At 63.7% G+C, this 55,045-nt stretch carries 56 protein-coding genes and 2 tRNA genes (2 of these 58 cut by a window edge); 35 read left to right on the forward strand and 23 right to left on the reverse strand.

Translation table 11 applies throughout. The features are described from left to right. The 4 genes from rplM to FNA67_RS09850 all read left to right on the forward strand — a co-directional run. Positions 1-205: the 3' portion of a 50S ribosomal protein L13 gene (gene rplM / locus FNA67_RS09835; protein ID WP_049704954.1), read on the forward strand. 260 nt of this gene lie to the left of the window's left edge; the window shows 205 of its 465 coding nt (coding positions 261-465); its start codon lies beyond the left edge, outside the window; it ends in the stop codon at positions 203-205. Position 206: 1 nt separating this feature from the next. Continuing rightward, entirely contained in the window at positions 207-683 is a 477-nt protein-coding gene (rpsI, locus tag FNA67_RS09840; protein ID WP_049704955.1) for a 30S ribosomal protein S9, read from the forward strand. Positions 684-766: 83 nt separating this feature from the next. After that, a complete protein-coding gene (locus FNA67_RS09845; RefSeq protein ID WP_147655921.1) occupies positions 767-1,414 on the forward strand; it encodes an SdpI family protein in 648 nt (215 codons plus the stop codon). A gap of 165 nt (positions 1,415-1,579) precedes the next feature. Beyond that, positions 1,580-2,944 (forward strand): dicarboxylate/amino acid:cation symporter, encoded by a 1,365-nt coding sequence (locus FNA67_RS09850; RefSeq protein WP_147655922.1) that lies wholly within the window; start codon positions 1,580-1,582, stop codon positions 2,942-2,944. A 77-nt stretch (positions 2,945-3,021) separates the two neighbouring features. Here the strand turns inward: FNA67_RS09850 and FNA67_RS09855 are convergent, their stop codons facing one another. Further along, positions 3,022-4,308, reverse strand: coding sequence for a glycosyltransferase (locus FNA67_RS09855; protein ID WP_147655923.1), 1,287 nt, complete (start codon positions 4,306-4,308; stop codon positions 3,022-3,024). A 481-nt stretch (positions 4,309-4,789) separates the two neighbouring features. On the opposite strand from FNA67_RS09855, the gene FNA67_RS09860 reads away from it, so the two are divergent. The 3 genes from FNA67_RS09860 to glpX all read left to right on the forward strand — a co-directional run bounded on the left by FNA67_RS09860 (position 4,790) and on the right by glpX (position 8,630). Continuing rightward, the gene (locus FNA67_RS09860; protein WP_049704959.1) at positions 4,790-6,007 is read left to right on the forward strand and encodes an LL-diaminopimelate aminotransferase; all 1,218 of its coding nucleotides are present in this window, start codon (positions 4,790-4,792) and stop codon (positions 6,005-6,007) included. 297 nt (positions 6,008-6,304) lie between these two features. Next, the gene (locus tag FNA67_RS09865) at positions 6,305-7,618 is read left to right on the forward strand and encodes a homoserine dehydrogenase (RefSeq protein ID WP_049707952.1); all 1,314 of its coding nucleotides are present in this window, start codon (positions 6,305-6,307) and stop codon (positions 7,616-7,618) included. Positions 7,619-7,655: 37 nt separating this feature from the next. Next, positions 7,656-8,630, forward strand: a complete 975-nt coding sequence (gene glpX / locus FNA67_RS09870; protein WP_147655924.1) for a class II fructose-bisphosphatase — start codon at positions 7,656-7,658, stop codon at positions 8,628-8,630. Here glpX and FNA67_RS09875 read toward each other — a convergent pair. Next, positions 8,627-8,887, reverse strand: a complete 261-nt coding sequence (locus FNA67_RS09875; protein WP_049704961.1) for a hypothetical protein — start codon at positions 8,885-8,887, stop codon at positions 8,627-8,629. The two genes, glpX and FNA67_RS09875, sit on opposite strands and share 4 nt — an antisense overlap. Before the next feature lie 126 nt (positions 8,888-9,013). Between FNA67_RS09875 and recJ the strand changes: the two genes are divergently transcribed. Further along, complete coding sequence (recJ, locus tag FNA67_RS09880; RefSeq protein ID WP_147655925.1) at positions 9,014-10,810, forward strand: single-stranded-DNA-specific exonuclease RecJ; 1,797 nt, start codon at positions 9,014-9,016, stop codon at positions 10,808-10,810. 277 nt (positions 10,811-11,087) lie between these two features. Next, positions 11,088-12,266: an SAM-dependent methyltransferase gene (locus FNA67_RS09885; protein ID WP_147655926.1), complete on the forward strand. Its 1,179-nt coding sequence runs from the start codon at positions 11,088-11,090 to the stop codon at positions 12,264-12,266. A 3-nt stretch (positions 12,267-12,269) separates the two neighbouring features. On the opposite strand, the gene FNA67_RS09890 is transcribed toward FNA67_RS09885, so the two are convergent. Then, positions 12,270-13,028 carry an SDR family NAD(P)-dependent oxidoreductase gene (locus FNA67_RS09890; protein WP_170267278.1) on the reverse strand — a complete coding sequence of 253 codons (759 nt, stop codon included), beginning with the start codon at positions 13,026-13,028 and terminating at the stop codon, positions 12,270-12,272. 175 nt (positions 13,029-13,203) lie between these two features. On the opposite strand from FNA67_RS09890, the gene FNA67_RS09895 reads away from it, so the two are divergent. After that, positions 13,204-13,815: an HdeD family acid-resistance protein gene (locus FNA67_RS09895; RefSeq protein WP_049704965.1), complete on the forward strand. Its 612-nt coding sequence runs from the start codon at positions 13,204-13,206 to the stop codon at positions 13,813-13,815. A gap of 74 nt (positions 13,816-13,889) precedes the next feature. Here FNA67_RS09895 and ilvD read toward each other — a convergent pair whose 3' ends face one another. Further along, positions 13,890-15,728: a dihydroxy-acid dehydratase gene (gene ilvD / locus FNA67_RS09900; protein WP_147655928.1), complete on the reverse strand. Its 1,839-nt coding sequence runs from the start codon at positions 15,726-15,728 to the stop codon at positions 13,890-13,892. A gap of 330 nt (positions 15,729-16,058) precedes the next feature. Between ilvD and FNA67_RS09905 the strand changes: the two genes are divergently transcribed. After that, on the forward strand, positions 16,059-16,307 hold the full coding sequence (locus FNA67_RS09905; protein ID WP_049704967.1) for a hypothetical protein: 249 nt from the start codon (positions 16,059-16,061) through the stop codon (positions 16,305-16,307). 5 nt (positions 16,308-16,312) lie between these two features. On the opposite strand, the gene FNA67_RS09910 is transcribed toward FNA67_RS09905, so the two are convergent. The 4 genes from FNA67_RS09910 to FNA67_RS09925 all read right to left on the reverse strand — a co-directional run bounded on the left by FNA67_RS09910 (position 16,313) and on the right by FNA67_RS09925 (position 21,061). After that, positions 16,313-17,569, reverse strand: coding sequence for an aminopeptidase (locus FNA67_RS09910; protein WP_147655929.1), 1,257 nt, complete (start codon positions 17,567-17,569; stop codon positions 16,313-16,315). Positions 17,570-17,679: 110 nt separating this feature from the next. Beyond that, positions 17,680-18,849: a glycosyltransferase gene (locus tag FNA67_RS09915; RefSeq protein ID WP_147655930.1), complete on the reverse strand. Its 1,170-nt coding sequence runs from the start codon at positions 18,847-18,849 to the stop codon at positions 17,680-17,682. A 292-nt stretch (positions 18,850-19,141) separates the two neighbouring features. After that, positions 19,142-19,702, reverse strand: coding sequence for a response regulator transcription factor (locus FNA67_RS09920; protein ID WP_244616591.1), 561 nt, complete (start codon positions 19,700-19,702; stop codon positions 19,142-19,144). A 549-nt stretch (positions 19,703-20,251) separates the two neighbouring features. Next, positions 20,252-21,061, reverse strand: a complete 810-nt coding sequence (locus FNA67_RS09925; RefSeq protein WP_049704970.1) for a Crp/Fnr family transcriptional regulator — start codon at positions 21,059-21,061, stop codon at positions 20,252-20,254. Positions 21,062-21,702: 641 nt separating this feature from the next. Between FNA67_RS09925 and FNA67_RS09930 the strand changes: the two genes are divergently transcribed. Together FNA67_RS09930 and lhgO are read left to right on the forward strand one after the other, a co-directional pair. Further along, entirely contained in the window at positions 21,703-22,761 is a 1,059-nt protein-coding gene (locus tag FNA67_RS09930) for an NAD-dependent epimerase/dehydratase family protein (protein WP_049704971.1), read from the forward strand. Continuing rightward, positions 22,748-23,959, forward strand: coding sequence for an L-2-hydroxyglutarate oxidase (gene lhgO, locus FNA67_RS09935; RefSeq protein ID WP_170267280.1), 1,212 nt, complete (start codon positions 22,748-22,750; stop codon positions 23,957-23,959). Before FNA67_RS09930 ends, lhgO begins: the two co-directional genes overlap by 14 nt. Before the next feature lies 1 nt (position 23,960). On the opposite strand, the gene FNA67_RS09940 is transcribed toward lhgO, so the two are convergent. The 3 genes from FNA67_RS09940 to FNA67_RS09950 form a co-directional block, all read right to left on the reverse strand. Then, on the reverse strand, positions 23,961-24,311 hold the full coding sequence (locus FNA67_RS09940) for a hypothetical protein (protein WP_174851675.1): 351 nt from the start codon (positions 24,309-24,311) through the stop codon (positions 23,961-23,963). A 27-nt stretch (positions 24,312-24,338) separates the two neighbouring features. Beyond that, positions 24,339-24,671, reverse strand: a complete 333-nt coding sequence (locus tag FNA67_RS09945) for a four-helix bundle copper-binding protein (protein WP_244616593.1) — start codon at positions 24,669-24,671, stop codon at positions 24,339-24,341. 75 nt (positions 24,672-24,746) lie between these two features. After that, on the reverse strand, positions 24,747-25,373 hold the full coding sequence (locus FNA67_RS09950) for a DsbA family protein (RefSeq protein ID WP_170267281.1): 627 nt from the start codon (positions 25,371-25,373) through the stop codon (positions 24,747-24,749). Between the two features lie 325 nt (positions 25,374-25,698). Here FNA67_RS09950 and FNA67_RS09955 point away from each other — a divergent pair. After that, positions 25,699-25,773 (forward strand) — tRNA-Glu (locus tag FNA67_RS09955). Between the two features lie 60 nt (positions 25,774-25,833). Continuing rightward, positions 25,834-25,908: transfer RNA gene (locus FNA67_RS09960), tRNA-Glu, on the forward strand. A 55-nt stretch (positions 25,909-25,963) separates the two neighbouring features. On the opposite strand, the gene FNA67_RS09965 is transcribed toward FNA67_RS09960, so the two are convergent. Further along, complete coding sequence (locus FNA67_RS09965; RefSeq protein ID WP_147655932.1) at positions 25,964-26,638, reverse strand: hypothetical protein; 675 nt, start codon at positions 26,636-26,638, stop codon at positions 25,964-25,966. 183 nt (positions 26,639-26,821) lie between these two features. Between FNA67_RS09965 and FNA67_RS09970 the strand changes: the two genes are divergently transcribed. Next, entirely contained in the window at positions 26,822-27,028 is a 207-nt protein-coding gene (locus FNA67_RS09970) for a hypothetical protein (RefSeq protein ID WP_049704974.1), read from the forward strand. Between the two features lie 92 nt (positions 27,029-27,120). On the opposite strand, the gene FNA67_RS09975 is transcribed toward FNA67_RS09970, so the two are convergent. Then, positions 27,121-28,020 (reverse strand): AraC family transcriptional regulator, encoded by a 900-nt coding sequence (locus FNA67_RS09975; RefSeq protein WP_147655933.1) that lies wholly within the window; start codon positions 28,018-28,020, stop codon positions 27,121-27,123. 191 nt (positions 28,021-28,211) lie between these two features. Here FNA67_RS09975 and FNA67_RS09980 point away from each other — a divergent pair, with 191 nt between their 5' ends. The 3 genes from FNA67_RS09980 (at position 28,212) to FNA67_RS09990 (ending at position 30,268) form a co-directional block, all read left to right on the forward strand. Continuing rightward, positions 28,212-28,958 carry an SDR family oxidoreductase gene (locus tag FNA67_RS09980; RefSeq protein WP_147655934.1) on the forward strand — a complete coding sequence of 249 codons (747 nt, stop codon included), beginning with the start codon at positions 28,212-28,214 and terminating at the stop codon, positions 28,956-28,958. Positions 28,959-29,165: 207 nt separating this feature from the next. Next, positions 29,166-29,840 carry a dienelactone hydrolase family protein gene (locus FNA67_RS09985; protein ID WP_147655935.1) on the forward strand — a complete coding sequence of 225 codons (675 nt, stop codon included), beginning with the start codon at positions 29,166-29,168 and terminating at the stop codon, positions 29,838-29,840. Continuing rightward, complete coding sequence (locus FNA67_RS09990; RefSeq protein WP_147655936.1) at positions 29,837-30,268, forward strand: hypothetical protein; 432 nt, start codon at positions 29,837-29,839, stop codon at positions 30,266-30,268. Before FNA67_RS09985 ends, FNA67_RS09990 begins: the two co-directional genes overlap by 4 nt. Before the next feature lie 4 nt (positions 30,269-30,272). Here FNA67_RS09990 and FNA67_RS09995 read toward each other — a convergent pair whose 3' ends face one another. From FNA67_RS09995 to FNA67_RS10005, 3 genes are all read right to left on the reverse strand, one after another. Next, positions 30,273-30,704, reverse strand: coding sequence for a metallopeptidase family protein (locus FNA67_RS09995; RefSeq protein ID WP_147655937.1), 432 nt, complete (start codon positions 30,702-30,704; stop codon positions 30,273-30,275). Positions 30,705-30,742: 38 nt separating this feature from the next. Beyond that, the gene (locus tag FNA67_RS10000; protein WP_049704980.1) at positions 30,743-31,207 is read right to left on the reverse strand and encodes a YcbK family protein; all 465 of its coding nucleotides are present in this window, start codon (positions 31,205-31,207) and stop codon (positions 30,743-30,745) included. Between the two features lie 129 nt (positions 31,208-31,336). Then, entirely contained in the window at positions 31,337-31,753 is a 417-nt protein-coding gene (locus FNA67_RS10005; protein ID WP_049704981.1) for a VOC family protein, read from the reverse strand. Positions 31,754-31,969: 216 nt separating this feature from the next. Here FNA67_RS10005 and FNA67_RS10010 point away from each other — a divergent pair, with 216 nt between their 5' ends. Together FNA67_RS10010 and FNA67_RS10015 are read left to right on the forward strand one after the other, a co-directional pair. After that, complete coding sequence (locus FNA67_RS10010) at positions 31,970-32,593, forward strand: cold-shock protein (protein WP_082202046.1); 624 nt, start codon at positions 31,970-31,972, stop codon at positions 32,591-32,593. A gap of 10 nt (positions 32,594-32,603) precedes the next feature. After that, on the forward strand, positions 32,604-33,089 hold the full coding sequence (locus FNA67_RS10015) for a DUF192 domain-containing protein (protein ID WP_145976718.1): 486 nt from the start codon (positions 32,604-32,606) through the stop codon (positions 33,087-33,089). 1 nt (position 33,090) lies between these two features. Here FNA67_RS10015 and trhA read toward each other — a convergent pair whose 3' ends face one another. The 4 genes from trhA to FNA67_RS10035 form a co-directional block, all read right to left on the reverse strand. Then, positions 33,091-33,774, reverse strand: coding sequence for a PAQR family membrane homeostasis protein TrhA (gene trhA, locus FNA67_RS10020; RefSeq protein WP_147655938.1), 684 nt, complete (start codon positions 33,772-33,774; stop codon positions 33,091-33,093). 251 nt (positions 33,775-34,025) lie between these two features. Next, on the reverse strand, positions 34,026-34,658 hold the full coding sequence (locus FNA67_RS10025; protein ID WP_147655939.1) for a hypothetical protein: 633 nt from the start codon (positions 34,656-34,658) through the stop codon (positions 34,026-34,028). Beyond that, positions 34,655-35,278, reverse strand: a complete 624-nt coding sequence (locus FNA67_RS10030; protein WP_049704985.1) for a hypothetical protein — start codon at positions 35,276-35,278, stop codon at positions 34,655-34,657. The genes FNA67_RS10025 and FNA67_RS10030 overlap by 4 nt, the downstream gene beginning before the upstream one ends. Next, entirely contained in the window at positions 35,265-36,050 is a 786-nt protein-coding gene (locus tag FNA67_RS10035) for a MotA/TolQ/ExbB proton channel family protein (protein ID WP_170267282.1), read from the reverse strand. Before FNA67_RS10035 ends, FNA67_RS10030 begins: the two co-directional genes overlap by 14 nt. Positions 36,051-36,380: 330 nt before the next feature. On the opposite strand from FNA67_RS10035, the gene rpsB reads away from it, so the two are divergent. From rpsB to FNA67_RS10100, 13 genes are all read left to right on the forward strand, one after another. Beyond that, on the forward strand, positions 36,381-37,160 hold the full coding sequence (rpsB, locus tag FNA67_RS10040; RefSeq protein ID WP_049704987.1) for a 30S ribosomal protein S2: 780 nt from the start codon (positions 36,381-36,383) through the stop codon (positions 37,158-37,160). Positions 37,161-37,244: 84 nt separating this feature from the next. Further along, positions 37,245-38,168 carry a translation elongation factor Ts gene (gene tsf, locus FNA67_RS10045; RefSeq protein WP_049704988.1) on the forward strand — a complete coding sequence of 308 codons (924 nt, stop codon included), beginning with the start codon at positions 37,245-37,247 and terminating at the stop codon, positions 38,166-38,168. Between the two features lie 192 nt (positions 38,169-38,360). After that, a complete protein-coding gene (pyrH, locus tag FNA67_RS10050; protein WP_049704989.1) occupies positions 38,361-39,074 on the forward strand; it encodes a UMP kinase in 714 nt (237 codons plus the stop codon). 29 nt (positions 39,075-39,103) lie between these two features. Continuing rightward, complete coding sequence (gene frr / locus FNA67_RS10055; RefSeq protein WP_049704990.1) at positions 39,104-39,664, forward strand: ribosome recycling factor; 561 nt, start codon at positions 39,104-39,106, stop codon at positions 39,662-39,664. A 39-nt stretch (positions 39,665-39,703) separates the two neighbouring features. Further along, entirely contained in the window at positions 39,704-40,462 is a 759-nt protein-coding gene (locus tag FNA67_RS10060) for an isoprenyl transferase (RefSeq protein WP_049704991.1), read from the forward strand. Positions 40,463-40,530: 68 nt separating this feature from the next. Beyond that, a complete protein-coding gene (locus FNA67_RS10065; RefSeq protein ID WP_170267283.1) occupies positions 40,531-41,316 on the forward strand; it encodes a phosphatidate cytidylyltransferase in 786 nt (261 codons plus the stop codon). Between the two features lie 29 nt (positions 41,317-41,345). Continuing rightward, a complete protein-coding gene (gene rseP, locus FNA67_RS10070; protein WP_147655941.1) occupies positions 41,346-42,452 on the forward strand; it encodes an RIP metalloprotease RseP in 1,107 nt (368 codons plus the stop codon). Between the two features lie 183 nt (positions 42,453-42,635). Continuing rightward, complete coding sequence (gene bamA / locus FNA67_RS10075) at positions 42,636-44,795, forward strand: outer membrane protein assembly factor BamA (RefSeq protein ID WP_147655942.1); 2,160 nt, start codon at positions 42,636-42,638, stop codon at positions 44,793-44,795. A gap of 67 nt (positions 44,796-44,862) precedes the next feature. Continuing rightward, complete coding sequence (lpxD, locus tag FNA67_RS10080) at positions 44,863-45,879, forward strand: UDP-3-O-(3-hydroxymyristoyl)glucosamine N-acyltransferase (protein ID WP_049704995.1); 1,017 nt, start codon at positions 44,863-44,865, stop codon at positions 45,877-45,879. Beyond that, on the forward strand, positions 45,879-46,364 hold the full coding sequence (gene fabZ, locus FNA67_RS10085; RefSeq protein ID WP_244616596.1) for a 3-hydroxyacyl-ACP dehydratase FabZ: 486 nt from the start codon (positions 45,879-45,881) through the stop codon (positions 46,362-46,364). The genes lpxD and fabZ overlap by 1 nt, the downstream gene beginning before the upstream one ends. A gap of 3 nt (positions 46,365-46,367) precedes the next feature. Next, entirely contained in the window at positions 46,368-47,201 is an 834-nt protein-coding gene (gene lpxA / locus FNA67_RS10090) for an acyl-ACP--UDP-N-acetylglucosamine O-acyltransferase (protein ID WP_147655943.1), read from the forward strand. Beyond that, positions 47,201-48,043 carry a UDP-2,3-diacylglucosamine diphosphatase LpxI domain-containing protein gene (lpxI, locus tag FNA67_RS10095; protein ID WP_147655944.1) on the forward strand — a complete coding sequence of 281 codons (843 nt, stop codon included), beginning with the start codon at positions 47,201-47,203 and terminating at the stop codon, positions 48,041-48,043. Before lpxA ends, lpxI begins: the two co-directional genes overlap by 1 nt. Beyond that, positions 48,036-49,157, forward strand: coding sequence for a lipid-A-disaccharide synthase (locus FNA67_RS10100; RefSeq protein WP_147655945.1), 1,122 nt, complete (start codon positions 48,036-48,038; stop codon positions 49,155-49,157). The genes lpxI and FNA67_RS10100 overlap by 8 nt, the downstream gene beginning before the upstream one ends. Positions 49,158-49,327: 170 nt before the next feature. Here the strand turns inward: FNA67_RS10100 and gltA are convergent, their stop codons facing one another. Both gltA and gltX read right to left on the reverse strand, forming a co-directional pair. Further along, the gene (gene gltA, locus FNA67_RS10105) at positions 49,328-50,620 is read right to left on the reverse strand and encodes a citrate synthase (RefSeq protein WP_049704999.1); all 1,293 of its coding nucleotides are present in this window, start codon (positions 50,618-50,620) and stop codon (positions 49,328-49,330) included. Positions 50,621-50,755: 135 nt separating this feature from the next. Beyond that, positions 50,756-52,177 (reverse strand): glutamate--tRNA ligase, encoded by a 1,422-nt coding sequence (gltX, locus tag FNA67_RS10110; RefSeq protein ID WP_147655946.1) that lies wholly within the window; start codon positions 52,175-52,177, stop codon positions 50,756-50,758. 78 nt (positions 52,178-52,255) lie between these two features. Between gltX and FNA67_RS10115 the strand changes: the two genes are divergently transcribed. Further along, positions 52,256-54,397: a ComEC/Rec2 family competence protein gene (locus FNA67_RS10115; RefSeq protein WP_147655947.1), complete on the forward strand. Its 2,142-nt coding sequence runs from the start codon at positions 52,256-52,258 to the stop codon at positions 54,395-54,397. Here FNA67_RS10115 and FNA67_RS10120 read toward each other — a convergent pair. Next, positions 54,366-55,045, reverse strand: partial view of a beta-galactosidase gene (locus tag FNA67_RS10120; RefSeq protein ID WP_147655948.1) — the final stretch only. It continues 1,279 nt past the right edge of the window; only the last 680 of its 1,959 coding nucleotides appear in the window; its start codon lies beyond the right edge, outside the window — the gene reads right to left on this strand; its stop codon occupies positions 54,366-54,368. The genes FNA67_RS10115 and FNA67_RS10120 overlap by 32 nt on opposite strands.

Raw genomic sequence — 55,045 nt, forward strand, 5'->3', positions numbered from 1 at the left:
CACCGCTCGCGAACTGCTCGAGGGTCGTTTCCCCGAGCGCGTTCTCGAGAACGCCGTGCGCCGCATGATGCCCGGTGGCCCGCTCACCCGCGCCCAGCTGCGTAACCTCAAGGTTTATGCCGGCGCCGAGCATCCCCATGAGGCCCAGCAGCCCGTCAAGCTCGACGTGGCTTCGTTCAACTCCAAGAATGTGCGGGTGAAGTAACATGGCCGAGACCATCAACTCTCTCGAAGACCTCGGCACTGCCGCCCCCGTCGCCAACGCCGCGCCGACCTACACGCAGAAGCTCGACGACCAGGGCCGTGCCTACGCCACTGGCAAGCGCAAGGACGCCGTCGCTCGCGTCTGGATCAAGCCCGGCAACGGCAAGGTCACCGTCAATGGCAAGGACTACGTGGCTTACTTCGCCCGTCCGGTTCTCCAGATGATCCTGCAGCAGCCGATCGTGGCCGCAGACCGCGTCGACCAGTACGACGTCGTCGTCACCGTCGCCGGTGGCGGTCTCTCCGGCCAGGCCGGTGCCGTCCGTCACGGCATCTCGCAGGCGCTCACCCACTTTGAGCCCGAACTGCGTAGCGTCCTCAAGAAGGGCGGCTTCCTGACCCGCGACAGCCGCGTCGTCGAACGCAAGAAGTACGGTCGCGCCAAGGCCCGCCGTTCGTTCCAGTTCTCCAAGCGCTAAGCGCTGCTGGAGCACCAGAATTTTGCGAAGGGCCGGGAAACCGGCCCTTTTCTTTTCCGCTGCGTCGGCCCACATCATCGCCCATGACCACGCCCAGCCTCGTCAGCCGCTTCCACGTCTTGCCGCTCACCTTCATCTTTGCTTTCGCGGCGGTCGCCGTGGTCCAATTGCCCGCGGGTGAGGGGCTGGTGATGCATTGGGACATGCAGGGGCAGCCCGACTGGATCTGGTCGCGCAACATCGCATTTGCGCTTGTGCCGGCCTTCGCCGTCGCCGTGACCGCCGCCTTTGCCATCGGCGGCGCCATAACGCCGAAGAATCGGCTGGAGATGGCCCGGCACGTGCTCGAGCCGGCATTGACCGCGATTCTCAGCTTGTGCACGGCAGTGCAACTCGGCCTGCTGGCGCTTGGCCTGGGCTCGGACCTCGACATCCTGCGGGTCGTAGCCGGCGCCGTGGCAGTAGGCCTGCTGTTTCTTGGCATCCTGCTGCGCGAGGCCGAGCGGCACACCTATGCGGGACTGCGTCTGCCCTGGCGGATACCCGACGACCGCATCTGGCGCCGGACGCACGAGATCGCCGGATGGGGCTATATCGGTGCAGCCATCGTCCTTGCGGGCCTCACCTGGCTCCAATCCTATCCGGGTACGCTGGTCACGGCCCTGCCGTTCGCGCTGTTCGTACCGGTGCTGCTTGCCCGTCTCAGCCTGCTCGGCCAGAAGCGCGCGTAGCAGCGCCTTCTGCGTTCCGCGGAAAGCGGAGATGAACTTTCCCTGTTGCCCAAAATAAAGGCAAAGCGCTGCGCTCCATTTAGGCAGTGATCGGCTTACCTTTGTCTCAAACGGAGCACGGAACGATCCGCCTGCCGCTCCGCGAGGCAATTTTCGAGATTCTACATGTCAAACGCATCACTTGCTGCTGGGCGAAGCGCGCCCAAGCCATTCTACACTTCGTTCGGATTCCAGGTCCTTGCGGCCATGGTCCTGGGGCTGGTTCTCGGCTACATCGCCCGCCAGATCGGGACGGGCCCGGATGGCGCTGCCAACGGGCTGACCACCACGCTCTCGACGATCGGCTCGATCTTCGTGCAACTGCTGCGGGCCCTGGTCCCGGTGCTGGTCTTCACCGCAATCGTGGCGAGCATCGTCAAGCTGCGCGAGCTCAACAACGCCGCCCGCCTCGTCTGGCAGACTCTGCTCTGGTTCGCCATTACCGCGCTGATCGCCGTGGTCATCGGTATCGCGCTCGGCCTCATCATCCAGCCCGGCACGACCGCCACCGTTGCTCAGGAGGCCGCCAGGGCTCCGTCCTCGACCGGCTCGTGGCTCGACTTCCTCAAGGGCCTCGTGCCTTCCAACGTCTTTGGCCTCCAGGCCTCGACCAAGGTTGGCGATGCCGGCGCAACGACGTCCCTGAGCTTTAACGTCCTGCAGATCCTCGTGGTTTCGATTGTCGTGGGCGTGGCCGCTCTCAAGGTGGGCGACAAGGCCGAACCCTTCCTCGAGTTCAACCGCTCGCTCCTCGCCATCACCCGCAAGGTGCTCTGGTGGGTGATCCGCCTTACCCCCATCGGCACGATCGGGCTGCTCGGCAACGCAGTGGCCGTCTATGGCTGGGATGCGCTGGCATCGCTGGGCTGGTTCACCGCCGCGATCTATATCGGGCTCGCCCTGGTGCTGTTCGTGGTCTATCCGGTGCTGCTCTCGGCCAACGGCCTCAATCCCGTACGCTTCTTCCAGGGCGCCTGGCCGGCCATCCAGCTTGCCTTCGTCTCGCGTTCCTCGATCGGCACCCTACCGGTCACGGAAGCGGTGACCGAACGCAACCTGGGCGTTCCGCGCGAATATGCGGCCTTCGCGGTGCCGCTCGGCGCCACCACCAAGATGGATGGCTGCGCCGCCATCTATCCGGCCATCGCGGCGATCTTCGTCGCCCAGTTCTACCAGGTTCCGCTCGGCATCCAGGAATACCTGCTGATCGCCTTCGTGTCGGTCATCGGCTCGGCTGCTACTGCCGGCCTGACGGGGGCTGTGGTGATGCTCACCCTTACCCTATCGACCCTCGGCCTGCCGCTCCAGGGCGTTGGCCTGCTGCTGGCCATCGATCCGATCCTCGACATGGGCCGTACGGCCGTCAACGTCGCGGGTCAGGCTCTCGTCCCCACGCTCGTCGCCAAGCGGCAGGGCATTCTCGACCAGGCGCAATACGACGCCACCGAGAGCATCGATGCCCTCGACGCAGCGGCGGTTGCAGCCGAGTAGGGCGGGTTGCGATCAGAAAAGGGAAGGGGCCTCCGGGCCCCTTTTCAATGTGCGTTTACGGGGAAGATCAAGCGGGCCTAGGCCCGCTTGCGCGTTTCCGAGCGCGGCACGTAGTGGGCCATCACGCGCTCGATGACCTTGATGGCGTTTTCCGTGCCGTTTTCGGCCTGGAGTTTCTCGCCAAGAGCCTGGGCGTGGCTGCGGTAGGAGGCGTTCGTGGAAAGGTCCTCAAGCGCCGACGCCAGGATTTCCGGGGTAAGCTTGCGCAGACGGACCGGCTTGGGTCCGCAGCCCAGTTCGTAGACGCGCCGGCCCCAATAGGGCTGGTCGACCGTCTGCGGCACGACGAATGTCGGCTTGCCCAGCTGCAGGCCCGCCGAGGTGGTGCCGGCGCCGCCATGGTGAACCACGGCGCTCACATACTGGAAGAGCTTGTCGTGCGGGGCCTTCTCGAAGGCGAAGATGGTCTCGGGCAGGTCGTCAGGATTGATGCCCCCCCAGCCCTGGGCGACGACGGCGCGACCGCCCCAGGCCTTGACGGCCTCCTTGAGGATCTGCGTGTTGCGCTCGGCCCCGAAGGGCATGGACCCGAAGCCGATATAGACCGGCGCCTCGCCCGCGGCGAGGAACTGCTTGAAGGCCGGGGAGGGCTGCCAGTCCGAGCGGTCCCTGAGCTGCCAGTAGCCGGTGACGATGGCGCTCTTGGGCCAATCGCGTGGGCGAGGGGAAACCAGGCTCGAATAGGCATAGAGCGTGGTGAGCGGCGTGCCGTCCGTATTGCGGAAGAACCCGCCCTTCTTGCGCGACTCAAGCCCCATCAGCTCGCGGCGCAGCTTGTTGCGCGGCAGGTTGTAATAGATCTGCTGCACGGTCATCGCCGTGTAGCTGAGCTTGTTGAAGGTCGGCCCGAAAGTGGGGCTGTAGTAGATGCACAGCGGGAACTCGCTGGTCGAGTTCAGCGGCTGCAACGCCACCATGACCGCCGGAATGCGCAGCGCCTCGGCGATATCGACGCCGAAGCTGGTGTTCATGTTGAGGATGATCGCATCGGCGCCCTGCGCCATGTTCCAGGCGAGTCGGGCTGCCGTGTCCACGATCCGCTGACCCTGGCGGAGCAGGGCCGGCGCATTGAGCAGCATGTTCTGCGACATCGCCTTGTCGAACCGCGAGGTCTGCAGGAACGACTGGATGCTCGAGCCCAGGCTGTGGAACTCCACGCCATAGGATTTGGCCATCGGCTCGAACTCGGCGGTGGCGCCGAGCACGACCGAATAGCCGTGTTCTTTCAATGCTACAGCCAAGGCCAGATATGGCTGGACATCGCCTTGCGTACCAATCGTGGCAATGGCAATGCGCTTTACCATGTGAACCTCATTGTCCCGATCTGCGAAAAGCCCCCGTCAGCAGCCATTTACAACCCTGCGACGGGCAAGTAGAACTGGCTTTCCGCATGCTGGTTTCATTACAAAAATCGCAATATTAGGGCAAGAGATGCCGTTCCTGGTTGCCACCGCTTCGACCGCTATCCCCGGAAATCTCCGGGTTGAGCATGCGCGTCCCGCGTCGGCTGCCTGCGCCCCGATGTCGGCGGTCCCTGCCGCCGTTTCAAGGGCTTCCGCACAAGCTCGTTAGCTCTTCCCACAGGCCGCCGGGCGGCTGGGAGGAGCGAAATCGATAGAAGCGCCGCGGCGAAATGCCCGTGGAGCGGCCCATTTTGGGCTTAAGCAAATCCATACCATAATTCCGCGATAATCGCGGACACTCTACTCACCGCCGACACGGATGCAGACGCACTGCTCCTGCGGTCAACCGGGCCATTGAGCCATACGGCCCACAGAGGACTAAATGAGCGAAGATTTCCATCGCATCCGCCGCCTTCCGCCTTACGTGTTCGATCATATCAACCCGATCAAGGCCAAGGCGCGAGCTAACGGCGTGGACATCATCGACCTGGGCATGGGCAATCCCGACCTGCCTACGCCTCAGCACATCGTCGAAAAACTCCAGGAAACCGCGCTCGATCCGCGCACCCACCGCTATTCGACCTCCAAGGGCATTCCGGGCCTGCGCAAGGCCCAGGCATCCTATTACGGCCGCCGCTTCGGGGTGAAGCTGAACCCCGATACCCAGGTCGTGGCGACGCTCGGCTCCAAGGAAGGCTTCGCCAACATGGCAGCCGCCATCACCGCCCCCGGCGACGTAGTGCTGGTCCCCAACCCGACCTATCCGATCCATTCGTTCGGCTTCATCATGTCGGGCGGCGTGGTCCGCTCGATGCCGGCCGACCCCAACGAGGAATTCCTGCGCACGCTCGACCGCGCAGTGCGCCACTCGATTCCCAAGCCGATCGCGCTGATCCTCAACTACCCGGCCAACCCGACGGCCTATGTCGCCGACCTCGATTTTTACACCGAGGTGGTCAAGTACTGTAAGGCGCACGACATCTTCATCCTCTCGGATCTGGCCTATGCCGAGATCTATTTCGACGGCGTGCAGCCGCCCTCTGTCCTGCAGGTGCCGGGCGCCATCGACATCACCGTCGAGTTCACCTCGATGTCCAAGACCTATTCCATGCCGGGCTGGCGCGTCGGCTTCGCGGTGGGCAACGAACGGCTGATCGCGGCGCTGGCGCGCGTGAAATCCTACCTCGACTACGGCGCGTTCACTCCAATTCAGGTGGCGGCGGCTACGGCCCTCAACGGCTCGGACGACGTCATCGAGGAAGTGCGCAAGATCTACGAACTGCGCCGCGACGTGATGGTGGAGAGTTTCGGCAGGGCCGGCTGGACCATTCCCTCCCCGGGCGCGACGATGTTCGCTTGGGCTCCGATTCCCGACAAGTTCGCCCATCTCGGCTCGCTCGAGTTCGCCAAGCTCCTCATCCAGGAGACCGGCGTGGCCGTGGCCCCCGGCGTGGGCTTCGGCGAATATGGCGACCAGTACATCCGGCTGGCGCTCGTCGAGAACGAGCAGCGCATCCGCCAGGCCGCCCGCGCCATCAAGAAGTTCCTCTCGGGCGTGCCATCGCACGGCAATGTCGTGCCGTTGCAGGCGGCCAAGTAGTCCATAACGCCACGGGATCGCTGGCTTTTGCCGGCGATCCCTTGGCAATCCTGCTTATTCTCCTATTGACGAGCAGGCAGTTTCCTATTCATGTGTCGCGCCATGAGCGACATAGTTTCTTTCCGCCAGGCCGTCGAAGCGTTCATTGCTCAGCGCGGCTGGACTCCCACCCGTTTCGGCCGCGCCATTGCCGGCGACCCGCTATTCGTCTTCGACCTGCGCGAGGGCCGTGAGCCGCGCTCGGATACCCGTGCCCGCATTCTCAAGGCGATGCAGGAGCAGAGCGATGCGGCCACCATGGCGCCGCTGCGGATCGGCGTGGCCGGGCTCGGCAATGTCGGGGCGACGCTCGTCAAGATTCTCCAGACCGATGGGGTCGAGCTCAACAAGAAGCTTGGCCGGCAGGTCGTGGTCACCGCTGTCGCCGCGCGCTCGCGCTCGCGCGATCGCGGCATCGATATTTCCGGGCTCGAGTGGTTCGACGATCCGGTGGCACTGGCCAAGTCCGATTCGATCGACCTGTTCGTCGAACTCATCGGGGGCGAGGATGGGCCGGCCCTGGCCGCCGTTCGCGCCGCGCTCGAGATCGGGCGCCCGGTGGTCACGGCCAACAAGGCCCTCCTGGCCAAGCACGGCGTTTCGCTCGCCCGGCTCGCCGAAGACAGCGGCGCTCAGCTCGGCTTCGAGGCGGCGGTCGCCGGCGGCATTCCCGTCATCAAGACGCTGCGCGAAGGTCTGGGTTCGGCCCGAATCGGCCGCGTCTACGGGATCATGAACGGAACCTGCAACTACATCCTGACCCGTATGGGTAACGAAGGCATCTCCTTTCAGGAGTGCCTCAAGGATGCGCAGGCGCTCGGCTATGCCGAAGCCGATCCGACTTTCGATGTCGAAGGGTTCGACACCGCTCACAAGCTGGCGATCCTCGCCAGCCTCTGCTTCGGCTGCGAGATCGCACCCAACGAGATCTTCGTCGAGGGCATTACCGGGATATCGCAGGCCGACATCAAGGTGACCTCGGACCTGGGCTACAAGATCAAGCTGCTCGGCATCGCCCAGCGCTCGCCCGAGGGTATCGAGCAACGCGTCCACCCGACGCTCGTGCCAAAGACCAGCGCGGTGGCCGGTGTCGACGGCGTGCTCAACGCCATCGCGCTCGAAACCGACTATGTGCACGAATTGCTCCTGGCAGGGCCGGGGGCAGGCGGGCCGCCGACGGCCTCTTCGGTGCTCTCCGACATTCTCGACATCGCCCGCGGCACGCGCGTGCCGCCGCTGGGCGTGCCCAGCCACGAACTGACCCCCTACCGCCAGGCGCCGATGCGCGCCCATGAGGGCGGCTACTACATCCGACTAAATGCCAAGGATGTTCCCGGCGCGCTTGCTGCTATTGCTTCCCGCATGGGTGAGCGGGGCATTTCGCTTGAGAGTGTCATCCAGCGGCCAGACTTGCGTGTTAGCGACCCAGCCGCGGACGGGATCGCCATGCGTACTGTGGTGCTGCTGACCCATGAGACGATGGAGGCCACCGTTCGCGCCGCGATCACGCAGATCGCAATGGACGGCTTCATCGTGGGTGAGCCTCGGCTCATCCGCATCGAGAAAATCTGAGCTTGCCCCTTGGTTCTGGGGCCAAGGGGACAAGTACATGAAGCTGACTTCGACGGGCAACGGCGCAACCATCGCGCGCAATCTCACCCTGGAACTGGTGCGCGTCACCGAGCGGGCGGCCATCGCCGCTTCCGGCTGGCGCGGCAAGGGTGACGAAAAGGCCGCCGACGCCGCTGCCGTGGAGGCCATGCGCCAGGAACTCCAGAACGTGGCCATCGCCGGCCGCATCGTCATCGGCGAGGGCGAGCGCGACGAAGCCCCGATGCTCTTCATCGGCGAGGAAGTCGGCGGGGGCGAGGGCCCGGCGGTCGATATCGCCGTGGATCCCCTCGAGGGCACGACCCTGTGTGCCAAGAACCAGCCCGATTCCATCTGCGTGCTGGCCATGGCCGAGCGCGGGGGCCTGCTCAACGCGCCAGACGTCTACATGCACAAGATCGCCATCGGCGCCGGCTACCCCGAAGGAACTGTCGACCTCGACCGTACCCCCGTCGAGAACGTCAAGATGCTTGCTGCCGCCAAGGGCGTGCCCATCTCGGAGATCACCGCCTGCGTGCTCGATCGGCCGCGCCATGCCGGCCTCATCGAGGAGTTGCGCAGCACCGGCGTTGCGGTCAAGCTCATCAGCGACGGCGATATCGCCGGCGTGATCCACGCCACCAATACCGAGGAAACCGGCATCGACATCTATCTCGGCTCCGGCGGCGCTCCCGAGGGCGTGCTGGCCGCGGCGGCGCTCCGCTGCATCGGCGGCCAGATGCAGGCGCGCCTGATCCTCGATACGGCCGAGAAACGCGACCGTGCCAAGCGCATGGGGATCAGCGACCCCAGCCGCAAGTATGGCGTGATGGACCTCGCCTCGGGCGACGTGCTGTTCGCCGCCACCGGCGTCACCGACGGCAGCCTGCTCGAGGGCGTGCGGGTGCGCAAGGATGCGCTCGTCACCTCGACCATCGTCATGCGCTCCTGGAGCCAGACGGTGCGTTGGATCAAGGCGCAGCACGCCCGCTAGGCCGGCAACTCCAGCCGCCGGATGAAGAGCACGCTCCCGGCCACGATGGATATGGCGCCGACGGGTTCGACGGCGCTGTATTCGCTATGCCGGCCCTCGTATTCGACGCCCGTCCAGATGACGCGCACTTCCTGAGTGGCGACGAACCCATTCTCGACCAGCGCGACCGAAAATCTTTCGAGGTCGCGCTCGTCCTGGACGATCACGGGCTGGACCGGCTGGCCGGGTATTGCGATGTTGACTTCGAATACGGGCATGGTGTCCTCCCCAGGCACGACCCTGATAGTGACGCTGACTCCCAATCGTGACAACCGCATGGAAGACCTGCGCATAACCGGGCTTTTGGCCTCGACCAAGCCGCCTAAAACCGTTTAGGTCGCCCCATGCTCGATGAACGCGCCTATTTCCTGGACGTTTCCCGCTCGGTTACGGGACGCGCCTGGGTGGACCGGTTGGATGCCAATGCCTCGCGGCTGGCCCAGGCCATAGCGCAGCGCACCGACCTTTCCGAAATCCTGGCGCGGATCGTGGCGGCCAGGGGAGTGGGGCCGGAGGAAGCGGAAAGCTACCTCAACCCCACCATCCGGGACCTGATGCCCGATCCCTCCTCGCTCACCGCCATGGACCGGCTGGTGGCGCGCCTGGCCAAGGCCATCGGCGATCGCGAGAACGTGGCCCTCTTCGGCGACTATGACGTGGACGGAGCCTGCTCGTGCGCCCTCATGAGCCGCTACCTGCGCCATTTCGGGCTCGAGCCGCAGGTCTATATTCCGGACCGCATCTTTGAAGGATACGGGCCTAACGTCGCCGCCATCGACAAGCTGATCGATGCGGGCGCCACCCTCATCATTACCCTGGACTGCGGCACGGTGAGCGACGCGCCGATCGCCCATGCGCGCTCGCGGGGCGTAGATGTGCTGGTCATCGACCATCACCTTTCGGACTTCGAGCTGCCCGAGGCGACCGCCATCGTCAATCCGAACCGGCCCGACGACGTCTCCGGCCTCGGCTATCTCTGCGCGGCGGGCGTGACATTCATGGTGCTGGTCGCCGCCAACCGCGAGTTGCGCAATCTCGGCCGCGCTGGCTTGCCGGACCTGATGGCAATGCTGGACCTCGTGGCATTGGCGACCGTTTGCGATGTCGTGCCGCTCAAGGGGCTCAACCGCGCCTTCGTGGTGCGTGGCCTCGAGATCGCCCGGCGTGGCAACAATCGCGGTATCTCGGCCCTGGCGCTTGCCGCCCGGGTCAACGGGCCGCTCAATCCCTATCACCTCGGCTTTCTGATCGGCCCGCGCATCAATGCCGGCGGGCGCATCGGCGACGCCGCCCTCGGAACGCGGCTGCTCACTATCGAGGATGAGCACGAGGCGCTGGCCATCGCGGCACGGCTCGATGAACTCAACGTCGAGCGGCAGCGAATCGAGGTGGAGGCCGTCGAGGAGGCCGCCCGCGTCGCCGAGGCGGAAATCGGCAATGGCGAGGGGCCGCCCGTGCTGGTGCTCGCCTCGGAGAACTGGCACGCCGGCGTTGTCGGCCTCATTGCGGCGCGGCTGCGCGAACGCTTCGAGCGCCCGGCTTTCGCCATCGCGCTCGGACCCGACGGCACCGGCACCGGCTCGGGGCGTTCGATGCCCGGCGTCGACCTGGGGCGTGCTGTCATCGAGGCTGTCGAGGCTGGAATCATCCCCAAGGGCGGCGGCCATGCCATGGCGGCGGGCGTTACCGTGCGCACCGGCCAGCTCGGCCCCTTCAGAGCCCACATGGCCCAGGCGCTGACCGCCCAGGTCGCGGTGGCCCGTGCCGCTACGGCGCTGCAGGTAGATGCGGCCCTCACGGCTCGCGGCGCCTCGCCAGAGTTCGTGCATGACCTCGAACGCGCCGGTCCTTTCGGTTCGGGCAACCCCACCCCGGTTTTCGTGTTTCCCGCCCACAAGGCCAAGTTCGCAGAGGTTGTGGGGCAGGGCGGGCATGTGCGTTTCACGCTCGCCTCGGATGACGGAGCCCGACTCAAGGGGATCGCCTTCCGCGCCGCCGGCCAGCCCATTGGCGACGTTCTGCTCAATGGCGGCAACGATACCCCGCTCCATATCGCGGGCACCTTGGGAATCGATCACTGGCAGGGACGCGAGCAGGTGCAGATCCGGGTGGTCGACGTGGCGTCGCCCGCAAGTCGTTAGGCGATTTCAATGACTTGTATCGGCGAGCTTTTGCCCGGTGCAGTCTGGAATCGCTTGAAAGTGCCGCTTGCAAATCCGAGTATGGCGGATAAGGTATCCATTCGGTACCGACTGCAGGCTGGGCATTTTCCGGTCGCGGACTTGTATCAGGGACACTTAAACTTCGGGCGAAGTCTGGCGCCAGATGCCGGTGCTTCAGGTCCGATGCGGATAATCCAATATGACTAAAAGTGTAGTAGATCAGAGGCTTGGCGAGCCGGGGCTGGGGACTCGCCTGATGTCGAATCTGGTGGAGTGGGCTGGCAAGCGCCTCCTCAGGGAGCCGAGTCAGGGCGCGGTGACGGTTATTCTGCCCAACGGGCGCAGCCATACCCTGGGCAACCCGACCACGGGTCTCCATTCGGTCCTCAAACTCAACAATTTCAAGGTCATCGGCGAAGCCATGCGTCGGGGGACCGTGGGCTTCGCGGCTGCCTATATCAACGGCGACATCGAGGTCGATGACCTCACGGCGCTGTTCCGGTTCTTCGTACAGAACAAGGCGATGTTCGAGGAAGCCGGCAAGGGTTTCTTCCGCCGCGCCGCCAAGGATCTGGCCTATCACATCTCTCGCGCCAACACGCGCGAGGGGTCCAAGGCCAACATTTCCGAACACTACGACCTGGGCAACGATTTCTACGGCCAGTGGCTCGATCCCTCGATGACCTATTCGTCGGCGGTGTTCACCTCGGGTGACCAGAGCCTGGAGGAGGCGCAGCGCGCCAAATACCACCGCATCGCGGACATGGCCGGTGTCAAGGAAGGCGAAAGCGTCCTTGAAATCGGCTGCGGCTGGGGCGGCTTCGCCGAGACGGTGGCGCGCGACTACAACGCCCATCTCTATGGCATCACGCTGTCGCGCGAACAGCTCAGCTACGCCCAGGAGCGGCTGCGGCGCCAGGGGCTCGACAACCTGGCCCAGCTCCACTTCGAGGACTATCGCGACACCACCGGCCAGTTCGACCATATCGGCTCGATCGAAATGATCGAGGCCGTGGGCGAGGAACATTGGCCGACCTATTTCCAGGCCGTCCACGACCGGCTCAAGCCAGGCGGTACCGCCGCCATCCAGGCCATTACCATCGATGAGGCCGAGTTCGAGGGCTACCGCTCCGGTCCCGACTTCATCCAGCGCTTCATCTTCCCCGGCGGCATGCTGCTGACCAAGACCGCGATGCGCGAGCAGGGCGAGCGAGTCGGGCTGCTGCTCGAGAGGGTGGAAACCTTCGGGCTTTCCTACGCCAAGACGCTACGGCTCTGGTGCGAGCGCTTCCTCGAGCGCTGGCCGGTGATCGCGCCGCTCGGCTACGACGAGGCCTTCAAGCGCAAGTGGGTCTATTACCTCTGCTATTGCGAGGCGGGCTTTGCCGAAGGCGCCATCGACGTCGGTATCTACCAGTACCGCCGCCCCGCCTGACGGTCACCGCGCGCGCAGCGTAAGGGCGGAAAGCCAGAAAAACAGGCGGTACGGCAGCAGCCGTGCCGCCTTCATCATCCAGGCCATTGGCCAGGGAAACGCGATCTCGAACCGCGCCGAGCGGACGAGACCATCCACGATCCGCCAGGCGGCCTCGTCGGTTTCCATCAGCATTGGCATTCTGTAGCGGTTGCGGCTGGTGAGCTCAGATTTGACGAAGCCGGGCGAAATCAGCCGCACGAGAATATTGCGGGGCGCCAGCTCGACCCGCATGGTCTGGCAGAGCGTCATCAGCGCCGACTTGCTCGCGGCATAGGCGCCGCCGCGCGGCAGCCCGACATAGCCGGCAAGCGAACCGATGACGGCGATCTGCCCGCCGCCTTGCCGGCCCATGACCTCGATCAGCGGATCGAGGGCGCGGACGAGACCAAGAAAATTGACGTCGAAGGCTGCCGCGAACTTTTCCGGCTCGTAGTAGCCCGGAGGCGTGCCGACGGCGGCCACGGCGCCGTAGAGCGCCAGATCGAGGCGTCCGAGATCGGAGGCGATGGCGTTGACGGTAGCCAGAACTGCCCGCGTGTCCGTGACGTCGAGCGGGTAGGGGCGGATCGACGGGTTGTGCGCAGCGACCTCGTCGAGGCGTTCGGCGCGCCGCCCGGATATCGCGACGGTCCAGCCGCGGTCGGCTAACTCGCGCGCCACCGCCGCGCCGATGCCGGAACCACCCCCCACGATCCAGGCTACCCCAGGCCCCACATTCATCTGCTGTCCTCCCATGCACCGCGCCAGCCTATCAGTAGCCCGGCTGCCCACGAACGGGGATGGCCCCGACACGCCAAGCAGGACCAGGCGAGTGCGCTTGCCATTATCCCTTTATGAGATCAAGATAATCGCCTGACTACTCGTCTCTCGCTTGCGGCATTCCAAGGAGGCAAACATGACGGCTAGCGACACTGCCAACTCCTATGAAACGTTCACGCGCCATGTGCGCCGCCGTTGGGGCTGGTTTCTTGCATTGGGAATTGTCTATCTCGTGGGCGGTATCGCCGCGATCTTCCTGCCGGTGATGGCCTCGATAGCCTTCACCATCGTCATCGCCTCTTTCCTCATCGTGGGCGGCATCATCCAGATCGTGCAGTCTTTCCAGATGAGCGGCTGGCAGGGGACGGTGTGGCACCTGCTGCTGGGCATCATCACCGTGGTCGGGGGCGGCTACGCGCTCTGGAACCCGATTGCCGGGGCCCTGGCGATCACGCTCGTCATCGCCATCACCTTCATGGCCCAGGGGATCGTCGAGATCATCATGGGCGCCCGGCTGCGTCCGGTCGATGGCTGGGGCTGGATGATCGCTTCGGGCGTGCTGGCGCTGCTCGCCGGCATCGCGCTCACCTGGACCTTCCCCGCCTCGGGGCTCGTTACGGTCGGCACCATCGCCGGAATCGCCATGATCTTCACGGGCTGGAGCTACATCTACATCGCCATGTCGGCGCGCAAGCTCTGGAAGGACCTCAAGGAAGATCTGGGCATGGGCGGCGCCGCCAAGGCCTGAAAATGAAGAGGGCGCCTCGCGGCGCCCTCGATAGGAATTCGATTTGCAAGGGGCCGGTTCGCCGGCCCTTTCGCTTACTTGGCGTCGAGGTCGCGCACGGCGCCGCGGGCAGCGCTGGTGGCGAAGGCCGCGTAGGCCTTGAGCGCGGTCGAGACATTGCGCTTGCGCGGATGCGCCGGCTTCCAGCCGAGCTGATCCTGGTCGTGACGGCGCTGCGTCAGCTCGTCGTCCGAGATCTTGAGGTGGATGGTGCGGTTCGGGATATCGATCTCGACGATGTCGCCCTCGCGCACGAGGCCGATGGTGCCACCCTCTGCCGCTTCGGGCGAGACGTGGCCGATCGAGAGGCCCGAGGTGCCGCCCGAGAACCGGCCGTCGGTGAGCAGGGCGCAGGATTTCCCGAGCCCCTTCGACTTGAGGTAGCTCGTCGGATAGAGCATTTCCTGCATGCCCGGGCCGCCGCGCGGACCTTCGTAGCGGATCACCACCACGTCGCCTGCCTTGACCTCGTTGCCAAGAATGCCCTTGACCGCCGCGTCCTGGCTTTCGAAGACCTTGGCCGGGCCGGTGAACTTCAAGATGCTCTCATCCACGCCCGCCGTCTTCACGATGCAGCCGTCGATGGCGATGTTGCCCTTGAGCACGGCCAGGCCACCGTCCTTGGAGAACGGATGCTCGGCACTGCGGATCACGCCGTTCTTGCGGTCGAGATCGAGTTCTTTCCAGCGCTGGCTCTGCGAGAAAGCCTCGGTGGTGCGCACGCCGCCGGGCGCGGCCATGTAGAACTGGCGGACGCTGTCGCTGTTGGTGCGCGAAATGTCCCAGCGGTCGAGCGCATCGCCCATGGTGGCTGTGTGGACGGTCGGCAGGTCGCGGTTGAGGAGTTCGGCGCGGTCGAGCTGGCCCAGGATCGACATGATGCCGCCGGCGCGGTGCACGTCTTCCATGTGCACGTCGTTCTTGGCCGGAGCCACCTTGCACAGGACCGGCACGCGGCGCGACAGGGCGTCGATGTCGTCCATGGTGAAATCGACCTCGCCCTCGTGGGCGGCGGCCAGGATATGGAGCACGGTGTTGGTCGAGCCGCCCATGGCGATATCGAGCGCCATGGCGTTCTCGAAGGCGCCCTTGGAGGCAATATTGCGCGGCAGCACGCTCTCGTCTTCCTGCTCGTAGTAGCGGCGCGCGAGATCGACGATGAGATGGCCGGCCTCCTGGAAGAGGCGCTTGCGGTCGGCATGGGTGGCCAGGGTCGAGCCGTTGCCGGGCAGCGAAAGACCCAGTGCCTCGGTGAGGCAGTTCATCGAGTTGGCGGTGAACATGCCCGAGCAGGAGCCACAGGTGGGGCAGGCGGATTCTTCGATGGCCTTGAGGTCGGCATCGCTGACCTTGTCGTCGGCAGCGGCAACCATGGCGTCCACGAGATCGAGCGCCTGGAGCTGGCCGGAAAGCACGACCTTGCCGGCTTCCATCGGACCACCGGAGACGAAGATAACCGGGATGTTGATGCGCAGCGCCGCCATCAGCATGCCGGGGGTGATCTTGTCGCAGTTGGAGATGCACACCATGGCGTCGGCGCAGTGCGCGTTGACCATGTACTCCACCGAGTCGGCGATCAGTTCGCGGCTCGGGAGCGAATAGAGCATGCCGTCATGGCCCATCGCGATGCCGTCATCGACCGCGATGGTGTTGAATTCCTTGGCAACGCCACCGGCCGCCTCGATCTCGCGGGCGACGAGCTGGCCGAGATCCTTGAGGTGCACGTGGCCCGGCACGAACTGGGTGAACGAGTTCACTACGGCGATAATGGGCTTTCCGAAATCGCTGTCCTTCATGCCGGTCGCGCGCCAGAGGCCGCGGGCACCGGCCATGTTGCGGCCGTGGGTGGTTGTACGTGAGCGATAAGCGGGCATTGAAATCACCGATAATGTACGGGGCAGCTGCGCCCCGAATGGGGACCGCCTTTGATAAAGCATTTCGCGCCCCGTGCAAACCGATGCACGATATTGTTCCGGCGGCGAGGCGGCCACAGGCGAGCGGGCAGGGCTACTATTCCCCCCGTGAGGAGGAGAGCTTTTGCGCTCGGCGTTTCTAGCTCACCCCCACCCTCAATCCCTCTCCACAAGGGAGAGGGAAGCCAGGTTGGAGCGTGGTGGCGTTAATTGCTGCAATTTTAAGCAAAATTGAACCATGTCCGGCGCTGCGGCTTCGGGGTGGCAGCGGTGTGGGGTAGATTGGCGGGTATGGCTAGCGTGCTTTATCTCGTGCTCAAATCCCGCGAAAAATGGTGGGTCGATATGGAGGGCAAGTCGCTCGGTCCGTTCGAGACCTCCGACACCGCCACCTTCGCCGCCATAGACGCCGCCCGCTTGCGGGGCGACGTCAACATGTCCGAACGCCAGGTCTATCTCGAGCAGCCCGGCCGGAAGTTCACCATGATCTGGTCGAGCGCCCACCCCTACGATACGCAGGAGCAGGCCAGGCGCGCCTGATCAGATCAGGCCCACTCGCCCTTGCGGAAAACCGGCACGCGCGTGCCGTCCGGCTTGATGCCGTCGATGTCGATCTTGTCCGAACCGATCATCCAGTCGATATGGATGAGGCTCCTGTTGCCGCCGCGCGCCGCGATCTCCTCCTGCGTGAGTTTGGTGCCGTTGACGAAGCACTTGGCGTAGCACTGGCCCAGCGCGATGTGGCAGGCCGCGTTCTCGTCGAAGAGCGTATTGAAGAACAACAAGCCACTCTTGGAAATGGGCGAAGAGTGCGGAACCAGCGCCACTTCGCCCAGGCGCCGGGCGCCCTCGTCGGTATCGAGCACCTTGTTGAGCACGGCCTCGCCCTTGCTGGCATGCGCCTCGACGATCCGCCCGCCCTCGAAGCGGACCTGGATATCGTCGATCAGCGTGCCGTTGTGCGAAAGCGGCTTGGTGCTCACCACCGTGCCCTCGACGCGCAGCGCATGGGGGGTGGTGAAGACTTCCTCGGTGGGAATATTGGCGTTGCAGACGATGCCGTTCTTGGCCGTCGCCGCGCCGCCCGCCCATTCGTGCTCGTCGGCAAGGCCGATGGTGAGATCGGTACCCGGCCCCGAATAGTGCAGCGAGGCGAAGCGGTGCGCGTTCAGCCACTCGGTGCGCTTGCGCAGGTTGGCATTGTGCTCGTGCCAGGCGCCGATCGGGTCCTCTACGTCCACGCGCGACGCCGCAAAGATCGCGTCGGCAAGCTTCTTGACCGCCAGCTCGTCCCGATCGTTGGGGAAGACGAGCTTGGCCCAGGCCAGGTTCGGGTAGGCGACGATGTTCCAGTTGATGTCGAAGCTGACGATCTTCTCGAGCGCGGGCTTGTAGGCATTGGACTGGGCGCGGTTGGCTCGGGCAACCTTGTCCGGATCCTGACCGGCAAGCATCATCGGATTGTCCCCGGCAATGGCGAGCCGCGCGGCGTTTTCAGCATAGGCCTTGGCCATGCCCTCGTAGAGCCACCCGGCGGCGCGATCGAAGCTCTTGTCGTTGGCGTTTTCATAGCGCGCCAGGGTCACCGCTTCATCCGATAGGATCGGCGTCACCAGGCCCGCGCCGGCCTTGTAGGCGTGCGCAGCGATGCGGCGAACCAGCGGCAGCGCCGAGGATGGTGCGGTCATCACCAGATCCTGGCCAGGCTGGAGCTGCAGTCCGACCTTGATGGCGACTTCGGCAAGCCTGTCGAGCTTGACCGGATCGATGGCAGACGAAAAGTTCTCTGATTGTGCAGACATGGCCGTTCCGAAACTGGAGACTGAAATGACTTGGGCAGGCAACGCCCGCCCAGGTCATTGAATCTGCTTCGCAACGAAAATGCGAGCCAAATCTGCCGGCGCGTCTCCCCCTAGGCCGCCTGACTGGCACGCGACTGCGCCAGGACGGTGGAGTAGAGCGTTTCGAAACGTGCGGCCGCCAGGTCCCAGTCGTATCGGGAATCGGCCAGGTCATAGGCCGCCTTGCCCATGCGCGCGCGCTCGAACGGGCTCATGGTGAAGAGCCTGGTCAATCCTGCCGTGAGCGACTCTTCGGTCGGATCCACCCGGATGGCCGCCGAACAGGCATAGGCCTCCGGAATGTTGCACTGGGGCGTGAGCAGGCACGGCAACTGGAAGGCGAAGGCCTCCAGTGCCGTCATCGGAAGCGTCTCGGCGACCGAAGGCAGGATGAAGGCATCGGCGGAACGATATGCCGCAGCTCGCTCGGGACCGAAGGCCGGCCCGACGAAATGCACGCTGTCGGCGAGCCCATAGTCCTCGACCATGGTTTGCAGCTCCGCCAGGTGATTGCCGTCGCCCGGTCCGGCCACGAGCAGATGCCAGTCCTTGCCGCTTTCGCCCCGGATGGCGACATTCCAGGCCCGCAGCAGATTGAGCAGCCCCTTGCTGGGCGTGATCCGTCCGAGGAAGAGCAGCACGCGAGCGTCAGGCCCGAGGCCGTCGAGCCAGGGCGCTGCCGGCCCTGCCATCTGCGCCGGCTCCACCCCGTTGGGGATGACGTCGGTCTGCGTATCGTAGCCCGCTTCGCGCAGGGCCACCCGTTCCGTCCGGCTTTCGGCGTGGACGGCGGCGGCATTGCGGATATGGGCATCCTCAAACAGCATGCGCGCCACACGCTTGCGCAACGGCGCATCGGCAAGGGCCCAGCCGTTGAGCATCCCGTGTGGACTGACGATGTAGGGGCGTTCGGTCGTCTGATGCCAGCGTTGCGCCGCGACGGAAAGGTAGTTCCACATGCCGTGCACGTGCACGCAGTCGAGCCGCCTTTCGAGCATCATGGAGACCATGTCCGGCGCGAACCGGAAACTTCGCGGCCCCAGAGTGGGGGCCACATGGACCGGGATAGGCCCCAGATCCAGACTTCGATCAGCCTCGTGTTCGAGACTGAAGATTTCGGCCGATACATTGCCCCTCTTTGACAATGCTACGGCCAAGGAACGTACGACTTCTATCACGCCATGGGACTGAATGGTCGATCCCACCAGCATTCCCACCCTAAGCGGTCTAGCAGCACGCATCTGCAACTCCCTCAACTACCCGCGTTTGTTGAGAACTCTGACCGTCAACGGCTGCGCCGTCCGGCCGACGCTTGGTATTCCTCCTTGGACTTTCCATCCCGACGCCCCCGCGCCGGTCTGGCATACTAGGCGGCTCCCGAAAGCCGTCAATTCCGTGACAAGATCTAGGCATCTTGCCGCGATGAGTTAGGCCTTTCGGATGATCCGATACCCTTATCGGATGAGCCGGCAGAAAGATCGCCCCCTCCCGGAGGAGGGAGCGACCCCTAACGACCAGGCCTGGAGGTCATGGTCAGATGTCCGGCCCCGACTGGTCGGGGAACATGTCGCGGATCTTGAATGCGACTTCGGTCCGGTTGGTGGCGTTGAGCTTCTTCATGATGTTGCGGATGTGGACCTTGACGGTGCTCTCGCGCAACTGCAGCTCGTGAGCGATGATCTTGTTGGCGCGCCCCCGGCGCAAAGCCTCGACCACGGCCATCTGCCGGGCGGTGAAGAGACCCGCCATCGGCCGCGTAGCCGCCCCGTTCGAGTCGATGACGTTACGCATCGCCATGACGCTGCTGGCCGGCACGAACACGCCACCTGCCAGTGTCATCGCTATGGCTTCGGACGCCACGCGCAGCCCCACGGTGGTGGGAATGAAACCCTTGGCGCCGCACTCGAGCGCCTTGAGGATTTGCGTGAGGTCGTCGGTGTCGGCAACCACGACGATCGGGGCGGGCGCAAACTCCTGCACGGCCTTGGCGATGTCGTTGGCAACTCCCAGATCGGTCAACTTGCGCGAGCCGATCACCAGAAGGATGACCGAAACGTTGGGATGGCCGAGCCGCGCGTCGCGCCATTCCTGCAAGGACCCAAAACTCGCAAACTTCGTGCCCGGGCTCTGGGCCATCAGGCCGTAAACAAAACACTCACGTTCAAGCTTTCGCCGATCGATAACTACTGCTTCCGGAATATTGTCGAGCCGATCCGCTGCGTCCGCAGCCGTTGTATTGGCTTCGGAATTATTCATTCGGAAAACGTTGCCGGTCGGCGGTTTTACCGGTGGCGCAGAAGTTTCGGAGATTGTGCTTCCTGCAAGCATAGAATTTAACTCCCTAAATGTGCCCGTAACTTCTCCGCAAGATACGGGCGCCTCCAGACCATTCTGGATTTAGTCGGTTTGAAACGCCTAAGCGCTGGGAGTTATGTCGAGATGTGCGAGTACAGCCGCCATCCGCTTCGTATGTATTAAGTCGATTTCGTTAGTCGAACCCCAGCACTACGGCTTCATTAGGTTCCCCAACTTGGGGTGGGTAATTAACAATTGTTAATACCAGTTACTAAAAAATGAAGGAGATGTAGTTTCGCAATTTCGTGAAGTAGCAAAGGCATACGTCGTTATGCGGGGGTACTCCCCCTAAAGGTGAGCCTTGCGGGGGATACCCTCGAGGAGGGCGTTGGCGGCAACGTCTTGAGCCGCTTGCGGTTCCTGCCACCAGTCGGCGTGCCTGAGTTGGAGATAGTCGGCGCTGAACTCGGCCAACTGGGCCAGGCGGAACCTGTTGGAGATGACGATCGTGCCCTTGCGCACGACCACAAGGCCAAGCAGCCGCAGGTCGCGCAGGGTGCGATTAAAGTGGATAGCGGTCATGCCGAGGGCGTCGGCGAGGTCGATCTGCGTCAACGGGCAGGGGAATTCGACCTCGATGTCGGCTGAGTCGGGGTGAACCCGCTCGGCAAGTTCGAGCAGGAGGTGTGCGGTGCGAGCCGTGGCGTCGCGCTTGCCCAGGCTCACCAGCCGCTCGACATGGATAGCGTCGAACCGCGCGCTCGCCGCTGTCAGCCGGTCGGCCAGTACCGGCCAGCGCTTGATGAGGGGCAGGAGCCCGGCAAACGGAACCTCCAGGACAGTCGAATAATCGACCGCACGCACGGAGGCGCGGCTGTGTCCGCCGACCGTGGTGGGCTCGACCAGGTCGCCGGCAACGTAGATGTCGATGATCTGACGGGTGCCGTCCCGCAACTGGGTATCGCTATAGGCCCAGCCGGACTTGAGGAGGCGGACGCAGAACGAGCGTTCCCCTTCGTGCAGGATCGGAGTGTCAGGAGAGTAGACCCGTACCCGAACCTCGAGCGTTTCCGCCGCCAACGCGGACGCCTCGGCGCCTTTGCCGGGGAGTTCGTCGAACCGAAAGAAATGCAGCAGTTCCGGGGCCAGCGAATTCATAAGCACCACTTGCTCGACGGAAGCCGCGGCCCGGACGCCTAAGGTCCATTTCTCGCTTCGGACGATGGTGCTTACAAATGGAGGTGGTCACCGCGCCGCCCAGTCGGACGTGCGATAAATCCCAGTCGTATCAATCCTCCAGTCCGCAGCCCCAGCTTCAGCGAACCGACCCAGTTACCGGCAACGCGCTCCCGTGCAGTTAACGACCGAACCCCCATGTGACGAATATTGTAGGGGTGCGATCGGTTTCGCGCAAGCAAGCTTATCCAGAACCGGGAACATGGATAATACGCGCTCGCGCATGCGGAAAATTGTCACACAAACAGAAGTTATTTCTCGCTAGGTAAATCGATCCCGCTCACGATTTGGTGATGCATGATCTTGCTGCAAGTCAGTCCCCGATATTGAGCGGATGTTGTTGTGTCGTGTCTGGCGCCCGCTGCTCCAACACTGCCCTTTGACGTCCGCCACGGGCGATTGCTCACGGACATAGGGACTGTGCAACGGCAATATTGGGCGCTTGCCGCCTCGCGCGTGCGCGCGGCGATCACGCGAAGGGCGTAGGCCCCTCAGCCCTAAGATCGCCTCCATGTGATGGCCCTGTCTTCTGTACGCTGGGCAACGTAGAGCAGGGGTGGGTTATGAAGGTCCTGGTCACCGGGCACAGAGGCTACCTCGGTGCCGTGGTTGTTCCTGTGTTGCTGGAATCCGGATACGACGTTTCCGGGTATGATTTGGACTATTTCGGCCACTGCACGTACTCCCACGGTGGGCCCTACAGGGCCGTTCCCACCATCCAGAAGGACATCCGCGACGCGGTGCCCGAGGATTTCGAGGGGTTCGAGGCCGTAATCCACCTCGCGGCGCTGCCCGACGCTGCCGGCCAGATCGACAGCAACACGCTCAACGAGGTCAATCATAAGGCCAGCGTGCGGGTGGCCCTGGCGGCGCGCCAGGCAGGCGTATCCCGCTTCCTCTTCGCCTCGTCGGCTTCCGTCTATGGGCAGGGCGGAGAAGAGCCCCTGGACGAAACTGGGCCGCTCAATCCACAGACGATATACGCAATGACAAAGGTCATGGCCGAGCGCGATGTGGCGGGCTTGGCCACCGGCAACTTCTCACCGACATTCCTGCGGCTAGCCGTGCTGTGCGGGCTCTCGCCGCGATTGCGGCTCGACCTCATGTTCAACCGGCTGATGGCTCTGGCCTTTACCGAGCACCGCATCCGCCTGCCTGTGCGGGGCGACGCCTGGCGGGCGTTCATCCACGTGCAGGATGTGGCGCGCGCGCTGGCGGCGCTGCTGCGCGAGCAGCGACCACCCGTCCACAACCAGGTCTTCAATGTGGGATCGTCCGCCAACAACCACAGGGTGCGCGACCTGGCGACCATCGTTTCCCGACTCGTGCCGGAAAGCCGTTTCGAGCAGAATCCGGTCACCGAAATGCGCCGCGAGAGCTTCCGGCTCAATTGCGACAAGCTGGCGCGAACCATCCCGGCAGCCGTTCCCCAGTGGACGCTGGCCCGCACCGGCGAGCAGTTGCTCGAGGCGTTCGACGCCTCTTCGCTCACAGTCGAGGAGGGGGCGCGGTCCCGCTACGATCGGGTGGCCGAACTGGCGACGCTGGTCGCCGACAAGGTTCTCAACGCCGACCTGCGCCGGCCCGGCGGATTGAACGAGGGGCCTTATGGCGCGACCTGAAGCAGTTCTGTACGACTATTGCGTCATTGGCGGTGGCATCCTCGGGCTAGCCGTGGCCCGGCAATTGCTCAAGACCCATCACGGGGCGGGCGTGCTCGTGCTGGAAAAGGAAGCGGGCCCCGGACGGCACCAGACGGGCCACAACAGCGGCGTCATCCATGCGGGTGTCTACTACAAACCGGGAAGCCTCAAGGCGCGCCTATGCCGCGCTGGCGCCGAAGCGACCAAGGCCTATTGCGCAGAAAAGGGCATTCCCTTCGAGACGAGGGGCAAGCTCATCGTCGCGACCACGGCGGACGAAGACCTGGCGATGCGCGCGCTGCTCACCAATGCCCGGGCCAACGGCATCGCCATCGAACCGCTGACCGGGGAGGAGTTGCGCGAGCGCGAACCGGATATTGTCGGGGTAGGGGCGCTCTTCGTGTCCGAGACCGGGATCGTTGACTACAAGGCAGTGTGCCGGGCTCTCGCCGACGACATCGTCGCCCTGGGCGGCGCGATCTCCTATTCGGTGGAAGTGGAGAGGATAGGAGAAGAAGCCGACGCCGTCATGATCGAGACTTCGGCGGGCGAATTCCGCGCCAAACACCTCGTGGCCTGCGCCGGGCTGCAGTCCGATCGCCTGGCCAGCAAGGCGGGTCTTCCGGTCAAGCATCGCATCGTGCCGTTCCGCGGCGAATATTACGACGTGGCGCCCGCCAAGCGCGGGCTGGTGCATCACCTGATCTACCCCGTGCCGGACCCGGAACTGCCCTTCCTCGGCATTCACCTCACCCCCACCATCGACGGTCGACTGACCCTGGGACCCAATGCGGTGCTCGGGCGAGCACGCGAGGGCTATGCCCGCTCGGCGATCAACGCCCGCGACATGTTCAATTATGCTGCTTTCCCGGGCTTCTGGCGCATGGCGGCGGGCAACTGGCGCTCGGGCCTGAGCGAGTTCGGCAATTCCATGATCAAAGGGCGCTACCTGGAGGCGTGCCGAAAATACTGTCCGGCGCTCGAACTCGACGACCTGGTTCCGGTGGAAGCGGGGATCAGGGCGCAGGCGGTGATGGCCGACGGGTCGATGGTCCACGACTTCCTGTTCCTGGAGTCGGCGCGCATGCTGCACGTGTGCAATGCGCCATCGCCCGCGGCGACTTCGGCCTTGCCGATCGCCAGGATGATCGTCGAACGCCTGGGCGCGGGCGGCTGATCTAGGCGTCGGTGTCGCGGATCTGATCTTCGGCCAGTTCCAGGACCTCGGACTCGGTCAGTGCAGCCTTGCCGCCCTGCAGGCGGCTGACCCGCCGGGTCAGTTCCTCGAACGAGAGCTGTTCGCCGCCTGTCGCGGCCTGGTTGGCGACGCGCAGCAGCCGCGCCGGGAACTTGATCGCCGCCACGTTTGCCTCGGGCATCGGTTCGGTGCGGTTGGGCGCCAGGTTTTCGGCGTGGAGCAGGGCCTGCTCGATCTCGCCGCTGTCGAGGAGGCCCTTCTGTCGGATTGCCTCGACCAGAGCGGCTACCGCCACATAGAGGCCTTCCAGTTGCAGGTTGGCAGTGTTCATGTGCGCTCTCCTCCTTGCCCGATCATCCTATGCGCCTGAAGCGGTCATGGGTATGGCCATTTCCCGGCAACTGGCAGCGCACTTCCCGCAGGCAGCCACGCAAGCTTCCATGTCGCCCAGCCGCTCGCAGTCCTTGGCGCACTGCTCGCAGATCTCCGCGCATTCGGCACAGACATAGGGGTGGTGATCCGAGCCGATGATCATGAAATGGGCCGCCGTGCGGCACATCTCGGCGCAGGCCATCATCAAGGTAAGGTGCTCCTTGGCGACATGCTCGCCACCTAGCTCGAGGCAATGGTTCATCGCCATCGACAGGCACGTCTGGTAGCAGGCCAGGCAGTCGTCGATACATTTCTGCATGTGTGGGGACGCCATCTCGTTCTCCTCTCCGATATGGGAGGGGAACGCGTCGATCGCCAAACGGTTCGCGCGGGGCTATTGGCCGCCGGCGATCTGGGCGGAAATGGCGTCGTAGGTAGCTGCGCCGGCGACGAGCCGGCCGTTGACGAATACCGCCGGGGTACCCTGGATGCCAAAACTCTCGATCGCCTGCTTGCGCATGCGATTGAGCTTGCCCAGCAGGTCCTGGTTGAGCATGGCGGCTTCAAAGAGGACCGGGGTAATCCCCACCTCGTTGGCGACGTCCTTCATGGCCGCAAGGCGATCGGGCGCGTTCACCCAGCGTGCCTGGTTTCGCATGAAATGCTCGATCACGGCCGGAGCACGTTCGGGACCGGCGACTTCGGCCACCATGAACACCACAGCATCCATGGCGTTGCGCACGAAGGGCCTGATGGCCATCCGCGCCTTGCCGGTATCGAGATAGTCGGCCTTGAGGCGCGGAAACGTCTCGTCGAGAAACGTGGTGCAATAGCCGCAGGTGGGGGACCAGTACTCGATGATGGTGACCGGTGCGTCGGGCTGGCCGGCGAAGGTATCGGGAATGTCCACGCTCAGCAGGGCATCCTCTTCCAGACCAATGGCGAGGCTGGGTAGAGCCGCAGCGAAGGCCGCGGCCACACTGGTGGCCAGGAGCGCTCGGCGCGAAAGATGAAACGGCATGGGCATTGGAACTCCGCAATGGAACCCTTCTAATAAAGCCAGCCCGTCGATCCAACGGGTCGGCGCGAAAAACCTTCGACCTGTTGCACAGAAACGCGGGACCGGGAATCAGGCGAAGGCTTTGGGCGACGCTTCGTGTGCGACCGGGTGCCTCCCATGGCGTATGCAAAGACCGGGACCGCGCTTGCGTTCGGGCCGCAAACCCACGGATTTCGGGGCTCGGGTAACGGGCTTTCCACAGCGCGGGAAGGCCGATTTGCAAAAGCTCTCAAAAGGCACTTGCGCGGCGCGAACAACACCCCTATAGGGTGCGGGCGCTCAGCAAGCGCCCTTCGTCTATCGGTTAGGACGCCACCCTTTCACGGTGGAGAGAGGGGTTCGACTCCCCTAGGGCGCGCCACTTCCTCTGCAAGGAGGGAGGTTGACGCACAGGCACTTGCTGCCGATATTGACCAGCGCCGCGCCCATCGTCTAGCGGTCAGGACACCGCCCTCTCACGGCGGGAACAGGGGTTCGATTCCCCTTGGGCGCGCCAGTCAAACTTTTCAAAGACATTGATGTTGTTTTCGTCGAGGCTTCGCGCTCTTGGGTCAAGCCACGAGCGCCGCTATGATTGCGAGAACCGCGAGCGGAGCGAGCTCTGCCCCCGGCTGGCGCAGCGGCGGCCAGCCCCACGACCAGCGGTCGCGCCAGCGGCGCGAGACCAGCCGCACAGCCAGGTGCCCGAGGATACCCGCTACGGCCGCGAGGACCGGAAAGGACGTCGCCAGCGCGAGCGTGGCTGCAATCACCAGCAGCGTCGCGCCGAATTCGATCTGGCGCAGATCGAGCGAAATCCCCAGCCCATCGATGCGCCGTACCGACCGGCAGCAGCCGGCGGCAAGGCACGATCCCTTGACCGGCAGGTAGGCGAGGTTGATGGCGATGGCATAGCCCACGAGCACATAGATGGCCGGGCCGCCAAGCCAGCGCGCAATGAACCAGAGGGCAAGTGCCAGCAGCGCGGAGGCGGCCGCCGCCCCCGACCACGAGGCGGGCGCGGTGTCGGACTTGAGGCTGGCCACCGCGATGAGGATGCGATAGCCCGTGCCGCCGACGAAAGCGGTGCCGAAGAGGAAGCCGAGCCCTACGGCGCTCCAGAGTGACCACGGCGGAAAGGCGGCCGCTGCAGCCAGCCCGAAGGCCGCCGAGGAGGCAACCGCCGACGCTAGGCGCAAGGCAAAAACAAGACGTTCGGGCCTTATGCCCGCGCTGATCGTTTCCATTGGCCTCTCCTGGTCGTGTTACGGCCACTAGTTCAACGCTCTGGTGATAGTGTCCAGGGGTTTTTCGCGGCCTGAGACGAATACGCAAGTCATTTGAGACACCTGCGCAAACGGCTCCGCGGACGCGATGGTAGGTTTTCCCTCACTAGCGGCATGAGTCTAGTGGACCTGAGGGATATATTGATGAACGATACGAACGAGAACGACGCCAAGGCGAAAAAGCGGTACTCGCGACTGCTTCTGCTGACGGCATTGATCGCAGGCGCGGCAACCGGTGGATGCTATCCGTACTATGGTCCGGGCACCTACACGACCCTTGCCCCGGGCGAGACCAGCAACCCGAGCAGCTATTCGGGCGGTTCCTACGGAATTTCGAACCCGAACGTCTGAGCCGGGCTCGGGACATCGAAACGCGGGGCCTCCAGGGGAGTAACTCTCCCGGAGGTCTTTTTTTGCCTTGAGTGCATGGATCTGGAGGACCCTCAGACCAGAGACAGCGAAACCAGGCCCAGGCCTCGCAATTGCACAGCGTCCTGGCTCGGAGCCGCACCAAACTGGCGCCGGTACTCGCGGCTGAACTGGGCTGCGCTCTCGTAGCCGACGCTGTAGCCGACCCCAGAAATATCCTCGCGTCCGGAAGCCAGCATGAGCCGGGCCTGCTGCAGCCGAATCTGCTTCTGGAACTGGATCGGGCTCATCGCGGTGACCGACTGGAAGTTGCGATAGAAGGCCGACGGGCTCATTCCCGAAATCTCGGCGACGTCCTCCACCCGGAATGCCCGGGCGTGGTGTTCGCGTATCCAGTGCACGGCGCGCGCGATGTGATTGAGATTGCTGTCGGCCAGCCCCAGTTGCCGCACTGCCGCCCCTTGAGGTCCGACGATCAGCCACCAATGGATTTCCCGCTTGATGAGCGGCGCCAGAACCGGGATGTCGCGCGGCGAATCCAGCAGCCTTAGCAGCCGCGCCACCGCATCGAGCAACTGCCGGGGTGCTTCGCTGACCAACATGCCCGACGGGGTCGGGCCGCGCGCCTCCCGCAACGCGCTCGAGGTCGACTGCAACAGTAGCTCGGCGATCGTTGCCGGGTGAAGCGCCAGCCCGAACCCCAATGCCGGCTGCTCCGGGCTCGCATCGATGAACTGGCCCGTGACGGGCATGTCGAGCGAAGAAACAAGGTATTGTCCCGGACCGTATTCATAGACCCGGTCTCCAAGCGCCAGCCGCTTGAGGCCCTGGACGATCAGCGCCATCACCGATCCGGACATCGAAGGCTCCCACGACGACACGTCGTGACGAGCAACCATGACTCCATCGATGGGGGTGCCCATGTCCGGACGGGCGTGGCGAGCGATCAGATCGCGAATTTCTTCCAGGAGCATTTCGCCACCTCGTTGCCAGTGCCCGTTCATCTAACGCGCGTGGTGTCTTCACGATAGCAATTCTCTCTCAGGTGGGAGGATTGTGCAAGAAGCTGGCAATCTGCTCCTAACGCCTTCGAGGCCTCAGCTGGTTAGGTGAAGTCATCAGCGAACGATGAAGCGCCACAACACAACCAACGAGGTTTACGATCATGAATACGGTTCTCATTACGGGAGCGTCGTCCGGCTACGGGCTTGAGACTGCACTCCACTTCCAGCGCCAGGGCTGGCGGGTCATTGCCACGATGCGTCGCCCGCAGCCCGAGCTTTTCGCGTCACTCGACAATGTTATCGTGCTTCCGCTCGACGTGACCGATGCCGGGAGTATCGCGGAGTGCATCCAGGCTGCCGGGCCGATCGACGTGCTTGTCAACAACGCCGGCATCGGAATGGTCGGGGCCTTCGAGGCATCCCCGATGGAGATCGTCCGGAGGCTCTTCGAGACCAACACCCTGGGCACGATGGCGATGACCCAGGCCGTGCTGCCACTGCTGCGCGAGCGTGGCGGTGGGACGATTGTGAATGTCACCTCGAGCGTGACGCTCGCTCCTTCGCCCTTCGCTGCCGCCTATACGGCGTCCAAGATGGCCATCGAAGGCTTTTCCGGGTCGCTGGCCCAGGAGGTCGGCACGTTCAACATCCGCGTCAGGGCAGTCGAACCCGGCTACGCCCCCACCACGCGCTTCACGGCCAACACGCAGGTCCCCGTCGAGCAGTTGATCCCGCCCGCCTATGCCGAGTTTGCTCGGCCCATCTTCGCGGCATTCGCCAATCCCTCGGTGACGACGCGGGAAAGCGACGTCGCCGAAACGATCTGGCGCGCGGTCAACGACACCTCCGACCAACTGCGCTTCCCCGCTGGGCCCGACGCCGTTGCCCTCTGGGAGGCGGCAAGATGAGCACGGCAAACATCCTGCGCGCCACACTGCGCTGGCACATACGCAAGGGACGCAGGCTCTTCCATCTCGCCGTCAACCGGCTGGCGGCCCCACCGGCGGCGAGGCAGGGCGCCGCTAGGACAGGCGTCCGTTGGGGCTAGACGGTTGTCCCCCGCGGCGAATGGTGGTTCGATTGCCGGACCATAACCTGACCCGCGGAGGACCCCCATGGGCGAACGCATCAAGCTGACGGCCTCGGATGGCTTCACACTCAATGCCTACCGGTCGGCGCCGGACGGACAGCCGCGTGGCGGAGTCGTGGTGATCCAGGAGGTCTGGGGCCTCAACGCCTGGGTGCGCAGCGTCGTCGACCGCTTTGCGCGGCACGGCTACCTGGCGGTGGCGCCCGCAGTCTTCGACCGGATCGAGTTCGGCTATGAGAGTGAGGACTATTCGGCGGCCCAGTTCACGGTCATCGGGGAGATGATGAAGAAGTTCGATCCGGCGGCCGCCCTAAAGGACGTAGAGGCCGCGATCAAGGGGGCCAGCGAGGGCGGAAAGGTTGGGATAACCGGCTATTGCTTCGGCGGCGCTACCACCTGGCGCGCCGCGAGCCTGCTGACGGGACTGAGCGCCGCCTCAGGCTACTACGGAGGCGGCGTGCCGAACTACATCGACCTCAACCCCAAGGTGCCGACCGAGATGCACTTCGGCGACAAGGATACAGGCATTCCGCTCGAGCAGATCGAGGCGCTCAGGGCACGTCACCCGGTGGTGCATATCTATACCTATGACGGCGGCCACGGCTTCTGTAACAGCGATCGACCGGACAAGTTCAACGAGGCCGCCTGCAAGAAGGCCTCCGCGCGCACCCTGGAATTCTTCCACAAGCACCTGTCGTGACCCTCTCGGACCATCTGGCCTATCTGGATGCAGCCTATGCCGAGGCGCTGGCCGCGCCGCTCTCGCGCCGGAAGGCGATGCTGGCCGCCGCGCTCGCTGATGCCTATGCAGATCGGCTCGCGACGGCCTCCGGCGCCGACGATATCCTGGCGTTCAGGGCAGGGCTCGCCGTCCAGAGCCGGGCGCTCGGCCTGGTGTTCGCGCTCTGCGCCATGGGAGAGGGCGCTCCGGAACTGGCGATCGACGCTGTCGAGGTGCCGATTGCCGAGTACGGAACGCTCGGCGTCGAGGACTTCATGGTCAGCCTCTATAACGGTCATCGCGTGCAGCGGGTGAGGGTGGCTTCGCCGCAGGGCGAACGCCTGCTGGCGCTCGACGTATTGGCCGAGGCCATCGGGGTGCTCAGAGGGCTGACGCCCGCGCCCTAGACGGTCAGTCGGTGTCGGCAGAAGCTTCGATGGCTTCCATGTCCTCGTCGGAGAAACCGAAATGGTGGCCGATCTCGTGCACCAGCACGTGAGTGATGATCTGCCCGAGCGTCTCGCCATCCTCGTTGTCGGCCCAGTAATCGAGGATCGGGCGGCGGTAGAGCCAGATATGGTTGGGCATCTGCCCGGTATAGCCGAGAGAACCGCCCTGCGGCAGGCCAACGCCACGGAAGAGCCCGAGGATGTCGAACTCGGATTCGAGCTTCATCTCGGTCATGGTTTCTTCGTCGGGAAAGTCGGCAACGACGCAAGGGACGTCCGAAACCAGAGAACGGAACTCAGGAGGAAGGGCAGCAAAGGCGGCCGCTGCCATCTGCTCGAAATCATCGAGCGTGGGCGCCGCCAGGTTCGTCCAGGAATTGGTCTCGTCGGCCATGTCAGTCGTCGTCCTGCCGGAGTCGTTGAGGCGCCAGCTTAGCAGCCGCTGAAGGTCACCGGGCGCGAATAACCGTTCGGGCGATCGCGCACGTCCACATGGATGAAGCTACGGCCTGGATAGCACCCGAGCCCGCCTACGCCGCCATTGCGCATGGCGAAGGCGATCAGCTTTTCCTTGGGGACGCCGGGGATGTAGAAGTCCGCCGCCATGCACTTCATATGGTAGGAGTTATCCACGCCGCCGGCCTTGCCGTTGTGATAGCCGTCGCGATAGCCGGACTGCATGATCACCTTCTTGCCGAAATAGCCCTCGAAGTCCCAGATCACCAGGCGCAGCTTGGGCGAGATGCAGAAGGCGTTGACCTCGGAACTGGCCGTGACGGTGCCCCAGCTATTGGATTTGCCTCGATAGGCCGCATCGCTGCTGCTGGCGAAGATCGCCATCGGCAGGCAGCCGCTCAGGGAAACGGCGCACAGGAGCGCCAGCAGGATAGCACGCATCGACCACTCTCTGGCCCGACCTGGTGCAAAAATGCACCATCCAAGCCGGGTCCGATGATGGTCGTTAAAATATGATGGATTATGCTAACCGCCCGCTAACCCTGGTGGTTAACGGGCGGCTAACGGAAATCACCAGGCGCCGGTGTTGGGCATGGAAGCCCAGGGTTCCTGGGCGGGCAGGGTGCCATCCTGGATAAGCTCGACGGAAATGCCGTCGGGCGAGCGCACGAAAGCCATATGGCCGTCACGCGGCGGGCGATTGATGGTCACGCCCATGTCCATCAGATGCTGGCAAAGTGCGTAGATGTCCTTCACCCGATAGGCGAGGTGGCCGAAATTTCGTCCCCCCGTATATTCCTCCGGGTCCCAGTTGTAGGTCAGCTCGACTTCCCCGCCCTGGTCGCCGGGGGCGCGGAGGAAAATCAGCGTATAGCGGCCCCGTTCGTTATCGGACCGGCGAACCTCTTCAAGACCCAGCCCATCGCAGTAGAATTTAAGGCTTGCGTCGATATCGGTCACACGGACCATTGTATGCAGGTACTGCATGGGTCTTTCTCCCTATTTGTGGTGTCTAGCGGGCGCGCGAACCTAGCAAGGACGGCCGGTTTGCGGCAACAGAACAGCCTTCAAAGAAAAGGCGGGGGAAGCCGTAAACAAATTTGCAACCACTCCTTAACTTTTGGGTTTGAATCGGCCACACTGAGTCTGGGTTGTAGAGTACCTCGCGGCAGCGGGGCATGTATAAAATGAGGCATTGGGGGCATGGGGGGTAAGTTTTCACCCGAGAGTGGCGAGGCCGGAATCCCGAAACGGGAGGAGGCCAATGAACCGCAGCCTCAGGCCAGCGGCGCCAGTCCAGCACACGATATCGATGTTATCGAAATCGCCGGAACCATAAAATGGTTCGACGTGGCCAAGGGATTCGGTTTCATCGTTCCCGACAACGGCATGCCCGATGTGCTGCTGCACGTGACCTGCCTGCGCCGCGACGGCTATCAGACGGCTTATGAAGGCGCCCGCATCGTCGTGGAGGCCCTCAACCGGCCCGGCGGCCTGCAGGCGTTCCGCATCGTGTCGATGGACGAATCGACCGCGCTTCATCCCGCGCAATTGCCGGCGGCCCGCACGCATGTGACGGTCGAGCCCACGTCCAAGCTCGAGCGGCTGGAAGTGAAGTGGTTCAACCGTATCCGCGGCTTCGGCTTCCTTTCGGCAGGCGAGGGCGCTCCGGATATCTTCGTGCATATGGAGACGCTGCGCCGTTTCGGCATCACCGAACTGCGTCCGGGCCAATTCGTGCTCGTGCGGTACGGGACGGGTCCGAAGGGCCTTATGGTCGCCGAAATCAGGCCCGATGGTTGGGGCGACGCTCCTTCCTCCCACTAAAAGCTCCGACATGACCGCTTTGAGCCTCGAGTCCCGTAGTCCCGTTCTTGCGGCGACGAAGTTTTGCGGCCTCGCGTTCGCGGCCGTGATCGCCTTCCTGCCGCTTGCGGCGTGCAGCGACGAGACCAAGGCCGTGCTCCACACGGCGACGGGCAACTATACGTTCAATGTCGAGGTGGTCGACACCGACGCTACGCGCGCCAAGGGCCTGATGTTCCGCCAGGAACTGCCCAAGGACGACGGCATGCTGTTCGACTTCCTGACCGAACGGAACACCTCGTTCTGGATGCAGAACACCTTCATTCCGCTCGATATGATCTTCATCGGCGCCGACGGTACGGTGAAGACCATCCACGAGAACGCGCGCCCGTTCGACACGACGCCGATTCCTTCCCAGGTGCCGGTGCGCTACGTGCTCGAGATCGCGGGCGGCCGTTCAGATGAAATCGGGCTCAAGGTCGGCGACACCTTCGAGCACGACCGCATAAAGAAATAGCTCAGAGCCTGCTGATCACCACACAGTTGAGGATCGCCACCAGGTGCAGCATCGCGCCGGCGACCACGAAGACGTGCCAAAGCACGTTCTGGAACTTCAGCCGTTCCCATAGATGGAAAATGATACCGGCCGAATAGACGACGCCCCCGGCGAGCAGCAGCCAGAGCGTCGCGGGCGGCAAGCTTGCGCCCAGTGACTGGAACACCGCTACCCCACTCCAGCCGACTGCCAGGTAAAGCACGATGGCCAGGCGCCCGAAGCGCTCGGGCACGATGAGCTTGAGCGCGATGCCCACGATCGAGGCGCCCCAGACGAACGTGCCGAGCAGGATCGTTGTCGCCGAACCGCCCATGATCGCGAGGAATGGCGTGTAAGTGCCTGCGATGAAAAGGAAGATCGCTGCCTGGTCGAACCGCGCCAGCCAGCCCTTGATGGGTGAAACCGGTGAGAGGTTGTAAGCCAGGGAAACGGACAGCACTGCGAGTAGCGAGACGAGGTAGACGGTCAGGGCCGGCGCTTCCTTCGGCGCTGTCTGCATGAACGCGAACGCCAGGATGATCGACCCGATGGCGATCGCGGCCACGATGCCCACGACATGGACGACGCCGTCTGCAATGACTTCGGTAAGGGTGAAGGGGCGGGTCGGGCTGGCCCAGATCCTGCGGGCCGTCTGCGTCTGCGTCATAGTGGTTCTCTACTCTGCCCCGGCGCGGGGGCGGACCTTATCTCCGAAGGTTGGCCGGACTGTCCCCAGCCGTTTGCAGGGGCAATCTCCGGCGGTTGTCTGGACGGGCGCGCCTGGGCGTGGCGTTCCGAAGCCAGAGATCATGCACCCAATCGGCAGTCGAGGCCAAGCTTTCGGGCGCCGCGTTCCATAACGTTGCGGCCGATCTTGTTCCCAAGACCGGCCGCGACGCAAGACGATGAAGCTAGTGCTTAGTTGTTGAGGACCAGGGCGCCCTTGTCGGGAAGCCGAACCGCCGGCATCGGCGAGAAGTGAAGGTCCTGCGGCGCCCCGGGCGCGGCCAGGCCACCTGCACCCGACACCTGCTGACCGCCCTGCATGTCGCTCTGTTGGGCCTGCTTGTTATCGTCGGTGGCGCCGAGCTGGCCTTCGGCCTGCTTGTCGCCCTCGGACTTACTTTCCTCGGTGGTACCGACTTCCCCCATGATCTGGTCGCCGGCGTTGATATGCTCCTGAGCGGCCTGGATGTCTTCGGCGAGCGAGGTGGTGTAGGGGATTTCGTAGGCGCGCGGCGGCGCTACTGGGAGATGGTCCTCGTTGATTTCCTGCACCCACATGTAGACTGCCCCCGCCGCACCGGTCTTGCGGTCCGGCTCCTTTACATTGGTGGAGAGCAACTGGAAGCGGTCGGGCATCGGGCTGGTCGTCGGCCAGCCGACAAGGCCGGTAATGGCCAGATATGACCCAACGAAAGCCACGGCGGTGACCACGATCGCGCCCGCCTTGACCCACCAGCGCCAGAGCGAGGCGATGTTGAGGCTGAGCAGCAGCACGCCGAGCAGGATATAGACCCCGACGATGGAAAAGATGGTGGACTGGATCACTTTCGCACCTCGCGAATAAGCGAAATGGGCCGTGTGTTGACGTCGCTGACGTCCCCGTTCTCATCGAGCGTGAAGCGGACGGCGGTCTTCTCGTCGCCCTCATGGCTGAGCGTGAGGGTATCGTAGAAGATCACCTTGAGTTTCGGGTTGATCTTTTCGACCTTCACCGTGACCGGCACCGGCTGCTTTGAATCGTTGGTGAACTCGTAGACGTTGATGACGTACTCGCCCGGGATGATGCCGCGCACGCTCACCGTCTCCTGGCGCAGCGGCGAGGTGACGGTCTTGCCGTTGATCTCGACGCTGTTGAGGTAATTGCCGCGGTCGTCGCGGTCGAGCGAGAGGAAGCCGTTGGCCAGCGAGTGGTACCAGACGACATTGCCCAGCGGGTCCATCACATAGGTGTCGATGTCGTCCGGATTGTTGTCCGGCCAGGTCACCGTGATCAGCATCTCGGCCTTGATGTCCACCGTGCCGGTCTTCGACTCCTCCTTGATGAGGGCGAAGGCGATGAAGACCATGACGGTGAAGCCGAGCAGGGCATTGAAGAGGATGTCGGTGAACGGGACAAACGTCCCGTCATCGCTGCCGCCACCCGAAAACAGGCTATTGTCGTCCATTCGAACCCTGCTCCAGGGTCGGAATGACATAGATTTCCGTGATCTCGGTGACCAGGTCGAAGAGCTCGGCGATGGCTTTGTCGAGGAAATAGTACTCGAGCTTGAGGATGAGCGCGGTGGCGATGCCCGTCACCGTCACGTTGAGCGCGATGGCCATGCCGCCGGTCATGCCGGTGAGGGCAGGGCGCAGCGTCTCGGCGTCGAACGAGGTGATCTGGGCGATCGGGATGAGCATCAGTATGAAGCCGATGGCCGTGCCCAGGAGCGCCAGGCGCAGCAGTGCTTCGGAAATGAACCAGCCGAGCTTCTCGCGCGAGCGCAGGCGGTCGGCCAGAGCCCGCAGCAGCAGCGTCTGGTCGATGCGGCCGCCATTCTGCTTTTCGGCCTTAATGACGAGATTGCCGATGTGGGTGGTAAGCGTTCCGGGCGGCAGCAACTGTCCGTCTCCGGTGGTCACGCCCTCCTCGGTGACACGGAACCCCGATACGCGGGCCTTCGCAATGATCGAGCGGGCCTTGCGGGCCGACACCAGCTCCTGGGAGGTGATGACGGTCTGATAGAGGCACGCCAGCGCCGTAAAGGCGAAGATCACCAGAATGATCAGGGAGATTCGCGTGTGGTCGGTGGCGAGCATCGCCTGCACAAGCCCGAAGTGCCAGAGCGCCAGCATCGCTACCGCTACCAAGGCATTGAGCAGGATCCAGCGCAGCACCGGCGCGAAATCGCGCGCCTCTGCCGCCGGCGCAAGCACTGCGCCCCTAACGTCTGCCATAGTCCCCCAAATCTCCATTGAATTCGTTGCGTCGGTCGGTGGCTGTCACGCCGAACTTGCTTCCCGACGGAGGGCGACAGTATTCAATAGCACTGTTGGATTTCGTAATGCCCGGCATAAGTTTTGCCTTGGCTGGGTAGTGTGGCGGCCGAACGCAGGCAGATGTTGCCTTTCTCCCCGCTCTACACTATATCCGCGCAGCGTTCGGGGATTCCCCGGCGCGATTTCACACGCAAAGGCGGCCGTCCAGATTGAGCTGGCGTCCATCCGGTGGCGGGAAACCGTCGCATAGACCTTTGCGGAGGCACAACCGGTAAAGGAACGCTGCCAATGGCACTGCCTGATTTCTCCATGCGCCAACTCCTGGAAGCTGGCGTCCACTTCGGTCACCAGAAGCATCGCTGGAACCCGAAGATGGAACGCTACATCTTCGGCGTGCGCAACGACATCCATATTCTCGACCTGAGCCAGACGGTTCCGCAGCTGAGCCGCGCGCTGCAGCTGATCTCGGACACCGTCGCCGACGGCGGCCGCGTGCTCTTCGTGGGCACCAAGCGCCAGGCCGCCCCGCTCGTGGCCGAGGCTGCCCGCCAGTCCGCCCAGTACTTCGTGAACTCCCGCTGGCTCGGCGGCACGCTGACCAACTGGCAGACCATCTCGCACTCCATCGCTCGCCTGCGTGAGCTTGAGGCCCAGGAAGCCGAGGGCATGGAAGGCCTGACCAAGAAGGAGCGCCTGATGCGCTCGCGCGAGAAGGAGCGTCTCGAACGCGACCTCGGCGGCATCAAGGACATGGGCAACCTGCCGAACCTCCTGTTCGTGATCGACACGAACAAGGAAGCCAACGCGATCAAGGAGGCCCGTCGCCTGGGTATTCCGGTTGTCGCCATCGTCGATACGAACAGCGATCCGGATCTGGTCGACTACGCCATTCCGGGCAATGACGACGCCAGCCGCGCTCTCGAGCTCTACTGCTCGCTGGTCTCGCGCGCTGCCATCGACGGCATTGCGCGCTCGTCGGCCGCTGCTGGCGCCGACCTTGGTGCTTCGGTGGAGGCTCCCGTGGAGCCGGCCCTGACCGAAGTCCAGGAAAGCGACACCAACGCCTAATCGACCAGCCCGTTCATCGGGTTGACACACTGACATCCCAACTGTGCGGCTCCGGCAAAACGGGGCCGCCAAAGAGGTGACATTATGGAAATCACTGCTGCCAAGGTTAAAGAACTCCGCGAGATGACCGGCGTCGGCATGATGGACTGCAAGAAGGCCTTGCAGGAAACCAACGGCGACATGGACGCGGCGATCGATTGGCTGCGCACGCGTGGCCTGGCCAAGGCCGCCAAGAAGGCCGGTCGCGTTGCGGCTGAAGGTCTGGTCGGCGTTGCCATCGACGGTAACCGCGGCGCCATCGTCGAAGTAAACTCGGAAACCGACTTCGTTGCCCGCAACGAGCAGTTCCAGACCATCGTCAGCAACGTCGCCAAGCTGGCGCTCGATGCCGATGGCGACGTCGCTCGCCTGAGCGAAATGCCCTATCCCGGTTCGGGTCGCTCCGTTTCGGGTGAACTGACCGATGCCATCGCCACCATCGGCGAGAACATGAACCTGCGTCGCACCGCGATCATCGAGGTCAAGGACGGCGTTATCGGCAACTACGTGCACAACACGGTCAAGCCGGGTCTGGGTAAGCTGGGCATCATTGTCGGTCTCGAATCGACCGGCAACAAGGACGCTCTGGCTGCCCTGGGCAAGCAGATCGCCATGCACATCGCCAACACCAACCCGCTGTCGGTGTCGCCGGACGACCTGGATCCGACCGTCGTTGCCCGCGAGCGCACCGTGTTCGCCGAGCAGGCCAAGGAATCGGGCAAGCCCGCCGAGATCATCGAGAAGATGGTGGAAGGCCGCGTCCGCAAGTTCTACGAGGAAGTCACGCTCCTGGCGCAGACCTTCGTGATCGACGGCGAGACCAAGATCTCGGACGTTCTCAAGAACGCCGAGAAGGAAGTTGGCGCCCCGGTCAAGCTGACCGCCTTCGTGCGCTATGCCCTCGGTGAAGGCATCGAGAAGGCCGAGAGCGACTTCGCCGCTGAAGTCGCCGCCGCTGCCGGCGCCTGATCGCCCGCAATATTCCCGCTCCCCGCATGACAATTGCGGGGAGCGGTTTGATTTGCGCCTTAGTTGGGCGCCTTATATCCAATAGTGCATTTTCTAGTAACTGCCGGTATCCAATCGGGCGGAAAATGCTCTAACGTCTAGCCGGCGCCAGCGGAATCGAAGCTCGGGTGCGGCAGTTAGAGGGGTCGGCCGGTGACGAAATCCGCATATAGACGCATTCTGCTCAAGGTCTCCGGCGAGGTCCTGGCCGGTGATCAGTCATTCGGCATCGAGCCTGAATTCCTCAAGGGCATGGCGCAGCAGATCGCCGACGTCGCCAAGTCCGGGGTCCAGATCGGCATCGTGATCGGCGCCGGAAACATCTTCCGCGGCATGACGGTGGCTGCCAATGGCACCGACCGCGTGACCGCGGACCTCATGGGCATGCTGGGTACGGTGATCAACTCCCTCGCCCTTTCGAACGCCATCACCAGGGCAGGGGTGAAGTCCAAGGTATTCAGCGCCGTGAGCATGCCTTCGGTCGCTGACACCTTCACCGCGCGCGCCGCCAAGGCTGCGCTGGACGAGGGTTTCGTGGTGGTCCTCGCCGGTGGCACCGGCAACCCCTTCTTCACCACCGACACCGCCGCCGCGCTCAAGGCGATCGAACTCGATTGCGACGTGCTCCTCAAGGGCACCAAGGTGGATGGCGTCTATTCGGAAGATCCGTTCAAGAACCCCGACGCCAAGCGCTTCGACACGATCAGCCATGAAGAAGTCATTGCACGAAATCTTCAGGTGATGGACACGGCGGCCTTCGCGCTTGCCCGGGACAACGGGTTGCCGATATTAGTCTACGCGCTTGACGACAAAGAAGGCCTCGCCGGCGTCCTGGAAGGACGCACGCGCTCCACGCGCGTCGGCTAAGGCCAGGAAAATAGTAAGGAAATAGATCCATGGCAGAAACCTTTTCGCTCGAGGCTCTCAAGACCCGCATGCAGAAGTCGATCGCCTCGCTCAAGGACGAGCTGGCCGGTCTGCGCACGGGGCGCGCCAGCGCCAGCCTGCTCGAGCCGATCACGGTTGAGGCCTATGGCTCGCGCATGCCGCTCAACCAGGTGGCTACGGTTACTGTTCCCGAGCCGCGCATGCTCAGCGTTCAGGTGTGGGATCGCTCCATGGCCGGCGCGGTCGAACGCGCCATCCGCGATAGTGGCCTCGGCCTCAATCCGGCCAGCGAAGGCGCCGTGATCCGCGTGCCGCTGCCCGAATTGAACCAGGAGCGCCGCAAGGAACTCACAAAGGTCGCGCACAACTATGCCGAGCAGGCGCGCGTTGCCGTCCGGCACATCCGTCGCGACGGCATGGACCTGCTCAAGAAGCTCGAGAAGGATGGCACGATCAGCCAGGACGACAGCCGCGTGAAAGCCGACCAGGTGCAGAAGGCGACTGACTCCAGCGTGGCCGAGATCGACCAGATCCTTTCGGTTAAAGAACAGGAAATCATGCAGGTTTAGGCTTACGCCTACCGGCCCCCAAGGCGTCCAAAGGATATCATGTCCACCGACCCCGCCATCGACAGCGATTTGCGCCAGAGGCCTGGGCTTCGGATTCCGCGGCACCTTGGGGTGATCATGGACGGCAATGGCCGCTGGGCTCGCGCCCGTGGCAAGCCGCGCACGGAAGGCCATATCGCCGGCGTCAAGGCGCTGCGCCGCCTGGTGGAGCTCTGCATCCGCTACGGCGTCGGGCACCTGACGGTCTTCAGCTTTTCTTCCGAGAATTGGACGCGACCGCGCGACGAGGTGAATTTCATCTTCGGCCTTCTGCGCCGCTTCGTTGCTTCCGACCTCGAAAAGCTCGTCCGCAACAACGTGCAGGTGCGCATCATCGGTTCGCGCCAGGGGCTCGATGACTCGCTCCAGCGGCTCATTGCCGAGGTTGAGGCCAAGACCCGCGCCAATACCGGCCTGCAACTGGTGGTGGCCTTCAACTACGGCGGCAAGGCCGAGATCACCGAGGCGGTGCGCGCCATCGCGCGCGACGTCGCGGCCGGCAGGATTGCGCCGGACGCCATTACCGAGGCCACGGTGGAGCAGGCACTCTACACCTCCGGCATACCCGATCCCGACATCATCATCCGCACCAGCGGGGAGCGGCGCTTCTCGAACTTCCTGCTTTGGCAGGGCGCCTATTCCGAACTGATCTTCGTCGAGGAGAATTGGCCGGATTTCGACGAAACCACGTTCCTGCGGGTGCTGGAAGAATATGCGGGCCGCGAGAGGCGGTTCGGCGGGATAGAGGCTATCACTTGAGTTCGCAGGGCGATCCCGGCTCCGAGTCTTCGGCTTCCCGCCGGTCCTGGTCTGACCTCGGTCCTCGCTTGGGCTCCGCTTTCGTACTGCTTCCGCTGACGGCGCTAAGCCTCTATCTGGGCGGCTATATCTTCGCGTTCATCGTCGGCCTCGTCTTCGCCGGAGCCTATCGCGAATGGGAGCAGATGGTGGCGCGCGCCCCCATCTCCATCCCCGGCGCCATCACCGTGGTCCTCGTTGCGATCTCGGGGCTCATTTATCCGGCGTTCGGCCTTCCCGGCTCGACCCTTGTCATCGTTCTGGCCATCGCGATCGCCGTGCTGTTCGGCGGGGAAGGGCGCCTCTGGCGTGCGGCGGGGCTCGGCTTCTTCGGGCTGGTGATCGTCGCCGTGATCGCCATGCGCGGCGATAGCTGGGATGGCGTGCTGGCCGGCGTGTTCCTCGCGGTTACAGTCTGGATGACCGATTCCGCCGCCTTTTTCACCGGCAGGCAGATCGGCGGCGAAAAGCTCGCGCCAATCATTTCGCCCTCCAAGACGTGGTCGGGGGCCCTGGGCGGGCTGGCGCTCGGTGCCACCTCCGGCTTTATCGTCTGGCTGTTCGTGACCGACTCCCCGTGGTGGATCGGCGCCATCTTTGCGGTGACCATCAGTATTCTGGGGCAGATCGGTGACCTGACCGAGAGCGCTATCAAGCGCAACTTCCGCATCAAGGACAGCGGCGACATCATCCCCGGTCACGGAGGCTTGATGGACAGGCTCGACAGCCTCACATTCGGCGTGATTTTCGTCTTGGTCGTTGGCCTGCTACACTCCGGCCTCGACAACATCGCAGGCGGCTTCCTTCACTGGTAGTGCCTGCACGCACGCTATAGGGACAGTTCATGCTGCCGTCTTTCTTCACTACGCTTCTGTCCTTCCTGGTCGTGCTGACCGTGATCGTCTTCGTTCACGAGATGGGGCACTACCTGGTGGCCCGCTGGAACAAGATCGCGATCCAGACCTTTTCGATCGGCTTCGGTCCCGAACTCTTCGGCTGGAATGACCGCCACGGCACGCGCTGGCGCGTGTCGGCGATCCCTCTTGGTGGCTATGTCCGCTTCGTCGGCGACATGAACGCGACCAGCGCGCTGCCGGACAATGACGTGATTGCTAATGCCGGCCCCGAGTTGCGCGATCGGCTTTTCGTCAGCAAGAACGTCTGGCAGCGGATTTCCGTGGTCATCGCCGGCCCGGTCGCCAATGTGCTCCTGACCTTCGTCATCCTGTACGCGCTGCTGCTCGGCTATGGCCGCTACACGATCCCGCCGGTAATCGGGGATGTAGTGACCGGCTCTGTCGCGGCCGAAGCGGGCCTGCAGCCGGGCGACAGGATTCTCTCCGTGGATGGCTATGCCGTTCGCGGCTTCGAGGATTTCCAGCGCCTCGTTGCGACCGCTCCCCAGCGGCCCGTGACCATCGTGCTCGACCGCTCCGGCGCCGAAAAGACGATCGTGGCGACTCCTGAAGCCGCCGAAACCACCGATCGCTTCGGCAAGACGCACCGCATCGGACGGATCGGCGTCTCCAGGGATGTGGAAAACTCCGACGTCACCCTCTATCGGCCGGGGCCGGTCGAAGCGGTGGGCATGACCTTTGAGGAGATCCGCTTCATCGTGGATCGCACGGTGGCGTTCATCGGCGATTTCTTCGTGGGGCGCGGGGATCGCGAGCAACTCGGAGGCCCGGTCAAGGTTGCCCAGGTGTCGGGGGAGGTGGCTACGCTCGGCTTCGCCGCCTTCGTGAACCTGATCGCGATGATCTCGCTCAATATCGGAATCTTTAACCTTCTGCCGGTGCCCATGCTCGACGGCGGGCACCTTGTCTACTATCTCATCGAAGCCGTTCGGGGGCGCCCGCTCAGCCCCCGGGTACAGGAGGTCGGCTTCCGCATCGGCCTGGCCCTGGTGTTCACGCTCACCATCTTCACTTTGGTGAACGACCTGCTTTAACACCTTGGCAACCATTATTTCCGGGGTGTTGCATGGATGCACGGCCCCCAATGTTTTGGTAACCGAACTGGCGTTTGCGCCTTGCCCTTGGTTAAAAAAACAGTAAAACCGTTCAATGAGTAAGCGTGGGGCAGCTCGTCTGGGGCGATTCCATGCGTCTGGTCGCATGAGGCAATAAAAAACATGATTGATCCCACCAAGCTGATGCGCGGCGTGTTTGTGGCGCTGGCCTTGTTTGCTGCGGGCTCCCTGCCGGGAGTTGGCGGTTCGCTCGTCGGGATCCAGCAGGTCCAGGCACAATCGAAAGCTCCCCTGATTGCGTCGGTGCTCTTTGAGGGCAACAAGCGATTCTCCGATGCGCAGCTGTTGACCATGGTCGATACCGCCACCCGCGGTACCTATTCGGCCCAGGGCGTAGCTTCCGACGCCGAGAGCATCCGCATCGCCTACGACAAGGCGGGCTTCAACAATGTCGCCGTCACCCCCAAGGTGGAAAACGTCGAAGGTGGTCGCGTCCGCGTGACCTTCGTCGTCAATGAAGGCGATCGCGCGGGCATCGCTGCGATCAACTTCACAGGCAACAATTCGGTTAATGGCGGCACGCTCAAGGGCGTGATCTCCACCAAGGAAACCGGCCTGCTCAGCTGGCTGTTCCGCGATGACAGCTATGACGAACAGAAGCTGGCCGTCGATCGCGACCTGATCCGTCTCTACTACGCCAACCACGGCTACCCGGACACCCAGGTTACCTCGGTCGGCGAGTTCGATGCGGCCCGTAACGCCTACTTCATCAATTTCACGATCAACGAAGGCGACCGCTATTCGTTCGGCAATGTCGGCATCGAGACCAGCATTCCGGGCCTCAACACGGATTCGCTCAAGGGTACGGTCAAGACCTCCCAGGGCAGCCGCTATTCGTATGTCGATCTCCAGAAGACGGTCGAGCAGATGGCTCTGGATGCGACCGATCAGGGCTACTCCTTCGCCGACGTGCGTCCGCGTCTCGATCGCGACCCGACCGGCAAGACTTTCAACGTCACCTACCTCGTCGACGAAGGCCCGCGCGTCTATGTCGAGCGCGTCAACATCACCGGTAACCAGAAGACCCGCGATTTCGTGATCCGTCGCGAGCTGGCCTTCGCCGAAGGCGACCCCTTCAACCGTTCCGTGGTTCTGCGTGGCAAGCGTGACATCGAAGCGCTCGGCTTCTTCAAGACCGTTGATATCAGCACCGAGCCGGGCAGCGCTCCCGATAAGGTCGTGATCAACATCAACGTCGTCGAGCAGTCGACCGGTGAGTACGGCATCACTGCCGGTTACTCGACCAACGATGGTCTGCTGGGCGAAATCTCGGTGACCGAACGCAACTTCCTCGGTCGTGGTCAGTATGTCCGTGCCGCCATCGGCGCCACCGCCGGTCTCGGCGACGGCCAGAACGGGGGGCGCAGCTTCGACTTCTCGTTCACAGAGCCGCGTTTCATGGGCCTTAAGGTTTCGGCCGGCGTGGATGCCTATCACCGCGTGGTTGCTGAACCGACCAGCTCGACCTCGACCTACTACGGCTACACGGCCACCGGCGGCCAGCTCCGCTTCGGCGTGCCGATCACCCGTGACCTGTCGGCGTCGATCTTCACCGGCCTTGAGCACAAGGAATTTACGTCGGGTGCGGTGTCCGGTGGCCGTGGTGCCTCGCAAATCGTCACCGACGGCGAGGTCAAGAACAAGGCCTGGATCGGTTACACGCTCACCTACAACATCCTGGATGACCAGAAGCAGCCGACCAGCGGTCTGATCGCCACCTTCACCCAGCAATATGCTGGCTGGGATGTGAACTACGTGAAGTCCGAGGCTCGCGCCCGTTACTTCATCCCGCTGATGGAAGACAGTGGCATCGTCGGTAGCGTTCGCGGTACCGCCGGTATCATCAACAACCTCGACGGTGGCGAAGTGTCTGCGACCGAAGCCTTCCCGCTCGGTTCCAACCTGGTTCGTGGCTTCGAAGGCCGCGGCGTGGGTCCGCGCCTGACGACCGGCGAATTCCTGGGCGCCACGATGTACGCTGGCCTGTCGGCTGAAATCGAGTTCCCGCTGCCGGTCTTCCCGGAGACCTATGGCCTGCGCGGCGCCGTCTGGGCTGACGCTGCCTGGGTCGATGGCAACCCTGGCTCGAGCGGCACGGTCGATAACGACAGCATCGATCAGAAGTTCAAGAGCTCGGTTGGCGCCTCGCTCATCTGGAACTCGCCGTTCGGTCCGCTGCGTGGAGACTTCGCGTACGTCCTGAACAAGGCCACCAGCGATCGCACACAGGTGTTCTCGCTCACGCTCTCGACCTTGCTCTAAACGGCATAGCGTGAGAAACCATTCGAAGCCGCGGTGCGCCGCGGCTTCTTTTTTTCAAAGTTGATCCATGGTCGATACACGATTTCATGCGTCCTCAGGCCCAGCGACGCTCAGCCAACTTCTCGCTGCTGCGGGCCGCGCCGTCGAAGCTTCGGGCTCGACCGACCTGCTGATCACCGGAGCTGACGAACTCCACATCGCCGGCTCAGGTGACCTGGCCCTTGCGGCCCACAATGACTATGCCGACGACCTCAAGGGAACTCTGGCAGGCGCGGTCGTGGTGGCCCCTGCGTTGCGCGAACTGGTGCCGGCGACGGCCATTGCCCTGGTCAGCGACCACGCGCACGACGTCTTTGCGGATATGCTCGATTGGCTCTATCCGCATGATACGCGCTCCGTGCTCAAGGCCAGCCTCGAGCGCTCGCCCCCGGTCCTCGAGGAGAACGTGGTGATCGGGCAGAATGTCTCGATCGGCCCCAATGTCGAGATCGGCCGCAATACCGTGATCGGCGCCAATACCGTAATCGGGGCAGGGGTGACCATCGGACGCGACTGCGTGATCGCGTCCAACGTCAGTATCGACTGCGCCTATCTGGGCAACAAGGTGGTGATCCACCCTGGCGCGCGACTGGGCACCGAAGGGTTTGGCTGGCTCGGGCTTGCCCGTTCCAACCGCAAGGTGCCTCAGCTCGGCAGGGTCGTGATCCAGGACAATGTCGAGATTGGCGCCAACACCACGATCGACCGCGGCGCTTTGGGCGACACGGTGATTGGTGAAGGAACCAAGATCGATAATCTCGTCCAGATCGGACACAATTGCCGAATCGGGCGTTATTGTCTGATTGCGGCCATGAGCGGCCTCTCGGGTTCAACCATCGTGGAGGACGGTGTTCTGCTAGGCGGCGGGGTTGGCACGTCCGGCCACCTGACCATCGGAGCCGGTTCCATGGTGCATGGCAGGGCTGCGGTCACCAAGGACTGGCCGGCGGGCTCCAAGCTTGCAGGCGCTCCCGCGCAGGATATAAGGGACTTCTGGCGCGAAATCGCCGTCGTGCGGCGACTGACCAAAGGGGAGAAGCGTTGATGGATACCAGTGTCATGGAGAAGCCGGTGGAAAAGGCCGAACTCAAGAGTCTGGACATCGCCCGGATCCTCGAATCCCTCCCGCATCGCTATCCGTTCCTGATGATCGACCGGATCATCAACATGAACGGCGACGAAAGTGCAGTGGGCGTCAAGAACGTCACGTTCAACGAACCGATCTTCCAGGGGCACTTTCCGGGCAAGCCGATCTTCCCGGGCGTGCTTATCATTGAAGGCATGGCCCAGACCGCTGGCGCCACGGTGATTGCGCACGACGAGACCACGGGCGGCGGCAAGAGCATCGTGCTGCTGCTCACCATCGATAAGGCCAAGTTCCGCAAGCCGGCGGAGCCTGGAGACCGTATCGAATACCACATCCGCAAGATCCAGCGCCGCCGTACGGTCGGCCGTTACGAGGCCAAGGCCATCGTCGACGGTACGGTCATCGCCGAAGCCGAAATCGGCGCCATGATCGTCGGGGAATAGAAGTTGGCCGTACCAGTTCACCAGCCAGAAGGCACCACCGTCATCCACCCCACGGCCATCGTGAGCCCCAGCGCCAAGATCGGCGTGGGCGTCAAGATCGGCCCCTATTGCACCGTCGAGGATACGGTAACGCTCCACGACGGGGTGGAACTGGTTTCGCACGTTGCCGTGGCCGGGCACACGGACATCGGCGCCAATTCCATCATCTATCCCTTCGCCTCGATCGGTCATCCGCCCCAGGATCTCAAGTACAAGGGTGAGCCGAGCCGCCTCGTCATCGGCGAGCGCACGGTGATCCGCGAGAACACCACCATCAACCCGGGCACGGCTGGTGGCGGCATGGAAACGCGCATCGGCGATGACTGCCTGATCATGGCGAGCGCCCACGTGGCGCACGATTGCAAGATCGGCAACCACGTGATTATCGCCAACTACGTGGCGATCGCCGGCCATTGCGTGGTCGAGGATTTTGTCCGCTTCGGCGGCATTTGCGGCGTGCATCAGTTTGTTCGCATCGGCAAGCATGCGTTCATCGGGGCGCAGAGCATGGTCGATGCCGATGTCATTCCCTACGGCATGGCCGTCGGCAATCGCGCCAACCTGGCGGGGCTCAACCTTGTCGGCCTCAAGCGCTCGGGCTTCGAGCGCGAAGCCATCCACACCCTCCGCGCCGCCTACCGCATGATCTTTTCGAGCGAAGGTACGCTGCGCGAACGCGTCGATGATGCTGCCGAAATGTTCAAGGCTGCCCCGATGGTGCAGGACGTCGTCGATTTCATCGCCGCATCCGCCGACCGCCCGATCTGCCTGCCGCGCAACGGGCACCACGAAGAATAATGGGTAATCGCCTCACGGTCTTTGCCGGCACGGGCGATCTCGTGCCGCACGCCGTCGAGGCGGCCCAGAAGGCCGGCTACAAGGTACAGGTATTGGCTCTGACGCCGCGCCCGGACCTTTCGGGCGTCAAGGTCGTCAAGGCCGACCTCGCCAACCCGCTGGGCATCATCTGGTCGCTGAAAGTCTTTCGAACCAGTCACGTGGTGCTGGCGGGCGGAATCACGCTGTCGGACGGCCAGCGCGAAGGCCTGGCCAAGTTCGCCAACAGCAACTCCGAGCGGTCTGCCACGAGCGGCGGCGGCCGCTCGCTCGGCGATGCGGCGCTGACCGGGCTGGCGGCAGTCCTCAAGAAGATGGCGGGAGCGGAACTGGTCGGTGTGCACGAGATTGCGCCGGACCTGCTTGCCCAGGAAGGTGTCATCGTGGGGTCGCCGCTGCCCGGCGAACACGCGGAGTCGGCGGGGTTCGCCCTGGCGATGGCTCGTGAGATCGGCCGTCTCGATATTGGCCAGGCCGTGGTGGTCGCGGGCCATCATGTCGTTTCGGCCGAAGATATCGGCGGAACCGATGGCCTGCTCGCGCGTGTCGGGGATTATCATGCCCGTGGAATTGCGGGAGACGGCGCGGCGCCGCTGATCCTCGCCAAGGCGGTCAAGCCCCAGCAGCCGTTGTTCGCCGATCTCCCTGCAATTGGCCCCGATACCGTTACCAACGCCAAGGCGGCTGGTGTGTCGGTCATCGCGGTAGAGGCCGGAAAGAGCATCATCATCGAGCGCGAAAAGGTGATTGACCTAGCGCGGCGCGAGAACATCACGATCGTCGGTTTGACGATCGATGGCTGACCCTCTCAAGCTTTTCATTCTGGCCGGCGAACCCTCGGGGGATCGCATTGCGGCGGACCTTGTCGAACGCCTGCAGCAACGCATGGGGGTTGACCTGGTAGGGGTCGGTGGCCAGGAACTGGCAGGCAGGGGCCTGGTCTCGCTCTATCCGATGAGCGACCTGGCGGTGATGGGCATTCGTGACGTCGTGATGCGCTTGCCGTTGTTGTTCTGGCGGATCGCCCAGACAGCCCGCGCAATCAGGGCTGCAGACCCAGACATCGTGGTCCTGGTGGACGCCCAGGAATTTTCCGAGCGTGTGGCCAAGCGTCTGCGTAAGGCCGGCTGGCGCAAGCCGATCATACTTTATGTGGCGCCGTCCGTGTGGGCTCGCCACCCCGAGCGCGCAGCGCGGATCAAGCCGCTGTTCGATGAGGTGCTGGCCGTGCTGCCATTCGAGCCGGCGGCGATGCGTCGATTGGGAGGGCCGCCGACCTCCTACGTGGGCCATCCGGCCCTGCGAGAGGCGGGCACATACGCGGGTGGCCACAAGGTCGCGCTGCTACCTGGAAGCCGGAAGAGCGAATTGCGGCGCCACATGCCGCTGCTGCGCAGCGTCGCCGAGATGCTCGCGGGAAAATACGGTGTCGAGGAATTCTTCATTCCCACGTTGCCCACCCACGAGGCACGGTTACGCATGGAGGTGGCCCAATGGTCCGTGCCGGTGCGGATCGTTGCCGATCGGGCCGAGCGCCGTGAGCTCTATGAGCAATCGATGTTCGCCATCTGCACGTCAGGCACAGCTACGCTCGAGATCGCGCTCGCGGGCGTTCCGATGATTATTCCTTACGTGATGGAAGGCGCTCAGGCGGCTTTCTATGAACGGGCCGGGCGGCCCAATGTCGGGCTGCCCAACATCATTCTCGATGCGAGCGTGGCGCCGGAGCTGATCCTGCCGGCCGTGCTGCCTTCGCCTGTACTGGCAGCGGCAGAGGCCATCCTAAGGGACGAGGACAAGCAGAAAGCCCAACGCGAAGCCTATTCGGTGCTGCGCCGTATGATGGAAGAGGGACTGCCCGACGCGCAGCGGGAAGACCCCGCCGATCGGGTGCTGGCGCACCTCAAGTCGCGCTGACGCCGGTCAGCCAGAGTCCAAATATCAGGAAATCGTATCGACGGCGTCGAGAGCTTGATGCTCCATCGACTTCGTCAGCAGTGCAGCTAACCCAGCGGGAGCTTCCTGCGCTTAGTTCCCTCCCAAGTAAGGGAGGGAACAAGGTGATCGGGACTCACGTCCGTAGGGACTTATTCGCGCTCGATGAGCGGCTCGTAGTCGCGCGTGACGGCTCCGTCGTAGAGCTGGCGCGGACGGCCGATCTTCTTCTGCGGATCGGCAATCATTTCCTTCCACTGGGCGATCCAGCCAACGGTGCGGCTGAGCGCGAAGATGGCCGTGAACATGGAGGTCGGGAAGCCGATGGCGTCCAGGATGATGCCCGAATAGAAGTCGACGTTCGGGTAGAGCTTGCGCTCGATGAAGTAAGGATCGGAAAGCGCGATCTTTTCCAGTTCCTGGGCGACCTGGAGCGTCGGGTTGTTCTCGACGCCCATGAGCGCGAGCACTTCCTTGGCCGTCTCCTGCATCACCTTGGCGCGCGGATCGTAGTTCTTGTAGACGCGATGGCCGAAGCCCATCAGGCGCACGCCGCTGTTCTTGTCCTTCGCCTTGGCGATGAACTCGGGGATGCGGTCCACAGTGCCGATCTCGCGCAGCATGTTGAGCGCAGCTTCGTTGGCGCCGCCATGGGCAGGGCCCCAGAGGCAGGCAACGCCGGCGGCGATACAGGCGAAGGGATTGGCGTCGGACGAGCCGGCCAGGCGCACCGTGGAGGTCGAGGCGTTCTGCTCGTGGTCGGCATGGAGCGTGAAGATGAGATCCATGGCCCGGGCGATGACCGGGTTGACCACATATTCCTCGGCGGGCACCGAGAAGCACATGCGCAGGAAGTTCGACGAATAGTCGAGATCGTTACGCGGATAGACGAAGGGCTGGCCAACCGAATACTTGTAGGCCATAGCCACGATCGTCGGGATCTTGGCGATCATGCGGATCGAGGCGATCTCGCGCTGGTCCGCGTCGCTGATGTCGATCGAGTCGTGATAGAAGGCAGCCATGGCGCCGACAACGCCACACACGATTGCCATCGGGTGCGCGTCGCGACGGAAGCCGCGGTAGAAATAGTGGATCTGCTCGTGGACCATCGTGTGACGGGTCACGCGATCCTTGAAATCGTTGAGCTGCCAGGCATTCGGAAGCTCGCCGTAGAGCAGCAGGTAGCAGACTTCGAGATAGTTGCTCTTGTCGGCCAGCTGCTCGATCGGGTAGCCGCGATACATCAGCTCACCCTTGTCGCCGTCGATATAGGTGATCGAAGAATCGCAGGCTGCCGTTGAGGTGAAACCCGGGTCATAAGTGAACATGCCCGTCTTGGCGTAGAGCGATCGGATATCGATCACGTCCGGCCCGACGGTGCCGTGCAGCACCGGAAACTCGTAGGTTTGGTCACCCACAACGAGTTTTGCGACTTCCTCAGCCATATTGCTCTCCTTGGCGATCCCACCCGGCCGAGGGGCCGGCCAGATGAGGCAGGTATGCTGACACTTTCAGCGGGGTTCGGAGTATCCGATTTACCCCACCCATGCAACAAATCGTCGCGGCCCTGCGCCTGAAGATCAGGCGAGCGCCACCTGGTCGGCGAGGCGATCAAGCGTCTCCTGCTTGCCGATCAAAACCATGACTTCGAAGATGCCGGGCGACACCGTACGGCCGGTGAGCGCCGCGCGCAGGGGCTGCGCGACCTTGCCCAGCTTGAGGCCGCGTGCCTCGGCAAAAGCGCGCGCGGCGCCATCGATCGCTTCGACAGACCAATCGTTGAGACCACGCAGGACCTCGGCGAACGCACCGATCATGTCACGCGAGTCGGTCGTGAGTTGGCCGGCCGCGGACGCATCGATCGGCAGCGGACGCTGCGCATAGATGAACTGGGCGAGATCGATGAGCTCGAGCACGGTCTTGGCACGGGGCTGCAACTCCGGGAGGGCAGCCAGCACTGTGTCCTTGTTCTGCGACAGGCCGACGACATCGGCGTTGCGTGCAACTTCCTCGGCGGTCGCCAGCATCACCTCGTAGAGGCGGGTCGGCTCGGCTTCGCGGATGTAGTGGCCGTTGATGTTCTCGAGCTTGACGAAGTCGAAGCGCGCGGCGCCCTTGTTCAGCGAATCCAAAGAGAACCAATCCACCATCTGGTCGGTGGTGAAGATCTCGTCGTCCCCATGCGACCAGCCGAGCCGCGCCAGGTAGTTGCGCATGGCCTCGGGCAGGTAACCCATCTGCCGGTAGGCTTCCACGCCCAGCGCACCATGGCGCTTGGAGAGCTTGGCACCATCGGGGCCATGGATCAGGGGGATGTGGGCCATGTCAGGCACTTCCCAACCCATACCGTTATAAATCACGATCTGGCGGGCCGCGTTGGTGAGGTGATCGTCGCCGCGGATGATGTGCGTGACGCCCATGTCATGGTCGTCCACGACCACCGCGAGCATGTAGGTCGGCGTGCCGTCCGAACGCAGGATGATGAAATCGTCAAGGTTCTCCGCCTTGAAGACGACCTTACCCTGCACGTGGTCCTGTACCACGATTTCTCCGGAGAGCGGCGCCTTGATGCGGATGACCGGAGCCACCCCGACAGGGGCCTCTGACGGGTCGCGATCACGCCAATAACCGTTGTAGCGCGGGGGCTTGCCTGCGGCGCGAGCCTCCTCGCGCATCTGGTTCAATTCCTCCGGCGAGCAGTAGCACTTGTAAGCCATGCCGCGTTCGAGAAGCTCGTGGGCGACCTCGGCATGGCGCGCGGCGCGGCCGAACTGCAGGATGGGATCGCCATCCCAATCCAGGCCCAGCCAGCGCAGCCCGTCATAGATCGCCTCGATAGCCGCATCGGTCGAGCGCTCGCGATCGGTATCCTCGATACGCAGCAGCATCTTGCCGCCCGTATGTCGTGAAAAAGCCCAATTGAACAAAGCCGTCCGAGCGCCACCAATATGCAGATAACCGGTGGGCGAAGGAGCGAAACGGGTGATGACGGGCTTTGACATGGCTCGCGACGGGAAAGGAGAAACAACCGGCCCCGTGTGTATCACAGGACCGGCTCAGCGCAAGGGCAGGCTCGCCCGATGAGCCAGACCACCGAAATCGAGATCGAACTGCGCGGTACCGGCCCGCCTGAGGGCAGGGCACGGCAGACGCCTACGCCAGCGCCGCCGGCCATCCTGCCGAAGCGGGACGTGAGGCACGGCCTGCGGGCCGCCATCGGCCAAGCGCTCGAGGAGCGGCGCCTTTTCGTGCTGCTGCCATTCTGCGTGATCGCCGGGCTCATCGCCTCGCTGGAAGTGTCTTCGGCCCCTCAACCCTGGGTGTTGATTGCGGACGGCGTCGCCCTCACGCTGATACTAGCGGCCTCGACGCAGGCATTGACCACCTTGCGGCTGGCCACAGTGGCCACGGCGTTCTGGCTGGGTTTTTCGCTGCTGGCGATCCATGGGGCGCTTTTCGGAACCCCCATGCTCTCGCAACCCGCCTACGGCACCTTCCAGGCGCGGGTCGACGAAATCATCTCCAAGACCGGCAGCCAGCAACGGATCGTAGTGTCCGACATAAGGCCAGTGGCCGAGACCAGGGGCATCGAGGTGCGTCGCGCGCGCGTATTCGTCCGCGCCGGACCCGACCTGGAGCCAGGCGATATCATCGAGACGAGGTTCCGTTTCTATTCCGTTCCGGGCCCGGCCGTCCCGGGAGCTTTCGACGCCCAGTTCCACTCCTATTTCGACGGAATCGGCGCCTACGCCACCACAAATGCGCCGCCCGTGATCGTCAGCGAGGGCGACGCCGGCCAGCCCGACCGCGTGATCGAAACGCTGCGAGGCGGCATCTCGGCGCGGCTCGACGCGGTGCTGGCGGAGCCTGCGGCGGGCATTGCGCGAGCGGTGATCAATGGCGACCAGAGTGCGGTGACCGAAGAGGCGCGAGAGATCATGGCCACGGCTGGCCTCGCGCACGTCCTTTCCATTTCCGGCCTGCATTTAACGCTGGTGGCCGGCGGGGTCTATTTCGCGCTGCGCCTGCTGCTGGCGGCGCTCGGCGGCGGCGCGGGACGTTTCTCGGCCAAACGCCTCGCGGCCATCGGCGGGATGATTTCCGCGCTCCTCTACTTTTCGATCTCTGGCGGCAACGTGGCGGCGATGCGTTCTACAATCATGATCCTCCTGGTGTTCGGGGCGATCCTCGCGGGACGCCGGGCGCTCACCATGCGAAACGTCGCCATCGCCGGGTTTCTCGTGATCGTCACCGACCCCGCCAGCGTATTCCGCCCCAGCTTCCAGCTCTCCTTTGCCGCCGTGGTCGCGCTGGTGGGAACCTATGAATCCTACCGGCCACGGATGGATCGGGAGCGATCCACGGTGCGCAAACTCGCCTCCTACTTCCTCGGTATTGCCGTAACGAGCCTGGTGGCTGGGGCGGCGACGGTGCTGTTCTCGATCTATCATTTCCAGCAGACGTCCCCGCTGGGTGTCGTGGGCAACCTGATCTCGCTTCCCCTGGTCGGCTTCGTGATGATGCCTGCAGCGCTCCTCGGCGTTCTAGCCATGCCGCTGGGGCTAGAGTGGTTGCCCATAACCATCATGGGCTGGTCCATCGACTGGATGCTTCAATGCGCAGCCGTGATCGCTTCATACAGCCGCCACGTCAGTGCCAGCCCGTTGCTGACGCCGGTTTCGCTTGTGATCGGTCTTGTCGCGCTCGCCTGGTTCGCGTTTCTAAACAGCCCCTGGCGCTTCTTGGGACCGGCGGCGGCGCTCCTTGCCGTATCACTTCTGACGCTCGACAAACCGCCCGATGTGTTGGTCGCAGATACAACGCAGGCCGTCGCCGTCCGCCAGGAAGGCGGCATGGGCCTCGCCTCAGGCAAGGCCAATTCCTTCGCCGTCGAAATCTGGCAGGAGACGTACTCGGAGCCGATTGAGAAGCTGACCGATGGACTTTTGTGCGACGCTCTCGGCTGCATCGCTCACGGGAAGGGCGGTTTCACGGTGGCTGTTGTACGTGATCAGGCCGCCTTCGGCGAAGATTGCCGCGCGGCAGACCTGGTTGTGACCCGCCTGACGGCGCCACGCTATTGCAGGGCCGCAACCACGGTTATCGACGCAACCGACCTGCGTCGGGGCGGCGTTCAATGGTTGCGCTGGCTGGGCGGAAGCTTCGAGATACGCCCGGCCATCACCGGGCTCAATCGCCCCTGGAGAGTCGCGCCACCGTGACCCCGGCCGCGGGGATGGTCTCGGACCCCACGACATAGTCCGCCTCATCGTCGGCCTTAACGAGCGTAGCGGGACCTGTGCCATAGTTGAAATAGACCCGGAACCCGTCGCGGACCCGGCAACGAACGCCGGCGGGCAGGTTGAGGGTGGGCAGGTTTGCTTCGTCCAGCATGCGGTCGATGACCCGCTGCATGAGCGAGCGGTCGCCGCTGGCGGCAAGATAGAACAGGCGGCCCTGAGAGACGAGCACGGGAAAGCCCTCCTCGTCCTCGAACTCAACTTCAGCGCGCGTTTCCAGCCGCTCACGCCAATGCCTCACCGCGCCGCCTCCGCGCACCGACACCTCGATCGCCGGATTGGTGCTATCCACGCGCACGACCTTGGCGTCGAGCATGTTGCGGGGGAGGTCGGGAGCCAGGCCCGACGGTATGGTGAAATTGCCAGTCTTCGAGCCCGTGCGCGGGCCAATCAGGAGATGTCCCTCGTAGTTGGCGAGGGCCGTGCGCAACTGGTCGCTCCAGGCGAAAAGCGCCGGGATGATGACGAGGTCGTAACCGGCAAAGCTGTCAGTCTGGGCCGAGAGAATGTCGACATCGACGCCACGCTTGCGCAGCGGCCCATACGCGGCCTTGACGTGGGCGTGGTGAG

Source organism: Youhaiella tibetensis, assembly GCF_008000755.1.
Lineage (GTDB): Bacteria > Pseudomonadota > Alphaproteobacteria > Rhizobiales > Devosiaceae > Paradevosia > Paradevosia tibetensis.

What these genes read in the sequence shown, in the direction of transcription:
- rpsI (WP_049704955.1), top strand. Translation starts at nt 207, where the DNA reads ATGGCCGAGACCATCAACTCTCTCGAAGACCTCGGCACTGCCGCCCCC.
- FNA67_RS09845 (WP_147655921.1), top strand. Translation starts at nt 767, where the DNA reads ATGACCACGCCCAGCCTCGTCAGCCGCTTCCACGTCTTGCCGCTCACC.
- FNA67_RS09850 (WP_147655922.1), top strand. Translation starts at nt 1,580, where the DNA reads ATGTCAAACGCATCACTTGCTGCTGGGCGAAGCGCGCCCAAGCCATTC.
- FNA67_RS09855 (WP_147655923.1), bottom strand. Translation starts at nt 4,308, where the DNA reads ATGGTAAAGCGCATTGCCATTGCCACGATTGGTACGCAAGGCGATGTC.
- FNA67_RS09860 (WP_049704959.1), top strand. Translation starts at nt 4,790, where the DNA reads ATGAGCGAAGATTTCCATCGCATCCGCCGCCTTCCGCCTTACGTGTTC.
- FNA67_RS09865 (WP_049707952.1), top strand. Translation starts at nt 6,305, where the DNA reads ATGGCGCCGCTGCGGATCGGCGTGGCCGGGCTCGGCAATGTCGGGGCG.
- glpX (WP_147655924.1), top strand. Translation starts at nt 7,656, where the DNA reads ATGAAGCTGACTTCGACGGGCAACGGCGCAACCATCGCGCGCAATCTC.
- FNA67_RS09875 (WP_049704961.1), bottom strand. Translation starts at nt 8,887, where the DNA reads ATGCCCGTATTCGAAGTCAACATCGCAATACCCGGCCAGCCGGTCCAG.
- recJ (WP_147655925.1), top strand. Translation starts at nt 9,014, where the DNA reads ATGCTCGATGAACGCGCCTATTTCCTGGACGTTTCCCGCTCGGTTACG.
- FNA67_RS09885 (WP_147655926.1), top strand. Translation starts at nt 11,088, where the DNA reads ATGTCGAATCTGGTGGAGTGGGCTGGCAAGCGCCTCCTCAGGGAGCCG.
- FNA67_RS09890 (WP_170267278.1), bottom strand. Translation starts at nt 13,028, where the DNA reads ATGAATGTGGGGCCTGGGGTAGCCTGGATCGTGGGGGGTGGTTCCGGC.
- FNA67_RS09895 (WP_049704965.1), top strand. Translation starts at nt 13,204, where the DNA reads ATGACGGCTAGCGACACTGCCAACTCCTATGAAACGTTCACGCGCCAT.
- ilvD (WP_147655928.1), bottom strand. Translation starts at nt 15,728, where the DNA reads ATGCCCGCTTATCGCTCACGTACAACCACCCACGGCCGCAACATGGCC.
- FNA67_RS09905 (WP_049704967.1), top strand. Translation starts at nt 16,059, where the DNA reads ATGGCTAGCGTGCTTTATCTCGTGCTCAAATCCCGCGAAAAATGGTGG.
- FNA67_RS09910 (WP_147655929.1), bottom strand. Translation starts at nt 17,569, where the DNA reads ATGTCTGCACAATCAGAGAACTTTTCGTCTGCCATCGATCCGGTCAAG.
- FNA67_RS09915 (WP_147655930.1), bottom strand. Translation starts at nt 18,849, where the DNA reads ATGCGTGCTGCTAGACCGCTTAGGGTGGGAATGCTGGTGGGATCGACC.
- FNA67_RS09925 (WP_049704970.1), bottom strand. Translation starts at nt 21,061, where the DNA reads ATGAATTCGCTGGCCCCGGAACTGCTGCATTTCTTTCGGTTCGACGAA.
- FNA67_RS09930 (WP_049704971.1), top strand. Translation starts at nt 21,703, where the DNA reads ATGAAGGTCCTGGTCACCGGGCACAGAGGCTACCTCGGTGCCGTGGTT.
- lhgO (WP_170267280.1), top strand. Translation starts at nt 22,748, where the DNA reads ATGGCGCGACCTGAAGCAGTTCTGTACGACTATTGCGTCATTGGCGGT.
- FNA67_RS09940 (WP_174851675.1), bottom strand. Translation starts at nt 24,311, where the DNA reads ATGAACACTGCCAACCTGCAACTGGAAGGCCTCTATGTGGCGGTAGCC.
- FNA67_RS09945 (WP_244616593.1), bottom strand. Translation starts at nt 24,671, where the DNA reads ATGCAGAAATGTATCGACGACTGCCTGGCCTGCTACCAGACGTGCCTG.
- FNA67_RS09950 (WP_170267281.1), bottom strand. Translation starts at nt 25,373, where the DNA reads ATGCCGTTTCATCTTTCGCGCCGAGCGCTCCTGGCCACCAGTGTGGCC.
- FNA67_RS09965 (WP_147655932.1), bottom strand. Translation starts at nt 26,638, where the DNA reads ATGGAAACGATCAGCGCGGGCATAAGGCCCGAACGTCTTGTTTTTGCC.
- FNA67_RS09970 (WP_049704974.1), top strand. Translation starts at nt 26,822, where the DNA reads ATGAACGATACGAACGAGAACGACGCCAAGGCGAAAAAGCGGTACTCG.
- FNA67_RS09975 (WP_147655933.1), bottom strand. Translation starts at nt 28,020, where the DNA reads ATGCTCCTGGAAGAAATTCGCGATCTGATCGCTCGCCACGCCCGTCCG.
- FNA67_RS09980 (WP_147655934.1), top strand. Translation starts at nt 28,212, where the DNA reads ATGAATACGGTTCTCATTACGGGAGCGTCGTCCGGCTACGGGCTTGAG.
- FNA67_RS09985 (WP_147655935.1), top strand. Translation starts at nt 29,166, where the DNA reads ATGGGCGAACGCATCAAGCTGACGGCCTCGGATGGCTTCACACTCAAT.
- FNA67_RS09995 (WP_147655937.1), bottom strand. Translation starts at nt 30,704, where the DNA reads ATGGCCGACGAGACCAATTCCTGGACGAACCTGGCGGCGCCCACGCTC.
- FNA67_RS10000 (WP_049704980.1), bottom strand. Translation starts at nt 31,207, where the DNA reads ATGCGTGCTATCCTGCTGGCGCTCCTGTGCGCCGTTTCCCTGAGCGGC.
- FNA67_RS10005 (WP_049704981.1), bottom strand. Translation starts at nt 31,753, where the DNA reads ATGCAGTACCTGCATACAATGGTCCGTGTGACCGATATCGACGCAAGC.
- FNA67_RS10010 (WP_082202046.1), top strand. Translation starts at nt 31,970, where the DNA reads ATGGGGGGTAAGTTTTCACCCGAGAGTGGCGAGGCCGGAATCCCGAAA.
- FNA67_RS10015 (WP_145976718.1), top strand. Translation starts at nt 32,604, where the DNA reads ATGACCGCTTTGAGCCTCGAGTCCCGTAGTCCCGTTCTTGCGGCGACG.
- trhA (WP_147655938.1), bottom strand. Translation starts at nt 33,774, where the DNA reads ATGACGCAGACGCAGACGGCCCGCAGGATCTGGGCCAGCCCGACCCGC.
- FNA67_RS10030 (WP_049704985.1), bottom strand. Translation starts at nt 35,278, where the DNA reads ATGGACGACAATAGCCTGTTTTCGGGTGGCGGCAGCGATGACGGGACG.
- FNA67_RS10035 (WP_170267282.1), bottom strand. Translation starts at nt 36,050, where the DNA reads ATGGCAGACGTTAGGGGCGCAGTGCTTGCGCCGGCGGCAGAGGCGCGC.
- rpsB (WP_049704987.1), top strand. Translation starts at nt 36,381, where the DNA reads ATGGCACTGCCTGATTTCTCCATGCGCCAACTCCTGGAAGCTGGCGTC.
- tsf (WP_049704988.1), top strand. Translation starts at nt 37,245, where the DNA reads ATGGAAATCACTGCTGCCAAGGTTAAAGAACTCCGCGAGATGACCGGC.
- frr (WP_049704990.1), top strand. Translation starts at nt 39,104, where the DNA reads ATGGCAGAAACCTTTTCGCTCGAGGCTCTCAAGACCCGCATGCAGAAG.
- FNA67_RS10060 (WP_049704991.1), top strand. Translation starts at nt 39,704, where the DNA reads ATGTCCACCGACCCCGCCATCGACAGCGATTTGCGCCAGAGGCCTGGG.
- rseP (WP_147655941.1), top strand. Translation starts at nt 41,346, where the DNA reads ATGCTGCCGTCTTTCTTCACTACGCTTCTGTCCTTCCTGGTCGTGCTG.
- bamA (WP_147655942.1), top strand. Translation starts at nt 42,636, where the DNA reads ATGATTGATCCCACCAAGCTGATGCGCGGCGTGTTTGTGGCGCTGGCC.
- lpxD (WP_049704995.1), top strand. Translation starts at nt 44,863, where the DNA reads ATGGTCGATACACGATTTCATGCGTCCTCAGGCCCAGCGACGCTCAGC.
- fabZ (WP_244616596.1), top strand. Translation starts at nt 45,879, where the DNA reads ATGGATACCAGTGTCATGGAGAAGCCGGTGGAAAAGGCCGAACTCAAG.
- lpxI (WP_147655944.1), top strand. Translation starts at nt 47,201, where the DNA reads ATGGGTAATCGCCTCACGGTCTTTGCCGGCACGGGCGATCTCGTGCCG.
- FNA67_RS10100 (WP_147655945.1), top strand. Translation starts at nt 48,036, where the DNA reads ATGGCTGACCCTCTCAAGCTTTTCATTCTGGCCGGCGAACCCTCGGGG.
- gltA (WP_049704999.1), bottom strand. Translation starts at nt 50,620, where the DNA reads ATGGCTGAGGAAGTCGCAAAACTCGTTGTGGGTGACCAAACCTACGAG.
- gltX (WP_147655946.1), bottom strand. Translation starts at nt 52,177, where the DNA reads ATGTCAAAGCCCGTCATCACCCGTTTCGCTCCTTCGCCCACCGGTTAT.
- FNA67_RS10115 (WP_147655947.1), top strand. Translation starts at nt 52,256, where the DNA reads ATGAGCCAGACCACCGAAATCGAGATCGAACTGCGCGGTACCGGCCCG.